At 74.8% G+C, this 56,012-nt stretch carries 52 protein-coding genes and 1 pseudogene (1 of these 53 running past the window's edge); 30 read left to right on the forward strand and 23 right to left on the reverse strand.

Translation table 11 applies throughout. The annotated features are described in order from the left end of the window. Positions 1 to 180: 180 nt before the first annotated feature. Positions 181 to 1,026: a glycosyltransferase family A protein gene (locus tag CFP66_RS43190; RefSeq protein WP_158228440.1), complete on the reverse strand. Its 846-nt coding sequence runs from the start codon at positions 1,024 to 1,026 to the stop codon at positions 181 to 183. A 294-nt stretch (positions 1,027 to 1,320) separates the two neighbouring features. On the opposite strand from CFP66_RS43190, the gene CFP66_RS43195 reads away from it, so the two are divergent. The 5 genes from CFP66_RS43195 (at position 1,321) to CFP66_RS43210 (ending at position 7,043) form a co-directional block, all read left to right on the forward strand. Further along, positions 1,321 to 2,313, forward strand: coding sequence for a glycosyltransferase family 2 protein (locus CFP66_RS43195; protein WP_094931186.1), 993 nt, complete (start codon positions 1,321 to 1,323; stop codon positions 2,311 to 2,313). Between the two features lie 136 nt (positions 2,314 to 2,449). Next, complete coding sequence (locus tag CFP66_RS43200) at positions 2,450 to 2,827, forward strand: hypothetical protein (protein WP_143517595.1); 378 nt, start codon at positions 2,450 to 2,452, stop codon at positions 2,825 to 2,827. A gap of 97 nt (positions 2,828 to 2,924) precedes the next feature. Further along, on the forward strand, positions 2,925 to 4,412 hold the full coding sequence (locus CFP66_RS47670; RefSeq protein WP_143517596.1) for a lipopolysaccharide biosynthesis protein: 1,488 nt from the start codon (positions 2,925 to 2,927) through the stop codon (positions 4,410 to 4,412). Between the two features lie 416 nt (positions 4,413 to 4,828). After that, positions 4,829 to 6,652: a hypothetical protein gene (locus CFP66_RS43205; protein WP_143517597.1), complete on the forward strand. Its 1,824-nt coding sequence runs from the start codon at positions 4,829 to 4,831 to the stop codon at positions 6,650 to 6,652. 1 nt (position 6,653) lies between these two features. Then, on the forward strand, positions 6,654 to 7,043 hold the full coding sequence (locus tag CFP66_RS43210; RefSeq protein WP_094931189.1) for a hypothetical protein: 390 nt from the start codon (positions 6,654 to 6,656) through the stop codon (positions 7,041 to 7,043). A gap of 186 nt (positions 7,044 to 7,229) precedes the next feature. Here the strand turns inward: CFP66_RS43210 and CFP66_RS43215 are convergent, their stop codons facing one another. Further along, entirely contained in the window at positions 7,230 to 8,726 is a 1,497-nt protein-coding gene (locus CFP66_RS43215; RefSeq protein ID WP_094931190.1) for an NAD-dependent succinate-semialdehyde dehydrogenase, read from the reverse strand. Between the two features lie 101 nt (positions 8,727 to 8,827). On the opposite strand from CFP66_RS43215, the gene CFP66_RS43220 reads away from it, so the two are divergent. Next, positions 8,828 to 9,997: an acyl-CoA dehydrogenase family protein gene (locus CFP66_RS43220; protein WP_198962074.1), complete on the forward strand. Its 1,170-nt coding sequence runs from the start codon at positions 8,828 to 8,830 to the stop codon at positions 9,995 to 9,997. An 8-nt stretch (positions 9,998 to 10,005) separates the two neighbouring features. After that, on the forward strand, positions 10,006 to 11,025 hold the full coding sequence (locus CFP66_RS43225) for an acyl-CoA dehydrogenase family protein (RefSeq protein ID WP_158228441.1): 1,020 nt from the start codon (positions 10,006 to 10,008) through the stop codon (positions 11,023 to 11,025). A gap of 5 nt (positions 11,026 to 11,030) precedes the next feature. Here the strand turns inward: CFP66_RS43225 and CFP66_RS43230 are convergent, their stop codons facing one another. Continuing rightward, the gene (locus CFP66_RS43230) at positions 11,031 to 11,465 is read right to left on the reverse strand and encodes a MarR family winged helix-turn-helix transcriptional regulator (RefSeq protein WP_094931192.1); all 435 of its coding nucleotides are present in this window, start codon (positions 11,463 to 11,465) and stop codon (positions 11,031 to 11,033) included. A gap of 172 nt (positions 11,466 to 11,637) precedes the next feature. On the opposite strand from CFP66_RS43230, the gene CFP66_RS43235 reads away from it, so the two are divergent. Together CFP66_RS43235 and CFP66_RS49700 are read left to right on the forward strand one after the other, a co-directional pair. Then, entirely contained in the window at positions 11,638 to 12,159 is a 522-nt protein-coding gene (locus tag CFP66_RS43235; RefSeq protein WP_233160207.1) for an FAD-dependent oxidoreductase, read from the forward strand. Between the two features lie 43 nt (positions 12,160 to 12,202). Continuing rightward, positions 12,203 to 12,727, forward strand: a pseudogene (locus tag CFP66_RS49700) (SDR family NAD(P)-dependent oxidoreductase); the annotation flags it as partial. A gap of 72 nt (positions 12,728 to 12,799) precedes the next feature. On the opposite strand, the gene CFP66_RS43245 reads toward CFP66_RS49700, so the two are convergent. Next, positions 12,800 to 15,487, reverse strand: a complete 2,688-nt coding sequence (locus CFP66_RS43245; protein ID WP_158228442.1) for a nitrate- and nitrite sensing domain-containing protein — start codon at positions 15,485 to 15,487, stop codon at positions 12,800 to 12,802. A gap of 327 nt (positions 15,488 to 15,814) precedes the next feature. Between CFP66_RS43245 and CFP66_RS43250 the strand changes: the two genes are divergently transcribed. Continuing rightward, positions 15,815 to 17,107, forward strand: coding sequence for an ABC transporter substrate-binding protein (locus CFP66_RS43250; RefSeq protein WP_094931195.1), 1,293 nt, complete (start codon positions 15,815 to 15,817; stop codon positions 17,105 to 17,107). A gap of 6 nt (positions 17,108 to 17,113) precedes the next feature. Here the strand turns inward: CFP66_RS43250 and CFP66_RS43255 are convergent, their stop codons facing one another. Then, the gene (locus tag CFP66_RS43255) at positions 17,114 to 17,569 is read right to left on the reverse strand and encodes a pyridoxamine 5'-phosphate oxidase family protein (RefSeq protein ID WP_094931235.1); all 456 of its coding nucleotides are present in this window, start codon (positions 17,567 to 17,569) and stop codon (positions 17,114 to 17,116) included. Positions 17,570 to 17,808: 239 nt separating this feature from the next. Beyond that, positions 17,809 to 18,918 carry an NAD-dependent epimerase/dehydratase family protein gene (locus CFP66_RS43260; protein WP_233160208.1) on the reverse strand — a complete coding sequence of 370 codons (1,110 nt, stop codon included), beginning with the start codon at positions 18,916 to 18,918 and terminating at the stop codon, positions 17,809 to 17,811. Between the two features lies 1 nt (position 18,919). Here CFP66_RS43260 and CFP66_RS43265 point away from each other — a divergent pair, with 1 nt between their 5' ends. Beyond that, on the forward strand, positions 18,920 to 20,071 hold the full coding sequence (locus CFP66_RS43265) for an NAD(P)/FAD-dependent oxidoreductase (protein WP_198962075.1): 1,152 nt from the start codon (positions 18,920 to 18,922) through the stop codon (positions 20,069 to 20,071). A 123-nt stretch (positions 20,072 to 20,194) separates the two neighbouring features. Here the strand turns inward: CFP66_RS43265 and CFP66_RS43270 are convergent, their stop codons facing one another. Next, complete coding sequence (locus tag CFP66_RS43270) at positions 20,195 to 21,016, reverse strand: UbiA family prenyltransferase (RefSeq protein WP_369805280.1); 822 nt, start codon at positions 21,014 to 21,016, stop codon at positions 20,195 to 20,197. 25 nt (positions 21,017 to 21,041) lie between these two features. Here CFP66_RS43270 and CFP66_RS43275 point away from each other — a divergent pair, with 25 nt between their 5' ends. Then, entirely contained in the window at positions 21,042 to 21,734 is a 693-nt protein-coding gene (locus CFP66_RS43275; RefSeq protein WP_233160209.1) for a methyltransferase domain-containing protein, read from the forward strand. Between the two features lie 28 nt (positions 21,735 to 21,762). Beyond that, the gene (locus CFP66_RS43280) at positions 21,763 to 22,821 is read left to right on the forward strand and encodes a type III polyketide synthase (protein WP_233160210.1); all 1,059 of its coding nucleotides are present in this window, start codon (positions 21,763 to 21,765) and stop codon (positions 22,819 to 22,821) included. A gap of 9 nt (positions 22,822 to 22,830) precedes the next feature. Here the strand turns inward: CFP66_RS43280 and CFP66_RS43285 are convergent, their stop codons facing one another. After that, positions 22,831 to 24,312, reverse strand: coding sequence for a bifunctional 3-(3-hydroxy-phenyl)propionate/3-hydroxycinnamic acid hydroxylase (locus CFP66_RS43285; protein WP_094931198.1), 1,482 nt, complete (start codon positions 24,310 to 24,312; stop codon positions 22,831 to 22,833). Between the two features lie 157 nt (positions 24,313 to 24,469). Here CFP66_RS43285 and CFP66_RS43290 point away from each other — a divergent pair, with 157 nt between their 5' ends. Both CFP66_RS43290 and CFP66_RS43295 read left to right on the forward strand, forming a co-directional pair. After that, on the forward strand, positions 24,470 to 26,791 hold the full coding sequence (locus tag CFP66_RS43290) for a phosphotransferase family protein (RefSeq protein ID WP_143517598.1): 2,322 nt from the start codon (positions 24,470 to 24,472) through the stop codon (positions 26,789 to 26,791). A 63-nt stretch (positions 26,792 to 26,854) separates the two neighbouring features. Next, positions 26,855 to 27,772, forward strand: coding sequence for an SGNH/GDSL hydrolase family protein (locus tag CFP66_RS43295; protein ID WP_094931200.1), 918 nt, complete (start codon positions 26,855 to 26,857; stop codon positions 27,770 to 27,772). 238 nt (positions 27,773 to 28,010) lie between these two features. On the opposite strand, the gene CFP66_RS43300 is transcribed toward CFP66_RS43295, so the two are convergent. Continuing rightward, the gene (locus CFP66_RS43300; protein WP_158228443.1) at positions 28,011 to 28,280 is read right to left on the reverse strand and encodes an SRPBCC domain-containing protein; all 270 of its coding nucleotides are present in this window, start codon (positions 28,278 to 28,280) and stop codon (positions 28,011 to 28,013) included. 192 nt (positions 28,281 to 28,472) lie between these two features. On the opposite strand from CFP66_RS43300, the gene CFP66_RS43305 reads away from it, so the two are divergent. The 4 genes from CFP66_RS43305 to CFP66_RS43320 are packed head-to-tail and all read left to right on the forward strand — an operon-like array spanning position 28,473 to position 30,356. Then, positions 28,473 to 28,805 (forward strand): helix-turn-helix transcriptional regulator, encoded by a 333-nt coding sequence (locus CFP66_RS43305; RefSeq protein WP_094931202.1) that lies wholly within the window; start codon positions 28,473 to 28,475, stop codon positions 28,803 to 28,805. Continuing rightward, positions 28,802 to 29,272 (forward strand): SRPBCC domain-containing protein, encoded by a 471-nt coding sequence (locus tag CFP66_RS43310; RefSeq protein ID WP_094931203.1) that lies wholly within the window; start codon positions 28,802 to 28,804, stop codon positions 29,270 to 29,272. Before CFP66_RS43305 ends, CFP66_RS43310 begins: the two co-directional genes overlap by 4 nt. Continuing rightward, on the forward strand, positions 29,269 to 29,931 hold the full coding sequence (locus CFP66_RS43315) for a DUF899 domain-containing protein (protein ID WP_094931204.1): 663 nt from the start codon (positions 29,269 to 29,271) through the stop codon (positions 29,929 to 29,931). The genes CFP66_RS43310 and CFP66_RS43315 overlap by 4 nt, the downstream gene beginning before the upstream one ends. Then, positions 29,931 to 30,356 (forward strand): hypothetical protein, encoded by a 426-nt coding sequence (locus CFP66_RS43320; RefSeq protein WP_094931205.1) that lies wholly within the window; start codon positions 29,931 to 29,933, stop codon positions 30,354 to 30,356. Before CFP66_RS43315 ends, CFP66_RS43320 begins: the two co-directional genes overlap by 1 nt. A 19-nt stretch (positions 30,357 to 30,375) precedes the next feature. On the opposite strand, the gene CFP66_RS43325 is transcribed toward CFP66_RS43320, so the two are convergent. Both CFP66_RS43325 and CFP66_RS43330 read right to left on the reverse strand, forming a co-directional pair. Next, complete coding sequence (locus CFP66_RS43325) at positions 30,376 to 31,965, reverse strand: bifunctional 3'-5' exonuclease/DNA polymerase (protein ID WP_233160211.1); 1,590 nt, start codon at positions 31,963 to 31,965, stop codon at positions 30,376 to 30,378. Positions 31,966 to 32,041: 76 nt separating this feature from the next. Beyond that, positions 32,042 to 33,607: an FAD-dependent oxidoreductase gene (locus CFP66_RS43330; protein ID WP_143517599.1), complete on the reverse strand. Its 1,566-nt coding sequence runs from the start codon at positions 33,605 to 33,607 to the stop codon at positions 32,042 to 32,044. Positions 33,608 to 33,672: 65 nt separating this feature from the next. Between CFP66_RS43330 and CFP66_RS43335 the strand changes: the two genes are divergently transcribed. Continuing rightward, entirely contained in the window at positions 33,673 to 34,509 is an 837-nt protein-coding gene (locus tag CFP66_RS43335) for an LLM class F420-dependent oxidoreductase (protein WP_094931208.1), read from the forward strand. Between the two features lie 7 nt (positions 34,510 to 34,516). Here CFP66_RS43335 and CFP66_RS43340 read toward each other — a convergent pair whose 3' ends face one another. Then, complete coding sequence (locus CFP66_RS43340) at positions 34,517 to 35,095, reverse strand: CGNR zinc finger domain-containing protein (RefSeq protein ID WP_094931209.1); 579 nt, start codon at positions 35,093 to 35,095, stop codon at positions 34,517 to 34,519. Between the two features lie 60 nt (positions 35,096 to 35,155). Between CFP66_RS43340 and CFP66_RS43345 the strand changes: the two genes are divergently transcribed. Continuing rightward, entirely contained in the window at positions 35,156 to 35,923 is a 768-nt protein-coding gene (locus tag CFP66_RS43345; RefSeq protein ID WP_233160212.1) for a trans-aconitate 2-methyltransferase, read from the forward strand. Between the two features lie 24 nt (positions 35,924 to 35,947). On the opposite strand, the gene CFP66_RS43350 is transcribed toward CFP66_RS43345, so the two are convergent. Then, positions 35,948 to 37,435, reverse strand: a complete 1,488-nt coding sequence (locus CFP66_RS43350; RefSeq protein WP_094931210.1) for an MFS transporter — start codon at positions 37,433 to 37,435, stop codon at positions 35,948 to 35,950. Positions 37,436 to 37,614: 179 nt separating this feature from the next. Between CFP66_RS43350 and CFP66_RS43355 the strand changes: the two genes are divergently transcribed. From CFP66_RS43355 to CFP66_RS43365, 3 genes are read left to right on the forward strand one after another with little or no spacing between them, the layout of a single operon-like run. Next, on the forward strand, positions 37,615 to 38,406 hold the full coding sequence (locus CFP66_RS43355) for a L,D-transpeptidase (protein WP_143517600.1): 792 nt from the start codon (positions 37,615 to 37,617) through the stop codon (positions 38,404 to 38,406). Positions 38,407 to 38,439: 33 nt separating this feature from the next. Next, a complete protein-coding gene (locus CFP66_RS43360; RefSeq protein WP_369805281.1) occupies positions 38,440 to 38,790 on the forward strand; it encodes a BlaI/MecI/CopY family transcriptional regulator in 351 nt (116 codons plus the stop codon). A 14-nt stretch (positions 38,791 to 38,804) separates the two neighbouring features. Next, entirely contained in the window at positions 38,805 to 39,707 is a 903-nt protein-coding gene (locus tag CFP66_RS43365) for a M56 family metallopeptidase (RefSeq protein WP_094931212.1), read from the forward strand. Between the two features lie 48 nt (positions 39,708 to 39,755). Here the strand turns inward: CFP66_RS43365 and CFP66_RS43370 are convergent, their stop codons facing one another. After that, positions 39,756 to 40,811 carry an acyl-CoA desaturase gene (locus CFP66_RS43370; protein WP_233160213.1) on the reverse strand — a complete coding sequence of 352 codons (1,056 nt, stop codon included), beginning with the start codon at positions 40,809 to 40,811 and terminating at the stop codon, positions 39,756 to 39,758. 157 nt (positions 40,812 to 40,968) lie between these two features. Here CFP66_RS43370 and CFP66_RS43375 point away from each other — a divergent pair, with 157 nt between their 5' ends. Further along, the gene (locus CFP66_RS43375; protein WP_094931214.1) at positions 40,969 to 41,784 is read left to right on the forward strand and encodes an FAD:protein FMN transferase; all 816 of its coding nucleotides are present in this window, start codon (positions 40,969 to 40,971) and stop codon (positions 41,782 to 41,784) included. Between the two features lie 10 nt (positions 41,785 to 41,794). On the opposite strand, the gene CFP66_RS43380 is transcribed toward CFP66_RS43375, so the two are convergent. Both CFP66_RS43380 and CFP66_RS43385 read right to left on the reverse strand, forming a co-directional pair. Further along, on the reverse strand, positions 41,795 to 43,150 hold the full coding sequence (locus CFP66_RS43380; RefSeq protein ID WP_094931215.1) for an MFS transporter: 1,356 nt from the start codon (positions 43,148 to 43,150) through the stop codon (positions 41,795 to 41,797). 16 nt (positions 43,151 to 43,166) lie between these two features. After that, positions 43,167 to 44,054, reverse strand: coding sequence for a helix-turn-helix domain-containing protein (locus tag CFP66_RS43385; RefSeq protein ID WP_094931216.1), 888 nt, complete (start codon positions 44,052 to 44,054; stop codon positions 43,167 to 43,169). 112 nt (positions 44,055 to 44,166) lie between these two features. On the opposite strand from CFP66_RS43385, the gene CFP66_RS43390 reads away from it, so the two are divergent. After that, entirely contained in the window at positions 44,167 to 44,865 is a 699-nt protein-coding gene (locus tag CFP66_RS43390) for an SDR family NAD(P)-dependent oxidoreductase (protein ID WP_094931217.1), read from the forward strand. A 6-nt stretch (positions 44,866 to 44,871) separates the two neighbouring features. On the opposite strand, the gene CFP66_RS43395 is transcribed toward CFP66_RS43390, so the two are convergent. Then, complete coding sequence (locus CFP66_RS43395; protein ID WP_233160214.1) at positions 44,872 to 45,786, reverse strand: zinc-binding dehydrogenase; 915 nt, start codon at positions 45,784 to 45,786, stop codon at positions 44,872 to 44,874. 176 nt (positions 45,787 to 45,962) lie between these two features. Here CFP66_RS43395 and CFP66_RS43400 point away from each other — a divergent pair, with 176 nt between their 5' ends. Next, positions 45,963 to 47,348 carry an ATP-binding protein gene (locus tag CFP66_RS43400; protein ID WP_233160215.1) on the forward strand — a complete coding sequence of 462 codons (1,386 nt, stop codon included), beginning with the start codon at positions 45,963 to 45,965 and terminating at the stop codon, positions 47,346 to 47,348. 12 nt (positions 47,349 to 47,360) lie between these two features. Continuing rightward, positions 47,361 to 49,310 (forward strand): VWA domain-containing protein, encoded by a 1,950-nt coding sequence (locus CFP66_RS43405; RefSeq protein WP_094931219.1) that lies wholly within the window; start codon positions 47,361 to 47,363, stop codon positions 49,308 to 49,310. A gap of 46 nt (positions 49,311 to 49,356) precedes the next feature. On the opposite strand, the gene nagA is transcribed toward CFP66_RS43405, so the two are convergent. From nagA to CFP66_RS43420, 3 genes are read right to left on the reverse strand one after another with little or no spacing between them, the layout of a single operon-like run. Next, on the reverse strand, positions 49,357 to 50,517 hold the full coding sequence (gene nagA / locus CFP66_RS43410) for an N-acetylglucosamine-6-phosphate deacetylase (protein WP_198962078.1): 1,161 nt from the start codon (positions 50,515 to 50,517) through the stop codon (positions 49,357 to 49,359). Further along, positions 50,514 to 51,575 carry an SIS domain-containing protein gene (locus tag CFP66_RS43415; protein ID WP_094931220.1) on the reverse strand — a complete coding sequence of 354 codons (1,062 nt, stop codon included), beginning with the start codon at positions 51,573 to 51,575 and terminating at the stop codon, positions 50,514 to 50,516. Before CFP66_RS43415 ends, nagA begins: the two co-directional genes overlap by 4 nt. Beyond that, positions 51,572 to 52,465: an N-acetylglucosamine kinase gene (locus tag CFP66_RS43420; RefSeq protein WP_094931221.1), complete on the reverse strand. Its 894-nt coding sequence runs from the start codon at positions 52,463 to 52,465 to the stop codon at positions 51,572 to 51,574. The genes CFP66_RS43415 and CFP66_RS43420 overlap by 4 nt, the downstream gene beginning before the upstream one ends. A 92-nt stretch (positions 52,466 to 52,557) precedes the next feature. Between CFP66_RS43420 and CFP66_RS43425 the strand changes: the two genes are divergently transcribed. Beyond that, positions 52,558 to 52,737, forward strand: a complete 180-nt coding sequence (locus CFP66_RS43425) for a hypothetical protein (protein WP_233160216.1) — start codon at positions 52,558 to 52,560, stop codon at positions 52,735 to 52,737. 83 nt (positions 52,738 to 52,820) lie between these two features. Here CFP66_RS43425 and CFP66_RS43430 read toward each other — a convergent pair whose 3' ends face one another. Together CFP66_RS43430 and CFP66_RS43435 are read right to left on the reverse strand one after the other, a co-directional pair. Then, a complete protein-coding gene (locus CFP66_RS43430) occupies positions 52,821 to 54,014 on the reverse strand; it encodes an FAD-dependent monooxygenase (protein ID WP_094931223.1) in 1,194 nt (397 codons plus the stop codon). Next, positions 54,014 to 54,586, reverse strand: a complete 573-nt coding sequence (locus CFP66_RS43435; protein ID WP_094931224.1) for a TetR/AcrR family transcriptional regulator — start codon at positions 54,584 to 54,586, stop codon at positions 54,014 to 54,016. Before CFP66_RS43435 ends, CFP66_RS43430 begins: the two co-directional genes overlap by 1 nt. An 89-nt stretch (positions 54,587 to 54,675) precedes the next feature. On the opposite strand from CFP66_RS43435, the gene mshC reads away from it, so the two are divergent. After that, positions 54,676 to 55,932 (forward strand): cysteine--1-D-myo-inosityl 2-amino-2-deoxy-alpha-D-glucopyranoside ligase, encoded by a 1,257-nt coding sequence (gene mshC / locus CFP66_RS43440; RefSeq protein WP_094931225.1) that lies wholly within the window; start codon positions 54,676 to 54,678, stop codon positions 55,930 to 55,932. 32 nt (positions 55,933 to 55,964) lie between these two features. Here the strand turns inward: mshC and CFP66_RS48330 are convergent, their stop codons facing one another. After that, positions 55,965 to 56,012, reverse strand: the 3' end of a protein-coding gene (locus tag CFP66_RS48330) for a hypothetical protein (protein ID WP_158228444.1). The gene runs 117 nt beyond the window's last position; the window shows 48 of its 165 coding nt (coding positions 118–165); the start codon falls outside the window, past its right edge — the gene reads right to left on this strand; the stop codon is at positions 55,965 to 55,967.

Consider the following 56,012-nt stretch of genomic DNA (forward strand, 5'->3'; position numbering starts at 1 on the left):
TCCGATGCCTCAAACGCTACGTCGCCCGCGAGGTCTACACCGCCCTAACCCACAGCCACCAAGATCTTCAGATCACGGGTTGACTTCCATAGGAGCATCGGGGGTGGTGGCCCCACCACCCCCGCGAGTCGGGCGCCGGGTGTGCGTGGGTCGCTTTTCAGGCAGCGCGTGGGGCGTCGTTCAGGCCGCGTCGCCGCGGCTCGCGACCTTGGAGATCGTGTAGAGCGCGCGCCGCCGGGCGCGTCCGGCGGGGGCCAGCATCCGGCCGACCGCGAGGTCGAGGCCGCGCACCTGGAAGTAGGGCGAATCGCCCAGCTCCTCGATCAGCATGCGCTGCTGCTCGTAGATCTTCTCCTCGTTGTTGGACGAGACGGTGCCGCGCCCGATGCGGAAGGCCGCGAGGGTCTCCGGCAGTCCGAGGAAGTCGCCGAGCTGCAGCAGCCGCAGCCACAGGTCGAGGTCCATGATGTAGGGCCGGTCGGTCTTCCAGCCGCCCACGGTGAAGAAGTCGTCGCGGCGGAAGAGCACGTTGTTGGATTCGCCGATCGGGTTCGAACCGTTGCGGACCACTCGGCGCGCCACCTCCACCCCGGTGCGCACTCCGACGAGTCCGGAGAGCCCGCGTCGTGGCACGATCACCCGGCTCTGCTCGTCGATCATGTGGCGGCGGGCGGCCACGACGGCGAGCCCCGGGTCCGCGTCCATCGGCGCGACCTGCAGCTCGAGGCAGCGCGGGTGCAGCAGGTCGTCGGCGCAGACCACCTTCACCAGCGGGGCGCGCGACAGCTCCACCACACGGTTCCAGTTCTCGGCCTGGGGGAGCGTCTCGCGGTTGCGCTCGATGCGGATGCGCGGGTCGCCGAAGGAGCGGGCGATGTTGCCGCTCTGGTCGGTGCTCGCGTTGTCCAGCACGACGACCTCGAAGTCGCGGTAGGTCTGGTCGAGCACGCTGCGGATCGTCTCGGCCAGGAACTGCTCCCCGTCGTAGACCGGGAGGCAGATGGAGACGCTGGGAATCGGCAGCACCCGAGGACGGTACCGCTCAGGCGGAGACCGGCGGTCACCACCCGGCCGGGGGACCAGAGGGCGCGATGACCATCGTCCGTCCGTAGAGTGCGGACGATGGTGCAGGACCACCCCGGCCGGATGCACATCACGGACGCGCCTGGAGAACTGGGCGCACCCTCGCGAGCGCGTACCGTAACGCGATGGGGGCCCGTGGAGATAAGCCTTGTGACGACGAAGGTCACCAGCGGCAGCTACGGGCAGAGTGAGTCAGACGGCGCGAGCGACCGCTGAAGCGGTGGGGGGAGAACGGCGATGCAGCGGAACGGCAACCCGCGGGTGTCCGTGGTGGTGCCGACCCGGAACGAGGCACGGAACCTTGAGGTGGTGCTGCCGGCTATCGCGGCAGTGCGACCGGCGGTGCACGAGGTGATCGTCGTCGACGGCAACTCCGTCGACGGGACGATCGACACCGCCCAGCGGGTCCTGCCATGGGTCAAGGTCATCACTCAGACGCGCAAGGGCAAGGGCAACGCGATGGCGTGCGGCTTCGCGGCCGCAACAGGGGACGTCATCGTGATGTTCGATGCAGACGGCTCGGCGGATCCCGCCGAGATACCGGCGTTCGTACGGGCACTGATCGCGGGTGCCGACTTCGCGAAGGGGAGCAGGTTCGTCCGCGGCGGGGGCAGCGACGACATCACCCTTCTGCGCAAGTCGGGTAACGCCGGGCTGAACGGCGTGGCCAACGCGCTGTTCGGCACGTCCTACACCGACCTGTGCTACGGCTACAACGCATTCTGGGCCGACATCCTCCCGGTGCTCGACCTGCCGCCGATCGAGATCTCGGCACCTGCCGACGGCTCGATGCTCTGGGGCGACGGGTTCGAGATCGAGACCGTGCTGAACTGCCGGGTGGCGGCCGCCGGACTGAAGATCACCGAGGTGCCCTCCATGGAGCGGGAGCGCATCTTCGGGCAGACCAACCTCCGCACGTTCGCCGACGGCACCCGCGTGCTGCGCACGCTGGCCGCCGAGCGGCGGCGGGCGTCGCGTGGGCGCGCCGAGCGCGTGCAGGTCGAGGAACAGGCTCGTGCGCTCACCCCGGTCGGAGGTATCCCGGTCGTTCCGCCTGCCCCGCAGGCGGGTCCGCCGGCCACTTCGCAGGAGGCGTCCGCGGGCCGTCCGGTTCCACAGCCGCGGACGGGCGGCCCCGACGCGGCACCGCAGCCGCGTCACGAGGGGCCGGCCCGTGAGCAGCGTGACGGGGTGACCCTGCGGCTGGCGCTCGAGGAAGAGGCGTCCTGAGGCCGGCCTGAGGGTCGGTTCAGGGAACGCCACTAGACTCCGACGTCAGCCGGCACGCCGGCGGGTCCGGTGGAAGACGTGCAGGTGATCGCAGCGCGAGGGAGCGTGCGGTCCGGTTGACGAACGGAGCCAGACGGTGAGCATGCCCTCGAACGCCGTGCTGACGCGCGCGCGGGTGGCGCGCCGCTACGTGGCACTGGTGCTGGTCGTGGCAGGCGTCGCCGCGTGCGTGTTCAGCGTGATGGGCACCACCGGCGGCGTCCTGGGCGATCTCCGGTTCGTCGCCACCGTGGGGTTCCTGATCCTCGGTCCCGGCTGGGCAGCCGCGGGTTTCCTGCGGCGCGCGCCCGCGGCGCACGTCTGGCTGCTCACCGTCGGGGTCGGGGTGGCCGTCACGCTCCTGGTCGGCCAGATCATGGTGAGTTCCGGGATCTGGCGGCCCGACCTCGCGCTCTACACGATCACGGTCCTGAGCGTCCCGTTCCTCCTGCGGCACGCGGTGGTGGCCCAATGACCGCTCGCCAGATCCTGCTGTCGGTCGGGGTGCCGTGATCCGACGGCACCCCACGCCGCCGCCGCCGAGCCCTGGCCCGGCGATCCCGCATCCAGCGGTGCCGACGTCCGCGTCGCCGTCCGCGGAACCCGGAACCGGCGTCCTGCACCAGGCGACGGTGCGCCCCGACCACCGCGGCCGCACTCACCCCGATCCCCGCCTCGACCCGCCCACCGAGGCCTTCGACCCGGGAAACGCCCGCACCGAGCGGCTGCGTGAGGTGCCCGACGACACCGATCGTTTCCCGGCCGTACCGGCTGCGGAACCGCAGGCGCCTGCCGAGCCGGCCGAGCGCCGCTCCGACGGGCTCGCGCTCGCGCTGTGCTCGTTGCTCGGCTCGCTCGCGGGCTTCCTGAGCTGGCTCGTCGCCGCGCGGATCATGACGACCACCGAGGTGGGCAACGCGCAGCTGGTCGTGTCCGCCTTCATCCTGATCGGCGGAGCCGCCCAGCTCAACATCGGCATCGGCCTGATGCGCTGGCTCCCGCAAGCGGGCCGCTACACGGGCCGGCTGAGCTGGCGGGCCCTGCTGCTGGTCATGCCGCTGTCCGCCGTCGTGGGGCTGGTGTACGCGCTCATCACGCCGCGGCTCGCCACGATCTCGGCGGGCGTGGGTGGGTCTCCCGGCCTCGGCATGCTGATCTTCGTGCTCGCCTGCGCGGGGTGGGGCGCGTTCGCCCTGCACGACTTCCTGCTCGTCGCGGTGGGCAAGCCGTGGTGGGCGGTGTGGCGCAACGGGCTGTTCGCCGTGGTGCGGATCGCCCTGCTGGTCGCCTTCGGGATCGCGGGCCTCGGCGCCTACGGCGTCGTGCTGTCGTGGGCCGGCCCCCTCGTCGTCGGCACCGTGCTCGGGTCGGTGCTCATCGCCGTGCTCACGCGGCGGATCAGCGCCCGGGCCGACGGGGGTGTGCTGCCCACCCGCGCCGAAGCGGTCGCCTTCCTCGGCCCCACCGCGGTGTCGCAGATCGGGGCGGCGCTGCTGTACAACCAGGTCCCGGTCATGGTCAACGTCCGGTTCGGGCCGGAGACCGGCGCGGTGTTCTTCATCGCGTGGCAGGCGGTCATGGTCATCGACCTCGCCGCGGCGTTCTTCATGAACTCGCTGGCCGTGGCCGTGGCTCGGGAGCCGCACCGCAAGGCCGAGCTGGCCGCCGCCGCGCGTCGCAGACTGCTGGTCCTGTTCCTGCCCGCGCTCGCGGTCGGCGCGGCACTCGCCACGCCGCTGCTCTCGATCTTCGGCGGCGCGTACGCCGAGGGCGACGACATACTTCGGCTGCTCCTGCTGGGCCTGGCCTTCCGGCTCGTGGTGGCCCACGAGCTCGGGGTGCGCCAGGCCGTGGGGTGGGCACTGGGATTCGCCCGGCTGCAGCTGCTCAGTACGGTGCTCGTGCTGGTGGTGGCGATCGTGGTGCCCGTGGCCGGGGGCGGTGTGACGGCACTGCTGCCCGTGGCGATCGGGTACATCGTCGTCCAGGTGGTCTGCGTGGCCGCCGTCCTTGCCTTCCCGGCCAGCCGCCGGGCCGACGTGGAGGTGCCTTCGCCGTGACTTCGACAGACCGCGGCGGCGGACGTCCGGCTGATCCGGCCCGGTCCCGGCCGTCCGACGCCGCACCGGGACCGCCCGGAGCGCGCGGGGACGCGGCGGCGCGCGCCCAGCCGGCTCGCCCGCGGCCCTCCCAGCACGCCCGTCCCGAGACCGGGCCGGAGCCGGGGCATGCGGAGGCGGGGCGGTCGCAGCACGCACGGCCCGAGCCCGCACGGCCCGAATCCGCACGACCGGACCCGCCGCGGCCACGGCCACCTCGTGACCAGCCCCCTCGAGACCAGGTCCCGGGTCCGCAGCCGCCCCGACCGCAGCCGCCCCGACCGCCGGCCGCAGGGCAGGGCAGGCCCGCGGCGGATGCGACGACCGCCCTGGCCGTCGCCGGCGGAGACGCGGCCGGGCGCACCACCGCGCTCCCGGTGCAGCGCCCGCGGCCCGCATCTCCCGCCCCCGCGCCGGCCCCCACGGACGTCGGGATCTACCGCTGGCTCTCGCCGGTCCTCGCGCTCCTCGCGGTCGCGCTGCTGCCCATCGCCGCGGCGACCACCGACCTGTCGGCGCTCGACGGCTGGGGCCTGGCCAAGGTTCTCGGCCCGGCGGCATGGGCGTCCATGCTGTTCGCGGTGGGCGCTTGCGTCGCCGAGCTGTGGTCGCCGCGCCCCCGGATCCCCATGCTGGGCACCGCTACCGGCGTGCTCATCCTGTGCTCGTACGGCATGCCGTCGGTGGTGGAGCCTGCAGCCCGGTTCTCGACCGCGTGGCTGATCTCCGGGTTCGTCGACGCCGTCGCGGGTGACGGGCAGGTCGTCGAGGGCTACGACGCCCGCTTCTACTGGCCCGCGTTCTTCGCGCAGTGGGCGTTCTTCCGGGACGCCGCAGGCGCCACCCAGCTGGACGAGGTACTGCGCTGGTTCCCGCCGCTCGTCGTCGCGGTGTGGGCCATCGGCATCTACGCGCTCGCCCGCTCGATGCTCGGTGGGCACCGGGCCCCGTGGGCCGCGGCGTGGCTGTTCCTCGGGCTGAACTGGATCGAGCAGGACTACTTCTCGCCGCAAGCCACCGGCGTCGTCCTGATGCTGACGGTGCTGACGTTCGCCCTCGGCCCGCTGGCCACCCGCCGCACGGACGCCGCCGGCGTGCCGGGCTGGCCCAAGCCGCACGCCGACTCGAAGCGGCTGATCCTGCCGCGCCGCTGGCTCGTCGCGGCGATGACACCGCCGAACCGGCCCACACTGCCTCCCCGGCAGTTGCTGCTGATCTACCTCTGCTCCGCGCTGTGCCTGATCGCGCTCGCCCCGTCGCACCAGCTCACCCCGTTCGCGATCATCGGGCAGCTGGCGGTGCTCGCGGTCGTCGGGCGGTTCCGCGGCCGCGGTCTCGTCCTCATCGGGCTCCTCGCGGTGGGCGTGTTCATCCTCATCGCCGCGCGGGGCTTCTGGGTGAACCAGCTCAGCATGATCACCGGCGGCGACGCCGAGGCGGGCGCACTCGAGGCGGGTATCGCGGACCGGCTCGCGGGCGACACGGGCCAGGTCGTGGTCAAGGTGCTGCGCATCCTCGTGCCCGGCCTGACCTGGCTGCTCGGGATCGTCGGTGCCTGGATCTACTGGCGTCGCCGGCGCGACCTGGCGCCGATCGCGCTGGCCGCGGTGCCGATGGGGTTCGCGGCGCAGGGCTACGGCGGTGAGGTGTTCCTGCGGATCGTGCTGTTCGGCCTGCCGATCCTCGCGATCCTCGGGGCCGACGCGCTGCGCGCCGTCGCCCGGTGGAAGCGCGGGATGGAGTACGTGCTCGCCGTCGGGATGGCCGTGCTGTTCGCCTCGATCATCCTCATCCGGGGCGGCAACGAGTCGTACATGGTCGTGTATCCCGACGAGGTGGCGATGGCGCGCGAGGTCTACGCCACCACACCACCGGGGCTGGAGGTCGTGCCGCTGGTCAGCGGTGTCGGTCCCTACGCCGTCGACGGCATCGACACCCACAGCCGTGGCAACAACGTCGAGGGCTGCAGCGACCTCGTGGACGACCCGCTGCGCTGCGTGGACCTCCAGGATCCGGACGTGATCGTCACGTTCGACTCCACCGAGGCCTACGGCCGCGACCTGCTGGAGAAGCCGCCGGGTTGGTCGCTGCAGGTCGTGCAGCAGATCGTCGCCACCGAGGAGTACGTGATCACGTACCAGAACGGGTACGACGTCGTGCTGCGCAAGGCGGAGCTGTCGGCCCCGCCGGCGGGAGGTTGAGATGATCTACGAGCGGCTCGACATCGTGATCTGGGCGGCCACTCTGCTGGTGTTCGCCCTGTTCGGGGCGCGGGCGTGGGCGGTCGAGACGGCCGGGGCGCAGCTCTACCGCACCGCCCCCCGGGTGCGGGTGCTGACCATCGGGGCGTGGCTGGCCGTCATCGCGCTCGCTGTGCTCCTGGCGGTGCAGGGCGGCGTCCTGCTGGTGCAGTCGATCATCACCCGCACCGATCCGTCCGAGGTCGTGACGGTCGTGCCCATCAACCCGCCGCCGGCCCCGCTCGTGGACCCGAACTTCCCGCCGCCGGCGGTTCCCGCCGATCCGAACGCGCCGGCACCCGCCGACACCGGTGGGGCGCCGCCGGCAGACCCGGCAGCGCCGGGCGGCTGAGCCGCCCGGCGACCGGCCGCTCCCCGCGCCGCGTTCGGGCTTCGCGGCATGATCAGCCTGAGTCGTACGCCAGGATCCTTGCGACGGCGCTCCTGTACTTCTCGCCCGCCGGTCGCCGAACGCCGGTCCGGCGGCGATCGGCGTCCCGGGGTGGCCCCGCCCGGGTCGCGAGCGGGGCCGGTCGGGTCACTGGCCGCCGAAGCCGATCGCCACGTACTTCGTCTCCAGGAACTCCTCGATCCCGACGCTGCCGCCCTCGCGGCCGAGGCCGGACTCCTTGATGCCACCGAACGGGGCGGCCGGGTTGGACACCAGGCCGGTGTTGAGCCCGATCATCCCGGCCTCCAACCGCTCCGACACCCGCAGGGCGCGGGTGATGTTCTCCGTGTACAGGTAGCTGACCAGGCCGTACTCGGTGTCGTTGGCCGCGGCGACGGCGTCGTCCTCGTGGTCGAACACGCTGATCGCAGCCACCGGCCCGAAGATCTCCTCGGACGTGAGGCGGGCCTCCAGCGGCACTTCGGAGAGCACGGTGGGCCGGTAGAAGTAGCCCGGCCCGTCACCCGGCTCGCCACCGACGTGGACGCGCGCACCGCGGCCCACGGCGTCGCGCACGAGCTCCACGACCTTGTCGCGGCCCTTCGCGTCGACGAGCGGGCCGACCTGCACACCGTCGTCGGTGCCCCGGCCGACGGTGAGCGCGCCCATCCGCTCGGTGAGGCGGCGGGCGAACTCCTCGGCCACGCCGCGCTGCACAAGGAACCGGTTGGCGGCCGTGCAGGCCTCACCCATGTTGCGCATCTTGGCCAGCATCGCGCCCTCGACCGCCTTGTCCAGGTCGGCGTCGTCGAAGACGAGGAAGGGTGCGTTGCCGCCCAGCTCCATCGAGGTCTTCAGCACCTTCTCCGAGGCCTGCTCCAGCAGCAGCTTGCCGACCGCGGTGGAGCCGGTGAACGACAGCTTGCGGGCGCGGCCGTCGCGGATGAGCGGCTCCATCACGCCGCCGGCGTCGGAGGTGGTGACGAGGTTCAGCACGCCGTCGGGCAGCCCGACCTCGGCGAGGATCGCGGCGAGCGCGTGCATCGACAGCGGGGTCTGGGCTGCGGGCTTCAGCACGATGGTGCAACCGGCCGCGATCGCGGGGCCGATCTTGCGGGTGCCCATGGCCATGGGGAAGTTCCACGGCGTGATCAGCAGCGACACACCGACCGGCTGCTTCTGCACGAGGAACCGGCTGGCGCCGTTGGGCGCCACGGCGTAGCCGCCGTCGATGCGCACCGCCTCCTCGGCGAACCAGCGGAAGAACTCCGCGGCGTAGGCGACCTCGCCCCGGCTCTCGGCGAGCGGCTTGCCCATCTCCAGGGTCATGAGCAGCGCGAGGTCGTCGATCCGCTCCATGATCACGTCGTAGGCGCGGCGGAGGATCTCGCCCCGTTCCCGGGGCGGCATCGCGGCGAAGGACTGTTGGGCGGCGGCGGCCGCGGCGAGCGCGTCCATGCCGTCCTCGGGGCCGGCGTCGGCCACCTCGCAGAGCGTCTTCCCGGTGGCGGGGTCGTCGACGGTGAGCGTGCGACCCGACGTGGCGGGGCGCCAGGCCCCACCGATGAACAGGCCGGTGGGGACCGCGTCGACCACCCTGGCCTCGTCGGCGGTCGCGCTGCTGGTGGCGGCGGAGTTCGTCATGGCCGCGATGCTGCCATCGTGCGTCTGCCGACGCACCACCCCGTGGCCACGATGAAGTGCTGTGCGGTGCCGACGGGCCCGATGGCGCAGGATGTGCAGGCGTGAGCGCAACGCTGCACCGGCTGCCCGAACTCGTGCCACCGCCGACCGAGCTCCCACCGCGGGTGGCCGCGCTGCGGGCCGAGGTGCGGGCGTTCCTCGAGGAGGAGCGGGCCGCGCAGCTCTGGGTGCCCCGCGCGGATGCGTGGCTGTCGGGCTGGGACGAGCGCTTCACCCGGGAGCTGGGGCGGCGCGGTTGGCTCGGCATGACGATCCCCCAGGAGTACGGCGGGCACGGCGCCTCGCCGCTGGACCGCTACGTCATCACCGAGGAGCTGCTGGCGGCGGGCGCGCCGGTGGCGGCGCACTGGATCGCCGACCGGCAGATCGGCCCGACGCTCATGCGGTTCGGCACCGACGTGCAGCGGCGCCGCTTCCTGCCGGGCATCGCCGCGGGCGAGGTGTACTTCGGCATCGGGATGAGCGAGCCCGACGCAGGCTCCGACCTGGCCGGTGTGCGCACGCGGGCGGAGCGGGTGGACGGTGGGTGGGAACTCACCGGCACCAAGGTGTGGACGTCCGGCGCGCACCACGCGCACGCGTTCTTCGCACTCGCCCGCTCGGCGCCCCGCGACGAGCGGCACCGCCACGCCGGGCTGTCGCAGTTCATCGTGTTGCTCGACTCGCCGGGCGTGCAGATCCGCCCGATCCGGCTGCTCACCGGGGCCCACCACTTCAACGAGGTCGTGTTCGACCGCGCCTTCGTGCCCGACGACATGGTGCTCGGCGAGATCGGCGCGGGCTGGCGGCAGGTCACCGGCGAGCTGGCGTTCGAGCGCAGCGGCCCCGAACGCTTCCTCTCGACGTTCCCGCTGCTGGCGGCGTTGGTCGGCGAGCTCGCCGGCACCCGCGGCGCCGAACGCGAGATCGGTGGGCTGGTCGCGCGGCTGTGGACGCTGCGGCGGATGTCGCTGGCCGTGGCCGGATCGTTGGAGTCGGGGGAGGCACCGGAGCTGGCCGCCGCCGTGGTCAAGGACCTGGGCACGCGCTACGAGAACGAGGTGATCGACGTGGCCCGGCTGCTGGTCGCGACCCCGCCCGACCCCGGCGCCGGCAGCGGCTACGCCCGCCTGCTGGCCGACGCCGTCCTGCACGCACCGGGGTTCACCCTGCGCGGCGGGACGAACGAGGTGCTGCGCGGCATCGTCGCGCGCGGGATGGGGCTGCGCTGATGGCATCGGTGAACACCGGAGTGAGTGCGGAGCTGCAGGAGCTGGCGGAGTCGGTCTTCGGCGACGCGGCGTCGCCGGACACCGGGTTCGACGCGGCGCTGTGGAGCACGCTGCAGGAGACCGGTCTCGCCCGGCTGACGCTGCCCGCCGCCGCGGGCGGCAGCGAGGGCACGGTCGCCGACTCCGCGGTGGTGCTCGCCGCGGCCGGCCGGCACGCCGCGCGGGTGCCGCTCGTCGAGACCGACCTGCTCGCCGGTTGGCTGCTGCAGGCCGCGGGCCTCGACGTGCCGGACGGGGTGTTGACGGCGGTCGCGGGTGATCTCGACGTGAACGGCGGCCACGCCCGCGGGGAGCTGCGCCGGGTGCCGTGGGCGCGGGCCGCGGCGGCGCTGGCGGTGCTCACCCCCACGCAGGTCGTGCTGCTCGGGCCGGAGGCGCTGACGGTCACGGACGGCGCCAACCTGGCGGAGGAGCCCCGCGACGTGGTGGTGGTCGACGGCCCGGTCACCGCGGTGGCGCCGGCACCGGACGGCGCGGCGGGAGAGCTGCGCGTGCGCGCCGCGCTGGGACGCGCGTCGTTGCTCGCCGGCGCGGCGTCCGGCGCGCTCGCCGCAACGGTCCGGTACGCGGGGGAGCGGGTGCAGTTCGGGCGCCCGATCGGACGGTTCCAGGCGGTGCAGCAGCAGCTGGCCGCCGCCGGGGCGGAGCTCGCCGCCGCGTCGGCGGCCGCGTCCGCCGCAGCAGGTGTCGCCACGGCGGACGGGATGGCCGCGGGTTCCACCCGGTTCGCCGTGGCCGCGGCGAAGGCCCGGACCGGTGAGGCCGCGGGCGTCGTCGCCCGGACCGCGCACCAGGTCCACGGCGCCATCGGCTTCACCCGCGAGCACGACCTGCGGCTGTGGACCACCCGGCTGTGGGCCTGGCGGGACGAGGACGGCTCGGACGCCGAGTGGAACGCGGAGATCGGCGCCGCGGCGCTGGCCGCCGGACCCGCGGGCTTGTGGCCGCTGATCGCCGGTTCGCCCTGACGCGGTCAGGGCGCGGGCACCCCGCCGAGGCGCGCCTCCATCGCCTCGGCGAGCCGGGTGAGCGTGGAGAGCGCCGCCGCGCGTTCCGATCCGAGCCCGGCCAGCAGGTGGGCGTGGGCAGCGAGCTCGCGCGGGAACAGGTCGTCGATGACGTCCTCCCCGCCCGGGGTGAGGCCGATCAGCGCCGTGCGCCGGTCGGCCGGGTTGGCCGTGTGTGCGACCAGGCCCCGAGCCTCCAGCTTGGCCAGGGTCTTGCTGACCCCGGCCCGTGACATCCCGAGGTGGGCGGCGAGCCGCGCCGCGGTGAGTGGCGGCTCGGCGTGGCGCAGCGGTACGAGCAGCTGAACCTCGGCGGTGGTCAGCGCGGCGCCCTGGTAGAGCGGCTTCACCGCGCGGTCGAGAACCGCGGTGATCCGGTTGACGAGGGCGACGACCTCCATGGGCGAGGTGTCCAGGTCCAGGGTTCCTCGTGCACCGCGGATCCGGGCCCGTGCTGGCGACGCGCACGGTCCTGGTCGCTACCGGACTGCGCGACGAGTTGCCCGACGCCCCGGGGTAGGGCAGCTGTGGGGCGGCGACGTCGCGCACTGCCCCTACTGCCACGGCTACGAGGTGCGTGACACGGCGATCGGCGTGCTCGGCGGCGAGAACCGGCCGTTCACCCTGCACCAGGCGCAGCTGGTGCGGCAGTGGTCCGACGACGTCGTCTTCTTCCCGCACCGGATCGTCCTGACCGACGACGAGCGAGCCCGGTTCGATGCGCGCGGCATCCGGGTCGTCGAGGGGGAGGTGGCGCGGTTGACCGTCGCGCAGCACCGCCTGCAGGGCGTGGAGCTCGTGGACGGGCGCACGGTGGCCCGCACCGCGGTGTTCGTGGGCCCGCGCTTCGTCCCCCGGGACGACGTCCTCACCGCGCTGGGTTGCGTCCTCGGCGAGAACGGCTGGGTGCAGGTCGAACCGACGGGACGCACCAGCGTGCCAGGCGTGTGGGCCGCGGGAAACGTCGTCGACTCGCCCGCTCAGGTCGCGAGCGCCGTCGGCGCTGGGGCGAGTGCGGCGATCTCGCTGAACCACCACCTGCTCGCGGAGGACGTCGAGCGGGCGCTCGCCGCCCGGAGTCACAGCGTCGGCTGACCGGAGCGTGCGTACCTCGCGCGTGCCCGGGGAAGGTCGGGGCATGGACATCGATCTCAGCGGGCGCACCGCACTCGTCACCGGTTCCACGCAGGGCATCGGGCTCGCGATCGCCGGCGGGCTCGCCGCGGCGGGTGCGGGCGTCGTGGTCAACGGGCGCACCGCCTCCCGGGTGGACGCGGCCGTGGCACGGTTGCAGGAGGAGCGTCCCGGCGCCGACGTGCGGGGCATCGCGGCGGACGTCGCCGACGCCGACGGTGCGGCCGAGCTCGTGGAACGACTGCCGCACGTCGACGTCCTGGTCAACAACCTGGGCATCTTCGGGTCCCGGCCGGTGCTCGAGGTCGACGACGACGAGTGGCGGCGCTACTTCGAGGTGAACGTCCTGTCCGGGGTGCGGCTCACCCGCGCCTACCTGCCGGGCATGATCGAGCGCGGCTGGGGGCGGGTGCAGTTCATCTGCAGCGACTCGTCGGTGGTGATCCCGGCCGAGATGGTGCACTACGGGGTCACGAAGACGGCGCTGCTCGCCGTGTCACGCGGGTTCGCCAAGGCCGCGTCCGGCACCTGCGGGTGGACGGCGGCTACGTCGACGCGATCCTGCCGTAGTACCGCCACCGGCCCCAGGCGGAGGCCGGGGTCAGGAACCGTCGCCCTCGGGGCCGGGCCGGTCCACCCGTCCCTCGCGGATGCCGCGCTGGAACGTCGTCAGCCGCCCGCGCACCGCGTCCGCGTCGCGGGTGGACTCGGCTGCCGGGGTGCCTGCCGGGCCCGCGCTGCCCGGGAGCAACCGGCTGCGGGGCACCCGCTTGGGCAGGCCCGCTCTCGTGACGCTGCTCTCGGTGTGCGTCGTGGCCGCGCGGGCCGCCTGCCAGAGGCTGTCCGCCGCGCTGGCGAAGGCCGCCGGGTCCGGACCGGACGAGGCGCCCGCGCCGACCGCCACGGGGACCGCCTCCGTGGCCGTGGCGCCGGAACCGGCGGAGGCGGTGACGTGGAACCACCCCGACGTGACCTCCGCGAAGATCGGCGTGATGTCGCCGTCGTCGAAGGGGCCGTTCGCGAAGGGGCCGTTCGCGAACGGGTCGCGCGGACGAGGCTCATCGGGGTCGGGCAGCGACGACGGGGGCACGAGCGGCTCGAACAACGCGGCCCCGTCCAACTCCGGGGGAGAATCGGGAACCGGCGCCGGTAGGGCCGCCACCACGGGCAGCCGCAGCGTCTCGGCGCCGACGGAATCCTGCTCCGGCACCCCGCCGGAGAGCGCTGCGGCGGGCTCGCGCCTGCCACCGTCGGTGCCGTCCGGGATCACGATGCGCGCGGGCAGCGGGGGCGCTGCCTCGAACCGCGACCACAGGATCTGGTCGGGCTCGCCCTCCCGCTCGCCGACCAGGTCTGCCGGCACCGTCACCCGCGCGGTGATGCCGTGCGCGCCCGTGGTGGGCCCTCGTGACGGCCCCATCGAGTCGGTGAACAGCCCCACCCAGACGCCGTGCCGGTTGGCGAGCTTGCCGACCACGAACAGGCCCATCTGTTGCGACGCCGCCACAGTGGCCGTGGCCTCGCTCGGGTTGCGCAGCCGGTCGTTCAGCGTTGCGAGCTCGCCCGCGGACAGGCCCGGCCCGCTGTCGAAGATCTCCACCAGGATCGAGTCGTCCCGGGCCCGGCTGCAGCTCATCACCACCTGCGTGTCGGTGGGCGAGAACCGGGTGGCGTTGTCGAGCAGCTCGGCGAGCAGGTGCTGGATGTCGTTGGCCGCCTCCCCGACGAACACGGCGTCCGGGCAGCTCTGCACGTTGACGCGCGGGTACTGCTCGATCTCCGACACCGCCGCGCGCAGCACGTCCAGCACCGGCATGGGGTCGGTGGCGTCCCGCTCGACCTCCGTGCCGGCCAGCACCAGCAGGTTCTCGCAGTTGCGCCGCATCCGCGTGGCCAGGTGGTCCAGGCGGAACAGGTCGGAGAGCTGCTCGGGGTCGACCTCGCCCGCCTCGAGCTGCTCGATGAGCAGGAGCTGGCGATCCACCAGCGACTGGCTGCGGCGGGAGAGGTTGACGTACATGGCGTTGACGTTGTTCTGCAGCGTGGCCTGCTCGGCCGCCAGCTTGACGGCTTGCGCGTGCACGGCGTCGAAGGCCCGCGCGACCTGGCCGACCTCCTCGCGGGTGACGACCGGCACCGGGTTGACGTCGACGTTGGGCACGGAGCCCTCGCGCATCCGCCGCACCGCGTCGGGCAGCCGCTCCTGGGCCACGAGGATGGCGCTGCGGCGCAGCGTGCGCAGGGAGGCGATCATCGCCCGTGCGACGAGCCCGACGATCGCGGCAGCCAGCAGCAACGCGACGATCAGCACCGTGACGTTGATCCAGGCCTCGGCGATGGCGCTCTGCCGGCGCTCCGCGGCGGTGATGCGCAGCTCCGCGCGGACCCCCTCGCCCGCGGCGTCGAGCTCACCGAGGAACCGGCTGTAGACGTCGGCGACGCGGACGACCCCGACGCCCTCCGGGGCCCCGCCCGCGGCGATCACCGATTCCACGAGCGTGTCGCGCTGGGCGTTGGCCGACCCGGCGATGAGGCCGCTGTACCTGACGCGCTGCGCGGCGTCGAGCGCCACGCGGAACTCGGCGAGGCCGCTGTTCAGGCGCGCCCCGCTGTACTGCAGGTCGGCGGCCAGCGGCGCGGGCAGCGGGCCCCGCACCGCGATGGCCAGCTGGGCCTGCTGCAGGGTGGCCTCGTTGCGGGCGGCGTCCATGCCGGCGAGGCTGTTGGCGAGCCCCAGCACCTCGAGGGTGTTGACGTTGCGCAGCAGCGCGCTGTCGAGCTGCACCAGCTGTTCGAGCAGCTCGGAGTACCGGGAGATCACCGCGGTGGCCGGCGCGGTGGAGCCGGTGACGATCTCCCGCAGCCCCGGGAGGCGCTCGAGGGCCTGCTCCGCCTGCCTGCGCACCAGGTCGAGCCCCGCGACGTCGTCGATGCGCAGGCCGGCCAAGGCGTCCTGGCCCTGCGCCGCGCGGTGGTCGACCGACTCGATCACGCGCTCCAGCGCGCGGGCGTCCACCCGGCCGTTCGCGACGAACTCCGCGGCGCGGTAGCGCTCCCGCTCCACGTCGACGATGAGGGAGGACACCACCCCCTGGACCCCGACGAACCGAGCGACCCGGTCGCGCTCCTCGGCCTCGGCCGTCTGGTCGGCTATCCGGAAGACACCCAGCGTCACGGCGAGTAGCAGGGGGACGAGCAGCACGACGGAGAACTTGACGCGCAGACTCCAGTGCTGCGGCGACCGCCACGCGAATCGGCCGCGCGGCGGCGGACGAGTGTCCCTGGTCACGTCGACATCTCCACGCCTGGGGGGAGCGCGCGGCGCGGACGCCGCGGTTCGGTCGCCGCTGTTCACAGCCCCCTACGTGCAGCCGTGATCAGCGGTTGTCGCAGTGTAGCCAGGTCTGTCCGCTCAGGTGAGAGATCTGTTACACAGTTGCGCTGAATGGGCCTGGAATACTGCGCTGAGTCACTGTACGTGTACGTGGAGGTCCCCTACACGGTGCGCGCTCCGTGTTGACAGTGCGCTGCGTGCCGATGATGCTGCGCTCCGCAGACGATCACGCGAACGGCCACCTGGCGAGCGAGGTCTCCACGGCGCCCCAGGGGAGGCAGCATGCGTCGGCTGGATCGCCGCCGCTTCCTGAAAGCGGTTGCAGCGACCGGCACCGTCGCGGTGGCAGGCGCCTGCGCGTCCGGCCCGCCGGGTGCCGCCGCCGCCTCACCCGGGTCGGCCACCGTCCGGATCGGGTTCGTCAGCCCCGAGACCGGTGTACTGGCTGCGTTCGGCGAGGCCGACCAGTACGTCATCGCCGCCTTCCAGGAGCACGTCGCGCGCAACCCGATCCGGATCGGTGGCCGCAGCCACTCCGTGGAGGTCCTCAAGCGCGACAGCCAGTCCGATCCGGACCGGGCGGCCGACGTCGCTGCGGACCTGATCCTCAACGACGAGGTCCACCTGATGCTGGTCTCGTCCACACCCGACACCACCAACCCGGTGAGCGACCAGTGCGAGGCCGGTGGCGTGCCCTGCGTGGCTGCGGCCACCCCCTGGCAGCCGTGGTCCTCCGGGCGGCAGGCGCCCGCGTGGAGCTACCTGTTCTCGTGGGGGCTCGACGACGTCGAAGCCGTGTACGCCGGCATGTGGGACCAGGTGGTGACCAACCGCACGGCCGGCGCGCTGTGGCCCGACGACCCGGACGGCCTCGCGTGGGCGAACCCCAACACCGGCGTGCTCCCGGGCCTGACCGCGCGCGGCTACTCGATCGTGAACCCCGGCAACCACGTCCCCGGCACGCAGGACTTCTCGGCGCAGATCGCGGCGTTCCGCGACGCGCAGGCCGAGGTCTTGTTCGGCGTGCCCGCCCCGGCCGACTTCGCCGCGTTCTGGGGACAGGCGACGGATCAGGGCCACCGACCCCGGATCGCGACGCTGGGCAAGGCGCTGCTGTCCCCGTCGGACGTGGAGGCGCTCGGACCGCTCGGGATGAACCTGGGCACCGAGGTCTGGTGGTCGCCGGGCCACCCGTTCACCTCCTCGTTGACCGGCCAGAGCGCGGCAGCGCTCGCCCAGGCCTACAGCGCGGCGACCGGGCGGCAGTGGACACAGCCTCTCGGCCACGCGCACGCGCTGTTCGAGGTGGCGGTCGCGGCGCTGGCTTCGGCCGGCGCGGTCGAGGACCGCAGGGGCATCGCCGACGCGATCGGGCGGCTGCGGCTCGACACCGTGGTCGGACCGCTGGACTGGACCGCGGGCCCGGTGCCGAACGTCGCCACGACGCCCCTGGTCGGCGGCCAGTGGCGGGCGGGCACCGCGAGCCCGTTCGAGCTGGTGGTCGTCAGCAACCCGGGGCACCCCGAGATCCCCCTCGCCGGCGCGGTCGAGCCGCTGCCGACGGCCCCGTCCTGACGCCCGTCAGCCGGCGAGCTTGCGGAAGTCCCAACTCGTGATCTTGTCCGGGACCAGGCGCAGCCAGGCGTGCCGGCCGTCGTGGTGCACCGTGCCGCCGGTGTAGCGGTCGGCGAACAGCTGCTCGGGGCCCTCCAGCTCCGGCGCGGCTGCACCGGTGCGCGGCACCTCCCCGACGACCTCGACGCGCCCGCGCAGCTCGACGCCGCGCAGCTGGTCGTAGTCCTGCCCGGCGTCGACGACGACGGCGACGCGCGGGTCGCGTTGCAGGTCCGCCCAGCGCTGGCTGCGCACCACCGAGGTGAGCCACAGCGCGCCGCCGTGCCAGGCGAACCAGAGCGGGGTGGCGTGCGGCCCGTCCGGCCCCACGGTGGCGACGCGGCAGGTGCGCTCCTCGGCGAGGAAGCCATCGACCTCCGCCGCTGTCATCGCGATCCGCCGACCCCGCCGCTGCTCCCGCACGGACACCGACGCTACTGCCCCGCGCGAGGTACGCACACCCGGACGGCGACTCGCGGGGCTGAAACCCCGACTCGCGGGGCGTGGGACCCCGACTCGCGGGGCTGGGACCCCGACTCGCGGGGCGTGGGACAGCGACTCGCGGGGCGTGGGACAGCGACTCGCGGGGCGTGGGACCGCGACTCGCGGGGGCCCCGCGAGTCGGGGCTGGGGGCGCGTGTGTCGCGGGCTCGGGACCGGCGTCAGGGGAGGCGGCGGGTGTCGATCGGGTGGCCGCGGCCCACGGCGGCCAGCTCGGCGCGCGCGGAGCGGCGGCGCAGGGCCGGGCTGGCCGTGGCCGCGCGGTCGGCCATGCCGGCCAGCACCTCGCGCAGCGCCTCGTCCGCCGGCACCCGCGGTTCCCAGTCGAGCAGGTGGCGGGCCCGCGTGCTGTCCAGCAGCGGCACGGCGAAGGCGAGGTCGAGCCAGCCGGGGTCGACCGGTTGCAGCCGCAGCCTCCACGCCGCCGCGGCGGCGCCGCGCAGTGCTCGCGCCGGGAGGTGGACCGCACGGGCGCCGAGCACGGCGGCGATCACGTCGCGGGTGATCGGAGGGTCGGCCGCGAGGTTGAACGCACCCGTCGCCCGCCGCTCCAGTACCCGCACCACCGCGTCGGCGGCGTCGGCCGTGTGCATCAGCGGGACGGCGAGACCGCGGTCGAGCGGCAGCAGCGGTACGTGGCGCAGCAGCGCCGCGGGGACGTACGGGGGCACGGAGTAGCGCAGCAGCGCGCTGCCGATGCCCCGCTGGACCATCAGCCCGGGCCGTATCCGGGCCACCGCGGTGCCGGAGGGATGGCTGCGCTCGTGCTCGTCGAGGATCCGCTCCGCGGCGGCCTTGTGCCTGCTGTAGGGCGACGAGGCGATGCCCTCGGTCGGCCACGACTCGTCCACCGGCTCCTTGGGGCCGGGCGAGTAGGCGCCGAGCGAGGACATGTGCACCAGGTGCGGTACGCCCGCGGCCTGCGCGGCCCGCACCACTGCACGGGTGCCGTCCACGCCGAGCCGGCCCAGGTAGCCCGGGTCGTGGGAGGGCTGGAAGCCCCAGGCCAGGTGGACGACCGCGTCGGCGCCGGTCAGCACCGGAGCCAGTGCCTCCGCTCCGGTGTCGGCGAGGTCGAGCGCCACCCAGCGCACGCCGGCGTAGGGCGGACCCGCGGGCGGTGGCCGCCGGCAGACGCCCACGATCTCGTGGTCGGTGAGCCGCCGCAGCAGGGCCGTGCCCACGTTGCCGCTGGCACCGGTGATGACGATCCGCACCCCCCGCAGGTGCCCGCGGCAGGCGTCGGCAAACCGCGAGGGGTAGAACCGCACCGTGGACGATCTCGTCGACGTCGCCGTCGTGGGGGCCGGCCCGGCCGGGAGCGCCGCGGCGCTGCGCGTGCTGCAGCTGCGCCCGGATGCCCGCGTGCTGCTGCTCGACGCCGCGACCTTCCCCCGGGACAAGACCTGCGGGGACGGGATCGCCGCTCACGCGCTCGACCTGGTCGAGGGGCTCGGGGTGCCCGGCGTGTCCGCGCTGGGCCCGCCGGTGCCCAGGCTGCGGCTGCGCAGCCCGGGTGGGCGGGTGGTCGACCGCCTCTGCGCCCGTCCCAACCGGGTGGTGCGGCGGACGGTCTTCGATGCGGAGCTGGTGGCCGCAGCCACGGCACGCGGGGCACGCCTGCACCGCCACCGGGTGCGCCGGCTCGAGGTCCGGGCGGACCGCGTCCTCGTGGACGACGTCGCCGCGGCTCGCGTGGTGATCGGTGCCGACGGCGCCAACTCCGTCGTTCGCCGCCTGCTCGGTGCCCCCGGCGCGCCACCGTCGACGGTTGCGGTGGCCGTGCGCGGGTACGCGCCGGTCACCCTCGACCCGGACGCGCTGGTGATCGAGTTCGCGCCCGGCCCCTACCCGGCCTACGCGTGGTCGTTCCCGCTGCCGGGAGGTGGCGCCAACGTCGGGTACGGGGTGTTCGACCGGCGCGGCGGCGGGTCGCGCGCCGAGCTCGTCGAGGCGTTGCGCGCGCTGCTCCCCGGTCAGGAGCCGGACCCGGCGACGGTGCGGGGTCACCACCTGCCGCTGTCGACCGGGCCACGCCACCAGCCCGACGGGCGGGTGCTGCTGGCGGGTGACGCGGCCGCGCTGGTCAACCCGCTCACCGGCGAGGGGATCTTCGATGCGCTCGCGTCCGGAGCGCTGGCCGGGCGCGCCGCGCTGCTCGGTCCGGCGGCGGGGGCGGCGCACCGGGCTGCCGTGCGCCGGGCGTTCCACCGCCACCACGTGCACGCCGGGATGCTGGCCCGGCTGCTGCGCCACTCCCGCTTCCTCGACGCCGCCGTGACCGCGGCGGCGCGGCACCAGTCCGTCTTCGACGCCGCGGTCGACCTCGGCCTGGGCCGCGGCACCGCCCCGGCCCACGCGCTCGCCCGCGTGGCGCTGACCTACGCCACCCTGCGGCGTCCACCGGCGCGCCCGGCCGCCTGACCCTGCCTCCAGACCGCGACACACGCACCCCCTCGCCCCGACTCGCGGGGGGAGGGGGAGGGGGAAGGAGAACCCCCGCGAGTCGGGGTCCGGGTGTAGGTGAGTCGGGGTCTGCCGGCGCTGTCAGGAGGAGGCGACGAGCAGCAGCAGGACGGCGAGGGCCGCGGTCACCAGCACGGCGCGGAACGGTGCCCGCGATCCGGGCCGGCGTCCGGCACGGAACCCGGCCGCGAGCACCAGTGCCGCGACCAGGGGCACCGACCACGCGAGCACGGTTGGCAGCGGGGCGGCCACGCCGAGCACCACCGTGGCGGCGAGCAGCAGCAGCCCGGCCGCGGCCCGGCTGCCGGCGGCACCGAACCGGTGCGGCAGTCCGCGCACCCCGGTGGCGGCGTCGTCGTCCAGGTCGGGCAGCACGTTCGCGAAGTGGGCGCCCGCGCCGAGCAGCGCCCCCGCCGTCGGCAGCCACCACGGCACGGGTGCGCCGGGAATGCCGAGCAGCACGAACACCGGCAGCAGCCCGAAGCACACGAGGTAGGGCAGCACGGACCAGCGCGTGGCCTTCACCCCGAGGTCGTAGGCCCACCCGGCGCCCACGGCCACCAGGTGCACGACCCCCGCGAGCGCGCCGGAGGCGAAGGACAGGGGCACGCACACCACCGCGGCGACGGCGGCGGCGACGCCGACGGTCCGCACCGTGACCGCCCCTGCCGCCACGGGTTTGTCGCTGCGCCCGACCGCCGTGTCGCGCCCGGCGTCGAGCGCGTCGTTGAGCCAGCCGATCGACAGCTGCCCGGCGAGCACGGCGGCCGCGACGAACAGCACGCCGCGCGCGTCCCGGCCCGCGGTCACCGCGAGGGCCGTGATCATCGCGGTGACCGCGACCGTGGGCTCCGGGTGGCAGGCGCGCAGCAGCGCGAGCGGGGTCGCGACGGCGCGCAGCACGCGCCCAGTCTGGCAGCCTGCAGTGGTGGCCCGCGCCCGCAACGACCCGGCCCAGTACGACGACATGGCCGGGCAGTGGTGGTGCCCGCGCGGGCCGTTCGCGATGCTGCACTGGCTCGCCGCCGCCCGCGGGGCCGTGATCCCGCCGCCCGTCCGGGAGGGCGCGGTGCTGGTGGACCTCGGCTGCGGCGCCGGCCTGCTCGCCCCGCACGTGCGCGGCTACCGGCACATCGGCGTGGACCTCACGGCCTCGGCGCTCGCCCAGGCCGCCCGGCACGGCGTCGTCCCGGTGCGCGCCGACGTCACCGCGGTGCCGCTCGCCGACGGTTGCGCGGACGTCGTGGCGGCGGGGGAGATCCTGGAACACGTTCCGGACCTGCCCGCCGTCGTGGCGCAGGCCTGCCGGCTGCTGCGACCCGGTGGCCTGCTGGTGATCGACACGATCGCGGCGACGGCGCTGGGCCGGTTCGTCGCGGTCACGCTCGCCGAGCGGGTGCCCGGCGGCGCGCCGCCGGGCATCCACGACCCCGCCCTGTTCGTCGACCGGGCCGAGCTGGTGCGCGAGTGCGCCCGCCACGGTGTGGCGCTGCGGCTGCGCGGCATCCGCCCGTCGGCGCCCGGGCTCGTGCGCTGGCTCGCCCACCGCGGCGAGACGGTGGCGATGGTGCCGGTCCCCACCACAGCGGTGCTCTTCCAGGCGGTCGGACGCCGTGGTTAGCGCCGGCGCGGGTGGGGGAGCCGGAAGCGTGCAGCACCCCTCGGCGTACGTGGCGGCGATCGGCACCGCGGTGCCCGGCGGGCCCATCGAGCAGGGACGGCTGTGGGACGGCTTCTTCGCCGCGCACTTCCGCGGTGACCGGGCTGCCGAGCGGATCTTCCGCGGCGCGGGCGTGCGGCGCCGCCACGCCGCGGTGAACCCGCTGCTCGAGGACGTGGGCGGGTGGTCGACCGCGCAGCGGATGCGCCGCTACACCGCGGAGGCGCTCCCGCTGGGGAAGGAAGCGGTGTCCGCCGCGCTGGACGCCGCCCGGCTGCGCCCCGACGAGGTCGGGCTGTTCGCCGTCGTCTCGTGCACGGGCTACGCCACGCCCGGCCTCGACATCCACGTGGCCGCCGACCTCGGCATGGCCGCCGACGTGCAACGGCTCGTGATCGGGCACATGGGCTGCTACGCCGCGATCCCCGGGCTGGGCGCCGTCTCCGACCACGTCACGGCGCGGGGCCGCCCCTCCGTGGTGCTGTGCCTCGAGCTGACGTCGCTGCACATGCAGCCACCGGCGCCGGACCGCGGCCAGGTCGTCTCCCACGCGCTGTTCGGCGATGCGGCCGCCGCCGTCGTGGTGGTTCCGGGCCCGCCGCCGGTGGGGGGACTGGAGGTCGTCGACGTGGCCGCGCTGACCGACCCCGGCACCGCCGACCACATGACGTGGGACGTCACCGACCTCGGCTTTCGGATGGGGCTTTCACCGGAGGTGCCCGCGGTGCTCGCCCGCCACGTACGCGGCATGATCACGGGCCTGCTCGGGCGGCACGGGCTGACCCTCGACGACGTGGACGGATGGGCGGTGCACCCCGGCGGCCCGCGGATCCTGAGCACCGTGGCCGAGCAGTTGCCGCTGCCCGACGGTGCGCTGGACGCGTCGCTTCGGGTGCTCGCCGAGCGCGGCAACTGCTCGTCGAGCACCGTGCTCCTGGTCCTCGACGAGCTGCGCGCCGGCGGGCGGCCCCGCCCCGGGCGCCACGCCGTGGCGATGGCCTTCGGGCCGGGGCTCACGCTCTACGCGGCGCTGCTGCGGGCCGGCTGAGGGCGGGGCTCAGCGCGGACTGCTCGCCTGCACGATCCGGTCGGGGCGCACGAGTGCGGCCGCGGCCCGGCCCGCGGCCAGCCACTCCCGCAGCACGCCGTCGTCGGTGACGTCGATGCCCAGCCGCACGGTGCGCGCGCCGAGTTCCCGGGCACGGGCAGCCAGCGCGGCGTCGGGCTCACCGTCGGTCACCAGCGCGTAGCCGTCGCCGAGCACGTCGTCCAGCGGGGTCGGCCCGCGTTCGACGAGGACGGTGGGCTGCGGGCAGGGGGTGCCGGGCAGATCGGCGCGGTGGCGGCGCCGGTCGACGAGCGGCCCGGCCGGGTAACGGGTGGCGATCCCGCGCTGCGCACGCCCCCGTACCCCGGGCACCCGCAGCAGCAGCCCGGCCAGCGGGCGGCGCAGCGCGGCCGTGGCGTGCGGCCCGCCGGTCAACGCGCGCCCGACGCGGACGGCGCCGCGGATCACCGCCTCGACGTGCGGCGCGCGCTCGCGCTCGTAGGTGTCCAGGAACCCGGGACCGGCGCCGCGCAGCGTGGCGGCGAGCTTCCAGGCCAGGTTGTGGGCATCGCGCAGGCCGGCGCCCAGGCCCTGACCGATGAACGGGGGCATCAGGTGGGCCGCGTCGCCGAGCAGGAGGACCGGTCCGGACCGCCACCGGTCCGCGATGCGCGCTCGGAACGTGTACGCGGCGGCGCGCACCACCTCCAGCTCGGTGACCGGCACGCCCCACGCGGCGGTCAGGCGGGAAAGCTGGTCGGGCCGGGCCAGCGCATCGGCCGACTCGCCGGGGTGCATCCGGAACTCCCACCGGTAGCGGTCGCCGGGCAGCGGCAGGAAGGTCGCCGCCCGGCGGGGGTCGCAGACCTGGTCGACGCCGCCCCACGTCGGGATGCCGGATCGGCAGCGGACGTCGACGACGAACCAGCGCTCGTCGAACCGCAGGTCGCGCAGCCCTGCGCCGACCGCGGCCCGGACCGTGCTGCGCGCACCGTCGCATCCCAGCACCACGGCGGCCCGCACGCGTTCGGTGCCCTGCAGCCCGTGCAGCACCGCGCCCACCGGTCGCCCCTCCTCGATCCCGACCAACTCGCAGTCGGTCCGCAGCGTCACCAGGGGGTGGCGGTGCAGCGCCGTGCGGAGCGCCGCATCCAGGTCGGGCTGGTCGAAAAGGTTGGACTGCGGGTACCCGTGCACACCCGGCCCGTCGCGGCGGAACTCGGCGAAGGGGCGTAGCCGCGCGTCCAGCAGTCGAAGGCCGGTCGCAGGCCTGCTGAGGCCCGCGAAGACCGCCGCGAGCCCGACCTGGGCGAGGATGCGAACCGCCTCGTCGTCGAGGTGCACCGCTCGCGGGCCCGGGTACGGCCGGGGTTCGCGGTCGACGACCGTGCTCGCCACCCCCAGGCGGGCGAGCAGCAGCGCCGCCACGCTGCCCGTGGGGCCCGCGCCCACCACCAGCACGGGCACCGGCGCTTCCTCGTCCACCGCCATTGCGTCCACCCTCCACCGTCACCCGAACGGCCCTGCGCTACTCCGATCGTGGATGGCGGAAATGCCCCTTGCGGAGCGGTTCGGGGACGATCTTCCGGATCGTTCCACGAAAGTTCATCGGCACGTGGGTGACAGTTGCTTGCTACAGTCCCGCGCCATGACGCGCTCCGCCGCCGCTCCCCCCGGCGGGCACGCCCCGGAACTCGGATCGGCACTGTCGTCCGGGCTGGGACTGCTCGTCTGCATCGCGGTCGCCCGACTGTTCGACCCGGGCACCGTGGGCGTGAACGCCGTGGCGCTCAGCGCCACGGTGCTGCTCGCCGGTGCCGCTCACCTCAACCTGCCGCGCGCCCTCCAGCACCTCCTGCCGGTGGCCGGCACGTCCGCGCGCCGCCTCGTCCTCGCGGGGTACGGCGCCGCCGCCGCGCTCGCGGCCCTCGCCGGTGCCGGCTTCGCGCTCGTGGCGCCGCTGTGGGAGGCCGAGGAACTGGCCGCTGCCGCGGGTCACGGTCCCCTGCTGGCCTACTTCGTGCTGGCCACGCCGCTGTGGGCGCTCTACCTGGTGCAGGGCAGCGTGCTGGCCGGCACCGGCCGGTCGCGGTTCGTCCTCGCGCAGGACGTGCTCGTCGCCGTCGCGGCAGTCGTGCTCCTCGGTGTCGCGGCGTTCCTCGCGGTGCCCGGCGGCATCGCCGCGGCGAGCGTTGCGGCCGTCGGCGTCTGTGTGGTCACGGTCAGCGGGTGGCTGCTGCTGCGGGAGCTGCCGCGGGCGGGCAGGAGCTCCGCGGGCCGCGCCGTCCCGATCACGGTCGGTTCCGTGGTGCGCCACGGCCGAGCCGAGCACGCCGGGACGGTGTGCTGGCTGGTGGCCGTGTGCGGCCTCCCCGTGATCGTGCTGGCCCACCTCGGCGCCGAGCCGGCCGCCGCGTACGCCGTGGTCTGGGCCGTCGCCTGGGCGCTGTACCGGATCACGGCGGGCGTCGGACGGTCGGTGTGCGCCACCGGGCGGGCCGGGTTCGAGGAGGCGCAGCGGGCCACGGTCCGGCGCTCGTTGCGCGTGGTGGTGCCGGCCGCAGTGCTCGTCGCGCTGGCCGCGCCGCTCGTCCTCGCGGCGTTCGGTGGGTACTACGCCGAGGCCGCGGGCTTCGCGCTGGCGCTGGCCGCGCTGTCGGCCATCCCGAACGTGATCACCGCGAGCACGGTGCGCACCGCGAGGCGCCGCGGGCGCCCGGGCGTGATCGTGGGAGTGCCCGCCGGTGTCGCCCTGCTCGTGGTGGCGCTGTCGTGGCTGTTCCTGCCCCGGCTGGGGATCACCGCCGTCGGCCTGGCCTGGCTCGTGGCCCAGTCCGTCATGGCGACCGGCATCCTCGTGGCCACCGCGCCGTGGCTGCCCCCGCTGCTCGCCACGCGGATCGACGCGGCCCGCAGCGCGGTGCTGCTGCGCCGCATCGGGAGCGCGCCCTTCGTCGACAGCGGCATCGCGGACGCCCAGGACTGGGCCCTGCGCGAGCGGTTGGCCGGCGGCTCGACCTCCGTGGTGGTGGGCGTGGGCCCCGAGCAGGGCCCGGGGGCGCTGCTCAAGGCCGTCGACACCGCCCGCGGGCAGGCCGAGCTGCGCTGGCAGAACGAGGTGCTGGCCCGCCTGCACACCGACCCGCGCATCAACCACTGGTCGGTCCTGGTCCCGCGCGTGCTCGCCACCGGCGAGGTGGACGGCAGCGCGTACGTCGTCGAGTCGCGCCTGCCCGGCGAACCCGGCGCCGACGCGCTGCGCGATCCGGCTCGCAGGCGCCGCTTCACCTCGAGCGCCATCAGCACGATCAGCGAGCTGCACCGCTGCACGTCCAGCGTCGTCACCGTCGACGACGACGACCTGCGCCGCTGGGTCCACGAGCCGATGGCCGTGATCCTCGCCCGCCTGCCCCGGCCGCTGCACGAGCCGGCCCGGCAGCTGGAACGGGAGCTGGTCGACGGGCTGCGCGGGCGCCGCCTCGCCGCGGGCTGGTACCACGGTGACTACACGCCCGGGAACGTCCTCACCGACCCCGACGGTCGTGCCGTCGCCGTCGTCGACTGGTGCAACGCCCATCCGCGGGCGCTGCCCGTGCTCGACGTCGTCACGTTCCTGATGCTCTCCACCGTGCTCGCCGACGGGGAGGAACTGGGCGACCTCGTCGTCGGGTGGGTGAGCGCGTCCCCGCCGCCCGCCCACGACCTCGTGGCCCGCTCGCAGCGCCTGCTCGGCGGTGCGCTGCTGGAACCGGGGCTGCTGTGCCTGCTCGCGTGGCTGCTGCACGTCTCGCAGTCGCTGACGAAGTCGCCGCAGTACGGGGCCAACCCGGTGTGGGTGCGGCGCAACCTGCGCAGCGTCGTCGAGCGCGCGCCCGGCCTGCTGGGCGGCCACGATCCGGCGGTCCCGCAGCCCGGTCGGTCCGTGGACGCGCAGGAACGCGGCCGGACGCAGGCCACCCCCGCGCGCTGATCTTCACCCGTCCGATGGCCGTACCGGTGAGTAACGCGCAATGGCGGGCGTCGTTGAGTCGATGTGCACCGTCGCTCCCGGGCCCGCTGGGCCGCCCCGGTCCTCCTCGCCGCCGTCGTCACCGCGGGATCGGCCACCCCGGCTGTCGCTGCACCGTCCGAGCAGGGGTCCGAGCAGGCGCCTCGCAGCTACGTGTCGCTCGGTGACTCCTACGCCGCGGGCCCGCTCGTCCCCGTGCAGACCGGCGTGCCTGCGGGGTGCCTGCGCTCCACGCGCAACTACCCCTCGGTGGTCGCCGAGAACCTCGGTGTCGCCGACTTCCGCGACGTCAGCTGCAGCGCTGCGACCAGCGAGCACCTCACCGGGCCGCAGAACGTTCCGCTCGGGGTCAACCCGCCGCAGCTCGACGCCCTCGAGGCCGACACCGACCTGGTCACCGTGACGATCGGCGGCAACGACATCGGCTTCGGCGACATCATCAGCGAGTGCGCGCGCCGCTCACCGCTGCAGCCCACGGGCAGCGCGTGCGCGGACTTCTACACCTCCGGCGGTACCGACGAGCTCGCGCAGCGGATCGACGAGGCGGCCCCGCAGATCGCCGCCGTGCTCGATTCCGTGGCCCAACGCTCACCGGACGCGCAGGTCCTGCTCGTCGGCTACCCGGCGATCCTGCCCGACGAGGGCCCCGGCTGCTTCCCGGTCGTGCCGTTCAGCCCGGGCGACGTGGCCTACCTGCGCGGCGTGGAGAAGGCGCTCAACGCGATGCTGAGCGACGAGGCCTCCGGTGCCGGCGTCGACTTCGTCGACACGTTCACGCCGTCGATCGGGCACGACGTCTGCCAGGTGCCCGGCATCAAGTGGATCGAGGGCCTGGTCCCCACGGCGCCCGCTGCGCCGGTGCACCCCAACGCGCTGGGCATGGCCGGCATCGGTGCGGTGGTCGCCGAGGCGGTGACCGACTCCGCGGTCCTCGCCGGCTAGCCGGCGAGCGTGCCGTACGGTCGGGCGCTACGTGATCGGTGCGAGTCGCGCCGCAGGGCCCTCGCGACCCGGTCCTGGTCCTCCGCGCAGGTCGGATGCCGGATGGTGATCGCTGCGAGAAGTACCGGACGTCGCCGCGACAACGCCCACGCACTGCTCGGGCCGATCACCCGGTCGTGATTGCTCCGAGGATTACGCCACTGTCGCAGCGGCCGCCCTCAGGTACTGATCAGTTCGATCACCGCGGCCCGCTGACCAACGTGACCTCGGTGCGATCGGGGTCGATCGCGCGGAGGGTGACGACCACTTTCTCGTCGCTGACGCCGTCCTCGGGCGTCTGCGAGTGGTGGGTCAGGGTGAAGGCGAGCCGGACGGGTGGCTCCAGCTCCAGGTGCTCGACGGTGAAGCCGTTGACGCTGCCGTCATCCTCGTGCAGCTCGATGCGGTAGCGCACGTCGGTGTCGACGACGGTGGCGAACCAGCGGCGCATCTGCTCGGCTCGGTCCACGCGGCGATGGTGCGGACGACGGTGACACTGTGGGGAACGGTGCTCGTCATGGGGTCTCCTCTGCTCGGGTGACGAACGCGTCGAGGGCATCGAGGCGTTCGGTCCAGAACTGCTCGTAGAAGTTGAGCTTCTGGCTTGACAGGAGTCCTAGAGTAAACCCTGTAGTTAATTAACCGAAAGGTTTGGTACAGCGTGGATGATCAGCTGAGCGTCGTGTTCGGGGCGCTGGCCGACCCCACCCGCCGCGCGATCCTCGCGCGGCTGGCCGGTGGCGAGGCCACGGTCACCGAGCTGGCCACGCCGTTCGCGATGAGCCTGCCGGCGGTGTCCAAGCACCTGAAGGTGCTGGAGCGCGCCGGGCTGATCAGCCGCGGGCGCAGCGCGCAGTGGCGGCCCTGCCACCTGGTGGCAGCGCCGCTGGCGGACGTCGCCGAGTGGGTGCAGGCCTACCGGCGGTTCTGGGAGGGCAGCTTCGACCGGCTGGACGACCACCTGCGCGCACTGCAGGAGGGGGAGCGGCCGTGAACGGGCAGCCGGGTGCGACGCGGGAGTTCACGATCGTCCGTGAGCTGGAGGCGCCCCGGGAACTGGTGTTCCGGGCCTGGACCGACCCGGAGCACCTCACGCGCTGGTTCGGCCCGCGCGGCTGCTCCACCCCGCGCGCGTCCATCGCCACGGATGTCCGTCCCGGCGGCACCTGGCGCGCCACGATGGTGCTCGACGAGACCGGCCAGGAGTTCCCCACCGGCGGCTTCTACCTCGAGGTGCGCGAGCCCGAGCGCCTCGTCCTCACCTGGCGCGAGCCCGGCGGCGACGACGAGTCGGTGGTGACCGTCGTGCTGGCCGACCTCGGGGAGGGCCGGACCGCCATGACCTTCCACCAGGCCGGGTTCACCACCGAGGAGACCCGGCGCGGAGTCCACGAGGGCTGGTCGAGCGCCTTCGACCGGCTCTGCGAGCACGTCACCGATCCCGAAGGGAAGAGCGCATGAGCACGTCCACACTTGCGGCGTCCGCACTGCCGCCGGTCGTCACCCCCGCGGAGTGGGCCGTCGCGGCGGCCGAGCTGCGAGCCGCGGAGAAGGAGCACACCCGGGCGGGCGACGCGCTGGCCGCACGGCGCAGGCGGATGCCGATGGTCGAGTTCGGCACCTACGCGTTCGAGGGCGCCGACGGGCCGCGCACCTTGCTGGAGCTGTTCGAGGGCCGCCGCCAGCTGATCGTCTACCAGTTCATGCCCGGGCCGCCGTGGTGCGAGGGCTGCTGCATGGTCGCCGACCACATCGGCGAGCTCGCGCACCTGCACGCCCGCGACACCTCGATCGCGGTGGTCTCGCGCTCGGCCTACCGCGACCTCGCCGCGCTGCGTGCGCGCATGGGCTGGCAGGTCCCGTTCCACTCCAGCGCCGGCAACGACTTCGCCGCCGACTGCGGCACGGGCGAGGGCTTCGGCCTGAGCGTGTTCCTGCGTGACGGCGACCGGGTCTTCCGCACCTACCTCACGACGGGGCGCGGGGTGGAGGCCCTGGGCAGCGTGTGGTCCTTCCTCGACCGCACGCCGTTGGGTCGCCAGGAGACCTGGGAGGACACCCCCGCCGGACGTCCGCAGAGCGCGCCGTACCAGTGGTGGCGCCTGCACGACCAGTACTGATGCGCGACTGGGAGCCGCTGATCGGCAGCTGGTCGTCCTCCGGCCGGACGGTGGAACGCCCGGGCGAGCCCGCCGTGGAGATCGCGGGCACGGACGTCTACGCGTGGGGGCCTGGCCGCCGGTTCGTGCTGCACACGGTCGAGGTGCGGATGGGGCAGGAGCGGGTCGAGGTCCACGAGGTGATCGGCGAGCCCGACGGGGACGGGGCGGTGCTCATGCGCTCGTTCGACGGGCACGGTGGCACCGCGCTGATGCGGGCGAGCCAGGACCCCGCAGGCGCGTGGCTCTTCACCGGCCCGAGCGAGCGCGCGCGGCTCGAAGTCGGCCGGGACGGCCGGTCGATGGCCGCGATCTGGGAGCGCCGCACCGACGGGGGCACGACGTGGGAGCCCTGGATGGACATGAGCTTCCGCCGCACGTCCTGAACTGCGAAGTGCGCCAGTACTAGCGTTCGTCGTAGCCCTCGACCACGCGGACCTGCATCGGGAAGCGCACCGGGGAGTCGCCGAACAGCCGCCTGCCGGCCGTTGCTGCTGCGGTGCGGACGGCGGCGGCGCTCTCCTGCGCCGCCTCGGCCGGGGTGTGCAGCAGCACCTCGTCGTGTTGGAAGAACACCAGCCGGGCCGGGCTACCGCTGCCGCGCAGCAGCCCGCGCAGCTCCGCGAGCAGCACGAGGGCCCATTCGGCCGCCGTGGCCTGCACGACGAAGTTGCGGGTGAACCGGCCACGGGCCCGGGCCGCGGCGGGCTGCTCGTGGCCCGCCCGCGCGGGTGGGCAGGTGCGGCCCAGGTGCGAGCGCACCAGCCGGCCCTCCTCTCCCGCGCGGGCGGCCTCCTCCACGAACGCCATGGCGGCCGGGTACCGGCGGCGAAGCGTTGCCAGCAGGACCCCGGCGCCGCCGGAGGTCTGCCCGTACATCGCCGACAGCAGGGCGAGCTTGGCCTTGCCGCGGTCGCCACCGAACTCGCGGGCGGCGAGCGCGGTGTAGAGGTCCTCCTCGCCCGGGGCGAGAGCGTGGTCGCGGGACAGCGCGGCGAGCACCCGGGGCTCCAGCTGCGCGGCGTCGGCCACCACCAGCCGCCAGCCCGGGTCGGCCCGCACGGCCCCGCGCACGGCCTTGGGGATCTGCAGCGCGCCACCACCGCGGGTGGCCCATCGCCCGGAGACGACGCCCCCCACCACGTACTCCGGCCGGAACCGGCCGTCGTGCACCCAGCTGCGCAGCCACGCCCACCCGTGGGCGCTGTGCAGCCGGGCCAGCTCCTTGTAGGCCAGCAACGGCGCGACGGCCGGGTGGTCGACGCGCTTGATCTCCCAGGACCGGGTGGTCTGCAGTTCGTGACCGGCGCGGGCGAAGGCGCGCAGCACCTCGGCGGGGGAGTCGGGGTTGAGCGGGCGCCCGAAGGCCGCGTCGACCTGCTCGGCCAGCGCCGCGAGTTTCGCGGGCCGGCCGCCGGGCAGCGGCCGCGGCCCGAGCAGCTCGCTCAGCAGCCGGTCGTGCACATCGGGCCGCCACGGCAGCCCGGCGGCCGTCATCTCCTCGGCCACGAGCGCGCCCGCGGATTCCGCCGCCGCGAGCAGCCGCATCCCGGGCCCGGCGCCGGCCAGCGCCCGCTGCTGCGCGCCGTGCACGGCCACGACGTCGGCCAGCTCGTCACCCGCGGCGCGCGCGTCGAACAGGGTGGGCGGCCCGTCGTCCACCTCCGGTGGATCCGGCTCGGGCACGCGCCCCTGCAGCCGGGCGACGGCGGCGGCGAGGCCGTGCGGCTCCCCGAACCGGCCGTCCGCGGCCACCAGCAGACCCTCGACGAGCTCGACGTCGTGGGCCCTCCCGAGCTCCACCCCCGCGGCGAGCAGCGGCCGGTAGCTGCGTGGGCGGGCGAGGACCCAGCGCGGCGCGTGCTCCCGCTCGAGCGCGGCGACGGCCCGGAGGTCCGGCAGGGTCTCGGGCGGTGAGGACGGGGTGCCGTCCTCGAAGAGCCGGCGAACGCGCGGAGGCGCGCCATGGCCGCCCGGATCGAGCGCCACCCTCACGGCGCACATCGGGTGTGGTCGGCGCACACGCCTCGCGGTGTGTGCCGACCACCGGGGGTGTGTGCGGTCGTGCGGCTCACCGGCCCGAGCCGGCGCGGGGGCGAGGGCGGGGGAGGAGGCCTGCCAGCAGGCCGCGTTGCGGGCCGGCCATGAGCTCCTCCGGGCTCGCTCCCACCTCCGCCAGGACGTCGTTCGCGGCCAGCACGCCGGACGCCGCGGCGCGCTCCATCAGCCCGGTGAGGAACGGGGTGTCGACGTGGTCGCCGGCCACCCGCACGCCGCGGCCCTCCCCGGTGACGGCGAGCCGGGTGGCGGCGCCGCCGGGTGGGAACGCGGGCGCCGTGGCCTCCATCCGCTCCTGCAGGTGCACCACGCCGGCCTCGGCCGTCTCGGGCCACAGCGCCGCCAGCTCGGTGCGCATGCGGGCGGTGGCCGTGGCGGCGTCCGGCGCGTGGCAGGCGTAGGAGTGCAGCTCGACGACCGCGCCGCCGGTGCGGGCGGCCCAGTCCGCGCAGGGTCGTTCCAGGCGGGAGTACACGGTGATCGAGTCGAGGGTGGGCTCGCGGCTGACCGCGCTGAAGGTGGCGCGCCCGGGTGCGACGTCGCGGTCGAGCCAGAGCCGGGTGACCGCGAACGGCGGGGCGGTGGTGAGCGCGGCGGCCTTCGTGGCCAGCCGCGGCGCCACGGCGGCGACCCCGGGCGAGGCCGCGAGCAGGGTACGGAGGGCGCCGGGGTCGGTGGCGAGCACGAGGTGGCGGGTGGTGAGCGAGGTGCCGTCGAGCTCGACGCGCCAGCGGTGCCCGTCGGCGGGGGCGACGGTGCGGGCCGCGGTGCCCAGGTGCACCTGCGCACCGTGCTTCTCGAGGTACGCACCGAACGGCGCCCAGATCGCGGTGAGGTGGTCGGTGTCGGGGGCGTCGAACCCGATGCCCGCCCCGTTGCCCAGGAAGTAGTAGTGGAACATCGCGATCAGCTCGCCTGCCGAAAGCGCGCCCGGCTCGGCGAAGAACGAGCGCGCGAACGCCTCGAACAGCATGGCCTGCGCGCGGTCGGACATGCCGAGGTCGGCCAGGAACCGCGCCGCGGGCACGTGGTCGAACAGCGCCGTGGTGCGCGCGCGGTCGTAGGCCAGCAGCTCGGCGGCCAGCGACCGGCGGGAGCCGAGCAGGTCGCGCAGCCCGAGGCTGGGAGAGCGGGCGAACAGGGCGAGCAGGTTCAGCGGTGGGGCTGCGGGCAGGCCGGTGAGGTCCTCGGCGGGCCACTCCCGGGAGATCACCGGGTAGCCGCCGACGGGGCGCAGGAAGCTCAGATCCGGATCGACGCGGCGCAGCAGCGCGCGCCAGGTGTGGTAGTGCCGGAAGAAGGCGTGGAACCCGTGCTCGACCACCTGCCCGGTGCCGTCGGGCAGGGTGTGCGGCCACGCGCCGAGCCGGCCGCCCAGCGTGGGCGCGGCCTCCAGCAGGGTGACCGCGACGCCCCGCTCGGCCAGCACGACCGCCGCGCCGACCCCCGCGATGCCGCCCCCGACGACCACCGCCTCGGTGCCCTCCGGTGCGCGGCGGGGCAGCGCGGGGTCGGCGGCCACGAGCACCCGCGGGCGCATCCGCATCGGGGCCGCACGGGCGGCCGGTTCGCGAGTCACCCCGCGACCCTATGTCCGGGCCCCGACACGGAATGCCGTCACCGGCGGCGCGCGTTGGAGAGATCATGACGGTTGAACTGGGTCGGTACGGGGTGTGGCGCGGGCACCGGGGGCTGGATCCGCAGCTCGCAGTGGAGATGGAGGCGCTGGGGTACGGCGCGGTCTGGATCGGCGGCTCGCCTCCCGGGGACCTCGCGCTCGCCGAGTCGCTGCTCGACGCCACGGAGCGCCTCGCGGTGGCCACGGGGATCGTCAACATGTGGTCCACCCCCGCCGAGGAGGTCGCGGCGTCCTACCACCGCATCGAGGCGAAGCACCCCGGCCGCTTCCTGCTGGGCGTGGGCATCGGCCACCCCGAGGCCACGACGGAGTACCGCAGTCCGTACGCCACCATGGTCGACTACCTCGACCGGCTCGACGCCGGTGGTGTGCCGGTCGCCGGCCGCGCGCTCGCCGCGCTGGGCCCGAGGGCCCTGAAGCTGTCCGCCGACCGCACGGCCGGGGCGCACCCGTACCTGACCACGCCGGAGCACACCCGGGAGGCGCGGGAGGTCCTGGGCGCGGGAGTGCTGCTCGCGCCCGAGCAGAAGGTGGTGGTGGACACCGACGCCGCGCGGGCCCGCACCACCGCGCGCCCCGGCGTGGAGAACCCCTACCTGCACCTGGTCAACTACCGCTCCAACCTGCAGCGGCTCGGCTGGAGCGAGGCCGACCTGGACAACGGTGGCAGCGACGCGCTGATCGACGCGCTGGTCGCCCACGGCGACGCCGCCTCGGTGGCCGCCCGCCTCACCGCGCACCTCGATGCCGGCGCCGACCACGTCTGCCTCCAGGTGCTGCCGGGAGACGGGGACCCGGTGCCCGCGCTGCGGGAGATCTCGGCGGCCCTGCGCCTGGCCTGATCCCCGCTCAGGAGGCGGTGCGCCGGCGCCGGTAGGCCGCCGCCTTCACGCGGTTCTGGCAGGCCGTGGAGCAGAAGCGGCGGGTGCCGTTGCGGCTCACGTCGACGTACACGCGATCGCACGCCTCGGCGCGGCAGACGCCGAGGCGGTCGAGGGTCGGGTTGCCCAGCACGACGGCGAGGCCCGTGGCGAGCGACGCCGCCCAGGCGTCGGACTCGGCCGCGTCCGGGCGGTGGAAGTGCAGGTGCCACGGTTCACCGTCGTGGTGGGAGAGCGCGGGCATGGCGTGGGAGTCGGCGAGCACGGAGTTGAGGTGCGTGCACGCGTCGTCGACGCGGCCGCCTTCGACGTGCTCGATGACCGTGCGCAGCCGGTCGGCCCATCCCGCGAGGCGCTCGGCGTCGTCGGCGGGAACCGGGGGGACGGGCTGGGTGGTCGCGTGCTGCACCGCGGCGGTGACGGCGTCGACGAGATCCGCCCCGCCCGGCGCCTCGGCGGTCCGGCCGCCGCGCAGCCCGGGCGTCACCGCGTTCACCAGTGCCACCGCGGCGAGCACGGTGCCGCTGACGTGACTGTCGAAATCCACTTGACCAGTTACTCCTGCTCGCATAACGTCACTGCCGTTCAAGCATACGACAGTGATGGGGTGGGGCACGTGCAGGCGAGCGTGGCACAGCGGTGGGTGCAGCGGTGGGACGTGCAGCAGGAGCGCTACGTCCCCGACCGCGAGGAGCGGTTCCGCGTGGTCATCGACGTGGTCGGCTGGGCCGTGGCCCGCGCGGGAGACCGCGGTGGCGTCGCGCGGATCGTCGACCTCGGTTGCGGGCCGGGGTCGTTGAGCGCCCGGCTGGCCCGCGTGTTCCCGACCGCGGAGATCGTCGGGATCGACGCGGACCCGCTGCTGCTGGGGCTGGCCGCGGGCAGCAGCGGCGGTGTCCGCCTGGTGCACGCGGACCTCACCGACCCCGCCTGGCCCGGGGCTACGGGCCTGGACGCACCCTGGGACGCGGCGGTCTCCTCGACGGCGCTGCACTGGCTGGCGCCGGACGCGCTCGCCGGGCTCTACTCGACGGTGGCCGGGCGCCTGCGGGCCGGCGGCGTCTTCGTCGACGCGGACAACCGCGCCCTCGACGAGCCGGTCATGGCCGACCTCGCCCGGCACGTGCGCAGCGCCCGCGCGCTGCGGGCCGGCGTCACCGACAACGAGGACTGGCACTCGTGGTGGGACGGCGTGCTCGCCGACCCCGACCTGGCCCCGCTGGTCGACGCGCGCTCGGCCGCCGCGATCGCGCACGGCGGGGAGAACGGGCTCACGGTGGGACAGCAGGTGGGCATGCTGCGGGCCGCGGGCTTCTCGGCGGTCGCACCCGTGTGGCAGTCCGGCGACGACCACGTCCTGGCCGCCGTCCGCTGAACCCGGCGCTCACCGTCGGCGCGTCTAGCGGCGCGCGTCGCCCGGGTGCATCGGCGGGCCGCTCATCGGGCAGTTCAGGCACTCCTCCACCCGCACCCGCTCCGGCTCCGGAGCCCCTGGACCGACGAGCGGGCGGCGGATCAGCGTGAACGCCACGAGCGCCGCGAGGACGAGCAGCGACGCCCCGATGAACATCGCGATCCGGAACCCGGCGTCGAACGCCACGGGGTCGGTGTAGTCGTCGCCCCCGATGCCCGCGAGGCCCGGCACGACGGCGACCGCGAGCAGCCCGGCGGCCCGGGCCACCGCGTTGTTGACGCCGGAGGCGGCGCCCGCGTACCGGTCCGGGGCGGCGTCGAGCACGGTGGCGGTGAGCGGTGCGACGGTGAGCGCCAGCCCGGCGCCGAACACCAGCATCGCGGGCAGCACGTGCCCGAACCAGGATGCGGACGCGTCCACCCGCAGCAGCAGGAGCAAGCCCGCGGCGCTCACCAGCGGACCGATCGTCATCGGCAGCCGCGGGCCGATGCGCGAGGCCAGCGCTCCCGCCCGGGCGGAGAACACCAGCATCACGGCGGTGACCGGCAGTAGCGCGGTGCCCGCGGCGAGCGGGCTGAACCCGGCCACGGTCTGCAGTTGCAGCACCAGCAGCAGGAACACCGCGCCCATCGCGCCGTAGATCAGCATGGTGGCCGCGTTGGCCGCGCTGAACGTGGCGTCGCGGAACAGGGCGGGTGGCACGAGCGGGTGCCGGGACCGCCGCTCCACCAGCACGAACGCCAGCAGGGCGAGCACGCCGACGGCGACGGTGACCAGCGGCAACGGCTCCGGCCCGCGCTCGCCCAGCCCGGTGAGGCCGTAGGTGAGGGCGCCGAGCCCGACCACGGCGAGGACGGTGCCGGTGACGTCGAGCCCGGGGGCGGACTCCGCGTCGCGGCTCTCCGGCACGTGCCGCAGCGTGATGGCGACGATCACCGCGGCCAGCGGGAGGTTGATCAGGAAGACCGCCCGCCAGCTCCACTCCACCAGCCAGCCGCCGAGGAACGGGCCGACGGCGCCGGCGACGCCGCCGAGCCCGGACCAGGCGCCGATCGCGGCGGCGCGGTCGCGCCCGCGGAACGAGGCCGAGATCAGGGCGAGGCTGCCCGGTGTGAGCAGGGCACCGCCGACGCCCTGCAGGGCTCGCGCCGCGATCAGCGTGCCGATGTCGGGGGCGAGCCCGCACGCCAGCGAGGCCACCGCGAACCAGACCACGCCGATGAGGAAGACGCGCCGACGCCCCAGGTGGTCGCCCAGCGAGCCGCCGAGCAGGATCAGCGCGGCGAGGCTGAGCGTGTAGGCGTTGACGGTCCACTGGAGCCCGGTGAAGCCGGCGTCCAGCTCGGTGCCGATGCGTTCCAGGGCCACGTTGACGACAGTGCCGTCGATCATCACGAGCCCGGAGCCGAGCACCGTGGTGGCCAGCACCCACCGGCCGGCCGGTGTGCCCATCCGCAGCTCGTCGGCCCCCATGGGGGAGAGCCTGCCAGAGCACGTGTCCGGGCGCGTACGCGCGAGGTGCGAGGGCCACGCGGGAGTGACGGCACCGGCCTGCTCACGCCGGGAGGGCGACTCCCCGTGCACGGTGAATGACAGCCCGTCACCTCTGTGGGTTCCGGTCGTTGATCGTTGCAGGATCTGGGGAGGCGAGGATGGGAAGTAGCGCGCGGCGGGCACCAGCCGCCCGTGCGGCGGTGGCGGCGGCCCTCGTGGCGGTGGCGGCCACCGTGCTGGTCGGGCTCGGCCATGCGGACGAGGATCCGCAGGTCGGCGCGGCGCAGGGTCCGGCGGTACTGCCGGTGCTCGCGGCTGCTCCGCCCGAGCGCGCGCCCGCGGAGAACTCCACCGCCCGTCCGGCCCGCGAGAGCGGTGCGCCGACGACCACCGCTACGACCCGCACCGGCGAGCGGGAACGCGACGAGGCCCCACCCCGGATCCGCGCGGCCGCGCCCCGTCCGGCGGCCGCCGAGGAGGCCGCCCGACCCGCCGATGCCGAGGCCCCGTCCACCCGCGCGGCGGCGCCCACGGAGCACGCCGTCGCCGCGGCTCCGAAGGACGGCGGCGCGGTCGACGGCGGCGGACCGGCACCGGTGGCCGGTACGCCCTGCACCGCGGCCGCCCGCGCGTGCGTGGACCTCGACGCGCGACTGGCCTGGCTCATCGACGGAGGCAAGATCGTGCGGGGCCCCGTGTCGATCCGGCACGGCGACACGGCGGACCCGACGCCGAAGGGCACCTTCCACGTCCAGTGGAAGGCCGAGCAGTACACCAGCCGCGAGTACCTCACGCAGATGCCGTACTCGGTGTTCTTCGCCGACGGCGGGATCGCCTTCCACGAAGGCACCCAGGACACCCCTTCGGCCGGTTGTGTGAAGCTCGGGCACGAGGACGCCAAGGCGTGGTTCGCGTTCCTACAGGTGGGTGATGAGGTGCAGATCCACTGAGGGTGGTACCCGTGCGCTTCTACCTCAAGTAGAATGGCGTTCGTGCCGACACTGGGTGAGCTCGAACGCGCTGTGATGGAAACCCTCTGGTCGGCCACCGGGCCCGTCACCGCGCGTGATGTGCAGGACGCGCTCGCCGGCCGTGACCTCGCCACGACCACCGTCCTCACGGTGCTCGGGCGCCTCGAGCGCAAGGGCCTGGTCACCCGGGAGCGGGAGGGCCGGGCGCACCGCTACCGCGCCGTCGCCAGCCGCGAGGACCACGTCGCCGAACTGATGCGCGACGCGTTGAGCGCCGCCCCGGACCGGGGCGCCGCCCTGGCCCGGTTCCTGGGCACGATCCCCCCTGACGAACGCGATGCACTGCGCGAGCTGCTCGACTGACATCCTGATTCGTCATGGAGGGCACCGCGCTGGGGCTGATCGTGTTCGGCGTGCTGCTCGCCGAACCGGTCAGCCGATCACTTGCCCGGGCGCACTGGCCGGTGCGCGACCCGGTCGGTGCGCTCCTGGTCTGGCAGGCCGTCGGGCTGGCGGGCGGGCTGGCCCTGCTGGGTTCCGGCGTCGTCTACGGCCTCGCACCGCTCGGCCCGACGCTGCCCGAGGCCCTGCGCTCGGCCCGCGACACGCTGGCCGCGGGTGAGCTGCCCGACCTCGGCGTCACGCACGTGCTCGCACTGGCCGCCGCCCTCGCGCTCGCGCTGCGGCTGATCGGCGTGCTGGTCGGTGTCACCGTGCGCACGCTGCAGGCCCGTCGACGCCACCGCGACCTGCTCGACCTGCTCGCCACGCCCTGGCCCGCGGCTCCGGGCGCCCGGGTGCTCGACCACCCGGTGCCCGTGGCCTACTGCCTGCCCGGACTGCGCTCGCGGCTCGTGCTCTCCGCCGGTGTGCTCGACGCGCTCGACCCGCCTGCCGTACGGGCCGTGCTCGCCCACGAGCAGGCCCACCTGCGCGAACGGCACGACCTCGTGGTCCTGCCGTTCGTGGCCTGGGGCGCCACCGCCCCCTTCGTGCGCGGGATGGTCTGCGCGCAGGTCGCGGTGGCGGCGTTGGTCGAGATGCGTGCCGACGACGTCGCCTCCGCGGCGGTCACACCCACCCAGCTCACCGGTGCGCTGCGCACCATGGGTGGAGCGGCCCCGGCTGCGGCCCTGAGCTCGTTCACCGACGCGCTCGACCGTCGGTTGCTGCGGATCACCCGCCCGCCGGCACCGCTGTCGGGGGCGGTGCGCCTGCTCGTGCGGCTGGCCGCCCTCGGCCTCGTCGGGCTGCCCACGGCGCTGCTCCTCGTCGCCTGATCACCGGGCCCGATCACCCGGCCCCGATCACCCGGCCCGATCACCCGGTCAGGAACGCAGCGGGGCGCTGGCGGTGCGCAGCTGTCCCAGTGACTCCGCCCAGGACCGCACCAGGCCGGTCTCGTGGTAGGACACCCCGATCTCGGTGCAGAACTCCCGCACGAGGCGTCGGGAGCGGCGCAGGTTCGGCGTCGGCATGCTCGGGAACAGGTGGTGCTCGATCTGGTGGTTGAGCCCGCCCATCGCCACGTGCAGCAGGCCGTCGGTGAGCCGCCCGCCCGCGACGTTGCGCGAGGTGAGCACCTGCTTGCGCAGGAAGTCGAGCCGTTCGGTCGGCATCTCCATGCCCTTGTGGTTGGGGGCGAAGATCGAGCCGAGGTAGACGCCGAACAGTCCCTGGTGCACCGCGAAGAAGGCCAGCGCGAGGCCGGGCGGCAGCACCGCGAACAGCGCCACCAGGTACCCGATGGCGTGCACCGCGAGCAGCGTGAGCTCGAGTCCGCGCCTGTGCACCTTCGCTCCCCGCTCGCCGAGCAGGCCCGCCACGCTCCCGCGGCGCAGGTCGATGCCCGCCAGCGTCAGCAGCGGGAAGAACAGCAGCGCCTGGTGGCGGTTGACCAGCCGGTTGAGGCCGGTGCTCGCCTTCGCCTGCTCGTCGGTGAAGACCAGCGCGCCGGGCGCCACGTCGGGGTCGAGCCCCTCGTGGTTGGGGTTGGCGTGGTGTCGGGTGTGCTTGTCCATCCACCAGCCGTAGGACATGCCGATGCCGAGGTTGCCGATGATGCGTCCGGTGACGGCCGACGGGCGGCGGGTGCGGAAGACCTGCCGGTGGGCCACGTCGTGCGCGAGCAGCGCGATCTGGCCGTAGACGACGGCGGCGACCGCGGCGACGAGCAGCTGCCACGGCGAGTCGCCGAGCAGGAGGAAGGCTGCGACGGTCGCGGCGGTGAAGCCTGCGACGAGGAGGAAGCGCGCCACGTAGTAGCCGGGTCTGCGGCGCATCAGGCCCGCCGCCGCGACCCGGGCGGAGAGGCGGGCGAAGTCGCTGCCGCCCCGCCCCGCCGAGGTGTCGGTGATCATGCTCGAGGTCATGCCTGAGGTCATGGCTCGACCCTGCGCGACGCGCCCGCCCCGGAGGAGCCGGTCAACCCCCGAGCGGTGGTGGGGCTCACCCCACCGAACGGGTGCCTGCTCACAGCGTCGTCACAGCATCGGTTTGCGACGGTGTACTCCTGCCTGCACGACCCCCCGGAGGCATGCGATGACGATCTTGCTGCACACCGGTGTCCGCACTGCGACGGTGAGCACCGAGTGGACCGCCTGGGACACCCCTTTCCGGCTGGTGGTCACCGACCCGTGGGCGATGCACCGCGCCCGCAAGCTGGTGGAGGAGCAGGTCGGGCTGCTGGTGGCCGCGGTGGCGCAGCGGCGTGACGCGCCGTCGCGCGACGCCCTGCTCGCCGAGCTGCTCGGCGCCGGCGCGCGGCCGGGCGACGTGCGTCCCTTCCCCTACGGGATCGATGCCGCTGCGGCCGACGCCGACCTGCACCGCGCGGCACCTCGAGCCTGGCAGCAGGCCTTCGCGTCGGCGGCCCGCGGGCGCGACGGCTGGAGCGTCGAGCCGGGCCCGTCGGTGCGGTCGCTGATCGCCCAGCGCTGTGCCGAGCTGGTGGCTGAGGCGACCTCGTGCGGTGCGCTGGTGGCCTACGGCGACGACGTGGCGACGTGCGGGCTGGCACCGGTCGGAGGCTGGCGGGTGGAACTGCGCGACGCGCCGGGTGCCCCCACCACCGCCGTGGCCGTCGACGGTGGCGCGATCTCGTCGGTGAGCACCGTGCGCGCGGACCGCGGCGGGCGCCTGCAGTCGCTGCGCGCATCCGCGTCGGGTCGCGTCGTGCTGCCGGTGTGGCGGTCGGTCGCCGTCGCCGCGGCCGACGCGCCCGCGGCGAGCGCCGCGTGCTCGGGGGCGCTGCTGCGGGGCGTGGGTGCGCCCGCGTGGCTGGCCGGGCTGGGGCTGCCGGCCCTCCTGGTCGATGCCGCGGGTGCTTCGCGCACCGTCGGGCGCTGGCCCGCCTGACCCCCGGTCGTCAGGCCGTGGCCGGGGCGGCGACCCGATCGGGCCCACCGACCAGCAGCGTCGCGAGCCCGGCCAGCGGCAGTGCCACCAGCAGGCAGAACGCACCGGGGATGCCGATCACCCCGGAGAGCCCGCCGACGAGCGCGGCGCCCACGCTGGCCCCGGTGAGGAAGACCAGGGTGGCGATGCCCAGCGCGATCCCGCGCTCCGCGGCGGGCACCGCTGCGCCGACCGCGGAGATCATCGCCGGCTGCCCGACCCCGAACGCCGCACTGATCAGCACGACGGCCAGCGCGAGCAGCACCGGAGCCTGCACCGCCGCGCCCGTCGCGGCCGTCACCAGGGCGAGGATCGCCGTGGGGCAGGCCAGCGCGATGGAACGGCGTGCGCCCACCCGGGTGAGCAGGGTGCGGGCCAGGGCGGGGGAGACGAACCCGACGAGGGCGGCGGGCACGAGCAGCGCACCGGTGGCGAGCGGGCTCCAGCCCCAGGACGCGGCCGCGAGCGGCGCCCCGAGCAGGAGGGCGAACCAGCTGGCGGGCACGGCGGCGGCGGCGAACGCGCTCCGCAGGACGGTCGTGTTCGTGACGATCTCGCGCGGCAGGAAGCCGTGCGGACGTGCCCGCACCCGCAGCGCCAGCAGCGGGGCCCCGACGACGAGCAGGACGGCTCCCACGGCCGCGGCCGTGACCCCGGCGGACGGGGACTGGATCAGCAGCACCAGCCCGGAGGCCGCGAGCGCCACGAGCACGGCGCCGGTGAGGTCCATCCGCTCACCCGTGCCGCGCGCCGGTGCCACGCGCCACAGCGGCGGGATCGCGAGGGCACCCAGCACGGGCAGCGCCACGGCCCAGCGCCAGCCGCCGATCGCCTCCAGGCCACCGCCGAGCAGCGGGCCCAGGGCGCTCAACGTGGCGCCGACACCGGCCACGCGTCCGAGGGCGGCGCTGCGGTCCGCCCCGCTCCACAGGGTGCTGATCAGCGCGGTGGCCAGTACCGGGATCGCGGCGGCCCCGATCCCCTGCAGCACGCGGGCCGCGATCAGCACCGGGAACGACGGTGCCAGGGCGGAGAGCACCGACCCCACCGCCATCCCGCCGATGCCGATCGTGAGCGGCAGGCGGATACCGACCATGTCGCCGAGCCGACCGTGTGCCGGCGTGGCGACGGCCAGTGCCACCGTGTAGCCGCTCACCATCCACGCGGCGGTGGCGGCGCTGATGTGGAGCTCGCCGGCGAGCTCCGGCAGCGCCACCGTGACGGCCGATGTCGAGGTGGCGGCGAGACCGAAAAGGAGACCCAGCAGGGCGGCCGAGCGCCCGGGAGACAGCACGTCCTGGTGGAACCGTGCCGCGGCGGGGAGCATTCCCGCTGCCCCGTGATCAACGCCACGCCGCAGGCGGGGCCGGCTCCCACCCACCTACCGGGCCGGCGATCTCGGCGAGCCGCAGCGTGGTCTCGTCGGCGCTGCCGGGCACGGCACTCATGACCACGATCTTGCGCTCGGAGTCGCCGTCGGCCAGCACGTCGCAGTCCACCGCGACCGGCCCCACCGATGGGTGCTCGATCGTCTTCCGGCCCTCGCTGTGCGCGGCCACGGTGCCGGTCGCCCACAGTTGCGCGAACCGCCCGTTGCCCGCACCCAGGACGCGGACGAGCTCGGCCAGGCGCGTGTCGTGCGGGAATCGGCCGGTGGCACGACGCAGGTCGGACACGACGGCAGCGTCCATGGCGTCGCGGTCCAGTTCGATCACCGGCCAGCGCGCGAGCTGCGCAGGGCCGGTACCGACCGGGAACCTGTCGCGGGCGAAGTTGCGCAGCTGCGGGGGCGACGCCGACGGATCTCCCAACAACGCGGCCCACGCGCGGTTCCACCAGATCAGCTGCCAGTCCGCCGCGAACACGGCGACCGCGACGTCCCCGAGCCGGGTGAGCACGCGGTGGACGCCGGGTGGGATGTGGTCGGGGATCGTGCCGTCCGCCGGCGGGGCGAGGTGGGCCAATCGGTACAGGTGGTCCCGCTCGGCGGCGGACAGCTGCAAGGCTCGCGCGAGGGACGCCAGCACCTGCGCAGAAGGCGCCGTGGCTCGCCCCTGCTCCAGGCGCACGACGTAGTCGACCGACACACCGGCGAGGTCGGCGAGCTCCTCGCGGCGGAGCCCGATCGCGCGGCGTGCCCGGCCCACCGGCAGTGCCGCGGCCGACGGCGGCAGCCGATCCCGCCAGGTGCGGATCATCGCACCGAGCCCGGTTCCGGGCGTCGTGGTCATGCCCCCAGGTTCCCGCATCCGGGCCCGAAGGGGACCGGGTCGTGCTGGTACTGCCGTTCCTACCGTCGAGGCGTCCCTGGCCGGGCACCCTGTGGGCCCGAACGATGAGGGCATGACGATCACCTTCATCACCGGGGCGAACAAGGGGCTCGGCCTCGAGACCGCCCGCCGCCTCGTCGAGCTCGGTCACACCGTCCTCGTCGGCGCCCGCGACCCCGAACGGGGCGCGGAGGCCGCAGCCGCGCTCGGCGCGCGGTTCGTGCCCATCGACGTCACCGACGACGCGTCCGTCGCCGCCGCGGCCGCGGACGTCGCCGCCCACGAGGGCTCGATCGATGTCCTGGTCAACAACGCCGGCGTCCACGGCCCCGCCGGTGATCCCAGCACCCTGACCGGCGCCGACACCCTCGCCGTCCTCGACGTCAACCTGGCCGGGGTGGTCCGCACGACCGCTGCGTTCCTGCCGCTGCTGCGCCGGTCCCCGGATCCGGTCATCGTCAACGTCAGCAGCGGGATGGGATCGCTCGCCCACACCCACGACCCGTCGCGGCCCGAGTCGAGGGTGGTCGCGCCGCTCTACACCGCGTCCAAAGCAGCCCTCACGATGCTGACCACCCAGTACGCCAAAGCGCTGACGGACATCCGCATCAACGCCGCCGATCCCGGCTACACGGCGACCGACCTCACCGGTCACACCGGCACCCAGACCGTCACCGAAGGGACCGATGCGATCGTCGGCCTCGCGACCGAGGAGCCCGGCAACGGCTCCGGACGCTTCGTCGACCGGACCGGCGAGATCGCCTGGTCGTGAGGCCGGTCAGGGCGTCAGCACCACCTTGCCGATCGTGGCGCGCCCTTCCAGGGCGCGGTGGGCTGCGCCCGCCTCGGCCAGCGGGAACGGTGGGTGCACGAGCGGCACCAGCCGCCCGGCGGCAGCGTCCGCCAATGCGCGCGACTCCAGGCCGCGCAGCCCGCCGTAGCGCTTGAGCATCCGCGGTCCCGTGATCCACACGACCGACAGGCTGCCGGCGACGATGTCCGCGGTGGTGAACTCCGTGGCCGCCCCGGACGTCCAGCCGAACATCACGATCCGCCCGCCGGTGTCCAGCAGTTCGAGCCCGGCGCGGCCGACCTCGCCGCCGACGCCGTCGAGCAGGACGGTGGGCACGCGGCCGTCGAGCGCGGCGCGGACGCGGTCTGGCCAGCCCGGCTCCCGGTAGTCGAGGGCGACGTCCGCGCCGAGCGCCCGCACCCGCTCCACCTTCTCCGGCCCGCCCGCGAGCCCCACCGCTACGGCCCCGACCCCGCGTGCGGCCTGCAGGAACAGGCTCCCGAGACCGCCCGCCGCGGCCGGGACGAGCACGACGTCGTCCGCGGTGAGCTCGGCGGCGTCGAGGATGCCGACGGCGGTGCGCCCGGTGCCGATGGTGGCGACCGCCTGCTCGGCGGTGAGCGTCTCGGGGACCTCGTGCAGCGACGCCGCCGCGGCGACCGCCAGCGAGGCGTACCCGCCGCCGGCCATGCCCAGGTGGGCCACGACGTGCTTCCCGATCCACGACCGGTCGACGTCCGGCCCGGTCGCCGCGACGGTGCCGGCCACCTCGCGCCCCGGCGTCATCGGCAGCGCGGGCAGGGGGAACGGCCCGCCGGAGGCCCCGGACCGGATGCTCGTGTCGAGCAGGTGCACGCCGGCCGCGGCGACCTCGACGAGCACCTGGCCGGCACCCGGCACCGGGTCGGGGACCTCCTCGTGGCGCAGTACCTGCGCGGGCCCCGAACTCGTGCTGCCGGATCGCCTTCATGCCGTCTCCTCGGTCGTCGTGTGCCCGCACGCTAGGAGTTGAAGTCAACTCGAAGTCAACGGCGGTTCCCGAGCCGAAGTCGTGCTTCCGGCGTAACGTTGATTACGTGGCTTCTGATCTTCCCCGCACCCTGGGCGCGCTCCGCGCGTCCGGCCACGAACTCCGTGGCGTCAAGGACGAGATCCGCACCAACCTGCTCACCGCGCTCCGCGAGGGGCGCGACCCGTGGCCCGGCATCGTCGGGTTCGAATCGACCGTGCTCCCGCAGCTGGAGCGCGCCCTGATCGCCGGGCACGACGTCGTGCTGCTCGGCGAGCGGGGCCAGGGAAAGACCCGCCTGCTGCGCTCCATCGCGAACCTGCTCGACGAGTGGACCCCCGTGATCGAGGGTTCCGAGCTCGGCGAGCACCCCTACGACCCGATCACCCCTGCGTCCCGGCGCCGCGCCGCGGAGCTGGGCGACGAGCTGCCGGTCACCTGGCGCCACCGCGACGAGCGCTACACCGAGAAGCTCGCCACCCCCGACACCGCCGTCGCCGACCTGATCGGCGACGTCGACCCCGTCAAGGTCGCCGAGGGCCGCTCCCTGGGCGACCCGGAGACCATCCACTACGGCCTCGTCCCGCGGGCCCACCGCGGCATCGTCACGATCAACGAGCTGCCCGACCTGGCCGAACGCATCCAGGTGGCGCTGCTCAACGTCATGGAGGAGCGCGACATCCAGGTCCGCGGCTACACGCTGCGGTTGCCGCTGGACGTGCTGCTCGTCGCCTCGGCCAACCCCGAGGACTACACCAACCGCGGGCGGATCATCACCCCGCTCAAGGACCGGTTCGGCGCCGAGGTCCGCACCCACTACCCCCTCGAGCTGGCCGACGAGATCGCGCTCGTGGGCCAGGAGGCCGAGCTCGTCGCCGACGTGCCGCGGCACCTCATCGAGGTGGTCGCCCGGTTCACGCGCTCGCTGCGCGAGTCCAGCGCGATCGACCAGGGATCCGGTGTCTCGGCGCGGTTCGCCGTGGCCGCGGCGGAGACCGTCGCGGCGGCCGCGCTGCGCCGGGCCGCGATCACCGGCGAGGAGCGTCCCGTGGCGCGGCCGGTGGATCTGGAGGCGGTGCCCGCCGTGCTGCGCGGCAAGCTCGAGTTCGCCTCCGGCGAGGAGGGCCGCGAGGCCGAACACCTCGATCACCTGCTGCGCCGGGCCACCGCCGACACCGCCCGGTTCCGCCTGCGCGGCATCGACCTCAACCCCCTCGCCGAGGCCGTCGCCGGTGCGCCGGTCCGCACCGGTGAGCGGGTGCCGGCGGTCGAGGTCGTGGCCGCGCTACCGGCGGTCGAGGCGCTCACCGAGGTCGCCAAGCGCCTGGACGCCGGCGGCACCGAGGACCCCGGCCCGATGGCGAGCGCGGCCGAGCTCGCGCTGGAGCTGCTGTACCTGACCAGGCGCTTGACGAAGTCGGAGTCCGACGACAACAAGGTGATCTACGAATGAGAGGGGCGCGTGATGGCGCGACGTAGCCGGCGCTTCGCTTACGGCCCCTACGTCGACGGGCCTGATCCGCTCGCCCCGCCGGTCGACATCCGCGCCGCGCTGGACGAGATCGGTCGCGACGTCATGGAGGGCGCCTCGCCGCGCTCGGCGCTGCAGGAGCTGCTCCGTCGCGGTGCGGAGCAGCGGCGGGGGCTCGACGAGCTCACCCGCGAGATCTGGCAGCGCCGCAGCAGGCTGCAGCGGGAGAACCGGCTCGACGGCACCTTGGAGGAGGTCCGCGAGCTGCTGCAGCGGGCCCTGGACGCCGAGCGCGACTCGCTGGGCCGCCAGGACACCGACGACGCCCGGTTCCGCGAGATGACGCTCGACGCGCTGCCCTCGGACACCGGGGGTGCGGTCCGCGAGCTCGACTCCTACGACTGGCAGTCCTCGGACGCCCGCGAGGCGTACGAGGAGATCCGCGACCTGCTCGGCCGGGAGATGCTCGATCAGCGCTTCCAGGGCATGAAGCAGGCGATGGAGGGCGCCACACCGCAGGACGTCGAGCGCATCCGCGAGATGCTCGACGCCCTCAACGGCCTGCTCGCCGACCACGCGGCGGGCCAGGACACCACCGAGCAGTTCCAGCAGTTCATGGCGCAGCACGGCGAGTTCTTCCCGGAGAACCCCACGAGCACCGAGGAGCTGGTGGACCTGCTGGCGCAGCGGGCCGCCGCCGCGCAGCGGATGCTCAACTCGATGACGCCCGAGCAGCGGGCCGAGCTGATGGAGTTGTCGCAGCAGGCGTTCGGCGACCCGCGGCTCGCGCAGGCCCTCGCCCAGCTGGACGCTGCGCTGCAGGGCCTGCGCCCCGGAGAGGACTGGGAGGGGCAGGGCCGCTTCCGCGGCGACAACCCGCTCGGCATGGGTGAGGCCACCCGCGCCATGGAGCAGCTCGGGCAGCTCGACTCCCTGGCCGAGCAGCTCTCGCAGAGCTACCCCGGTGCCCGGATGGAGGACATCGACCTCGACGCCCTCGGCGAGCACCTGGGCGAGCAGGCCCGCGTCGACGCACGCGCGCTGGCCGAGCTGGAGCGCGAGCTGCAGCGCCAGGGCCTGTTCCAACGCGCCCCCGACGGGTCGCTGCAGCTCTCGCCGAAGGCGCTGCGACGGCTGGGGGAGTCGGCTCTGCGCGATGTCGTCGACCAGGTCAGGGCCCGGCGCGGCGAGCGGGAGACGCACCGTTCCGGCGCGGCGGGCGAGGCCACCGGGGCCACCCGGGCCTGGGCGTTCGGCGACACCGAGGCCTGGAGCGTGCCGCGCACCCTGCTCAACGCGCAGCTGCGCCACGCAGGCGGGGACGAGCGGCCCCTCGACGTCACCGACGTGGAGATCGTCGAGACCGAGCAGCGCACCCGCGCGGCGGTGGCGCTGCTCGTCGACACGTCGTGGTCGATGGTGCAGGACGGGCGCTGGGTGCCGATGAAGCGCACGGCGCTCGCACTGCACCAGCTGATCTCCACGCGCTTCCGCGGCGACGACCTCAAGCTGATCACCTTCGGCCGCCACGCGCGGTCGGTGGAGCTGGGCGAGCTCGTCGGCCTGGAAGGGGTCTGGGAGCAGGGCACGAACCTGCACCACGCGCTGCTGCTGGCCGGGCAGCACCTGCGCCGCAGCCCGGACGCCCAGCCCGTCGTGCTCGTGGTCACCGACGGCGAGCCGACGGCCCACCTGGAGCCGGACGGGGAGGCGGTGTTCGACTGGCCGCCGAGCCCGGAGACGCTGCGCGCCACGATCGGCGAGCTGGACCGCATCACCGGCCTGCGCCCGTCGATCACGTTCTTCATGCTCGGCGACGACCCCCGCCTCGCGATGTTCGTGGACGACGTGGCGAGACGCTGCGGCGGGAGGGTGGTGGCCCCGACCCTGGACGGCCTGGGCGCAGAGGTGGTGAGCGACTACCTGCGCACCCGCCGCCGCTGACCCCCGCACCCCCACCCCTCACGCCCACCGCTCACGCGGTGGGTCGTCAGGGGTGGCCTGCTCGGTACACCGTCCGCACCTCCAGGGCGGGGTTCAGGACCACCAGGTCGGCGCGCTTCCCCTCCGCGATCGCGCCCACGTCGGTGAGGCCGAGGGCGCGGGCCGGGCTCGTGGAGGTCAGCGCCACGGCGCGGCGCAACGCCTCGGCCCGCGGCACGGCGGCGTGCCGCACGACGTTCGCGAACAGCGCGTCGGCGGTGGCGGTGCTGCCCGCGATGGCGCCCGCGCGACCGTCGGAGCCCGGCGCCAGCCGGGCCACCCCGTCGGTGACCGCCACGCGCATCGCTCCCAGGTGGTACTGCCCGTCGGGCATGCCGGCGGCGGCCATCGCATCGGTCACCGCGGCCACGCGCTCGGGGCCGGCCGTGCGCACGACGTGCTCCCACAGGGCCGGGTGCACGTGCAGGCCGTCGGTCACCAACTCGACGGTGACGCGGTCGTCCTCGAGCAGCGCCACGGCCGGCCCGGGCTCGCGGTGGTGCACCGGGGCCATGGCGTTGAACAGGTGCGTGCCCACTCGGGCTCCGGCCTCGATGGCCTCGCGGGTGAGCGCGTAGCTCGCGTCGGTGTGGCCGAGGGCGGCGACGGCCCCCGCGCCGACGATCCGGCGCACCGCGTCCAGGCCGCCCGCCCGTTCCGGTGCGAGCGTGACCATGCGGACGGCGCCGCCGGCCGCGTGCAGGAGCCGGTCGAGCTCGTCGGGGTCGGGGTCGCGCAGCCGGCGGGGGTCGTGCGCACCGCAGCGCCCGGCGGCGAGCCACGGGCCTTCCAGGTGCACCCCGGCGAGCTCGCCGTCGACCACCAGATCGGCGAGCGCGTCGACCGCCTTCAGCAGGTCGTCCGGGCCGGCGGTCACCAGGCTCGCCACCATCGTGGTGGTGCCGTGCGCCCGGTGGAAGCGCACGGCGCGCAGCGCGGCGTCGGCGTCACCGTCGGGGAACGCAGCCCCCGCGCCGCCGTGCACGTGCATGTCCACGAACCCCGGGACGAGCACGGCGTCGCCGAGGTCGACGTCCGCGGGACGGGGCGGCGCGCCCGCCCCGACGGCGGCGATCCGGTCCCCGGCCAGCTCCACCCATCCCGGCCCGACCGGTACCCCGTCGGCGACCAGCGTGGCCGCGGAGAGGACCTCCACAGGAACGATCACAGGGTCTCCGTGATCTTGGAGAGCCCCCGCGGCGCGTCGGGGTCCCCTCCACGACCGACGGCGACGTCGAGCGCGAGCAGCTGGAAGGGAAGGATCTCCAGCAGCGGCGAGAGCTCCTCGGGCGCGCCCTCGGGCAGCGCGAACCCGACCGCCGCACCGGCCACCGCGCCTGCGTGACCCACGCAGCACACGTCGGCGTTGCGCTCGGCGAGCCGCGGCAGCACGTCGCCCATCGCGTCGCCGCCGACGCCGGCGGCCACGACGGCGAACACGGGCACCTGCGGGTCGACCAGCGCGAGCGGCCCGTGCAGCAGGTCGGCGCCGGAGAACGCCTGCGCCGAGGCGTAGGAGGTCTCCATCAGCTTCAGAGCCGCCTCCCGCGCGGTGGGGTAGGAGTAGCCGCGCGCGGTGGTGAGCATCCGCTGCGCGAACCGGTAGCGCTGCGCGATCTCGGTGAGCTCGTGACGCCGGGCGAGGAGCGCGTCACCCAGGTCCGGCAGCGGGGCGGCCGCGACCCGCCCGTCCACCTCGCGCACCCGCTCGAGCAGCAGGTACAGCGCGAGCAGCTGTGCGGTGTAGGACTTCGTGGCCGCGACCGACCGCTCCGCACCGGCCAGCACGTCGACGTGCGTGTGCGCGGCGCGCGCCAGCGCCGAGGAGGGGTCGTTGGTGACAGCGACCGTGAGCGCGCCCTGCTCGCGGGCCACCTCGAGGGAACGGACCAGGTCGGGGGAGCCGCCGGACTGGCTGATCCCGATCATGAGCACGTCGTGCAGGTCGGGCCGGGCCCCGTAGGCCGTCATGGTCGAGGGCGAGACGAGCCCCGCCGGCAGGCCGTGCCGGATCTCGACGAGGTACTTCGCGTAGAGGGCGGCGTGATCGCTGGTGCCCCGTGCGACGAACAGGACCGCCCGCGGGCGCCGGCTGCGGATGAGCGCCGCGGCGTCGTCGATCCCGGCCGCGCCGCCCTCGGCGAGCAGCCGGCGCCACACGGCGGGCTGTTCGGCGATCTCCGCGCTCATCAGGCGGCCTGGCCGGTCGGTGGCGAGCGCAGTCATCTCAAGGACTCCAAGTCGGGACGGGGAAGGGCTGCCGCGAGGCGCACGGCACCGGCGGCGGGGGGCTCGGCGAGGGCCCGCACCTCGGTGCCGGCCAGCCGTTCGCGCACCGCGTCCTGCACGAGCGGCTCGTGCACGGCGAAACCGCCGCCGAGCACCACCGGGCCGGGACGGTCGAGGCGTTCGAGCACCCGGACGGCGAGCGCGGTGAGCGCGTCGGCAGCCGCGTCGAGGATCGTGCGTGCGGCGGTGTCGCCCTGCCCGGCCACCGCGGTGACCACCCGCGCCTGCTCGGCCCAGTAGCGGCGGTCCTGCCGCGTGTAGACGAAGTCGATCAACTGGTGCGGGCCGGCGAGGCCGATGCCGTCCAGGAGCGCGGCGCCGAGCGCGTCGACGGGCCGGCCGGCGTCCATCCGGTCCAGGCAGTGGCGCACCGCGTCCAGCGCCACGCGGTAGCCGCTGCCCTCGTCGCCGAGCAGGTGCCCCCAGCCGCCCGCGCGGGCCGTGGCCCCGTCGGCGCGGGCGCCCCAGGCGACGGACCCGGTGCCGGCGATCAGCGCCACGCCGGCGTCCAGGTCGGCCGCGGCGAGCACGAGCCGCGCATCGTGCACGACGCTGACCGCGGCTCCCGGGACGCGGTCGCGCAGCAGGCGCACCATGGTGGCCACCGACTCGGCCCCGTCGGCGCCGGCCGCGCCCGCGCACACCGCGTCGACCTCGTCCGTCCCGAGCCCGGCGAGAACCGCGTCGAGCTGGCGGCCCGCCTCGACCGGCCCCACGGCAGCGAGGTTGGCGCTCCCGGCCACCGCCTCGGCCACCGTGGTGCCGTCGGTGGCGCGGATCCCGTGGGTCTTCGAGCCACCGATGTCGAGGCCGATGACGCTGCGCACGCGTGCCCTCGCAGAAGTAGACGTTTGGTCTAGATGACTTGGCTCAGATTGTCAGACGGCGCAGCCGCGGGCAAGAGGGGATGCTCGAAGGCGTGCCGACCGATGTGCCGGGTTGCCGGCAGTGCGCGACGACGCGCGACGCCCGCGCCGCGGACGCGCTGGCCTGGGTCCGGGAGCGCGACCCCGACGGGCGCGAGCACTGGCTGTGCCCGTCGTGCACCCGTCGCCACGTGCGCGACATCGAGGCGAAGCTGCCCCACGAGTGGTGGTGAGGCGCGCGAGTCGCCCTGGGGCACTGGTGTCGCGGCCGCGGCGCGTTCTGCCGGGGCGCGACTCGCGGGAGGTCGCCCTCGGCTCACCAGGTCGGGGAGCTCCGGCGGGCGAGGCGGGCGACCACCGCGGTCTGCTTGCCGGCGATGCTGGTGGCGACCAGCCGGTTGAACCAGGGGAGGCGGGCGAGCGCCAGCGCGACGCGCCGCAGGCGGACCTGCCGCTGCGAGGCGGGCAGGAACCAGCGCGCAGTCTGGCGGCCCGCCTGCTGCTTCTCCTCGGCCACCGGCCGCAGAGCCTGCTCGTAGTGCTCCAGCCCTGCCTCGATCGACGGTGCGCGCTCCAGCTCCTCGGCGAGCACGAACGCGCCGCCGACGCCGAGCGAGGCGCCCTGACCGGCCAGTGGGGACACCGCATAGCAGGCGTCGCCGACCAGCGTGACCCGGTTCGTACTCCACCTGGGCATCACGATCTGCGCGACCTGGTCGTAGTAGATGTCCTCCGGCGGCGGGCGGTGCTGCAGCGCGCGTGGCGCGATCCACCCCAGTGATCCGTACGCCGCCTGCACCGCTGCGCGCACGTCCGCAGGCAGGGCCGGGTCGGGCGTGCGGTGCACCGCGAACGTCGCGACCCGCCCGTCGCGCAGGCCGTAGAAGCCCATCTGGCTGCCCGGGGTGTCGGTGATGGCGTACCGGTCCCGGGTCTCGGCCTCGATCAGGGGATCGCGGAACAGGTACGCGGCGACGTGGAAGCCCAGGTAGCGCAGGAACTGCCGCTCCTCGCCGAAGGCGAGCCGCCGCACCGTGGAGTGGATGCCGTCGGCCCCGACGAGCAGGTCGGCGGCGAGGGTGCTCCCGTCGGTGAGGGTGAGGCGCACGCCGCCGGTTTCCTGCGCGATCCCGGTGATGCTGGTGGCGAAGCGCAGGTCAACGCCGTCGGGCAGGTGCGTGCGCAGCACGTCTTCGAGGTCCGGGCGCATCAGGCTCAGCAGCCTGTCGTTCACCGTCGCCCCGAACTGCGCGAAGCCCAGGCTCGCTCGGACCCGGCCGCCGTCGTCGACGTACTGCGCCTCGGCGATGCGGTACCCGACCTCCTCGAGTGCGGGCAGCAGCCCCATCGCCTCGGCGGCGTCGTACCCGACACCGAAGAAATCGATCATGTAGCCCTGGGTGCGGGGGCCGGGCGCCTTCTCCAGCACCACGACGTCCCAGCCGTGCGTGCGCATCCGGTGGGCGAGCGCGAGCCCGGAGATGCCGGCTCCGCAGATCACGACCTTCATCAGCATCCTCCGTGGTGGGTGACGATCCGCTGCAGGACGGGGCCGATGGCGCCGGCGGGCTGCGGGGCCAGAGCGCGGTGCAGGAGCACGCCGTCGATCGCGGCGGCCAGCACCGCGGCGGTGGCGTCCGGTTCACCGACGCCGTGCGCCTGCAACCACGCGGCGATGCGGCTGCGGAAGTCCTCCAGCACCTCGGCCAGCTCGCGGTGCAGCGCCGCGTCGCGGGTCGCGGCGAGGTAGGTCTCGGTGGCCAGCAACGAGGCGGGGTCGGCGCCGGTGTAGCGGTCCACCTCGGCCACGAGCAGGTCGACGAGCTCGCCGGGGGTGCGGGCCCGCTCGAGCAGGGGCGCCGCGGCGCCGACGGCATCGCGCATCGCGCCGACCGCGGCTTCGGTCAGCAGGGCCTGCAACGAGGCGAAGTGGTAGTGCACGAGACCCGGCGCGACGCCCGCCCGCTCGGCGACCACCCGCGTGCTCACCCCCGCCCAGCCGCGCTCGGGCACGAGCTCGCGAGCCGCCTGCAGCAGCCGACGCCGGACCTCGCGTCCACGCTCGGTCGCGGTCACGCTCATGTCTCCTCCTGGTCGATCGCCTTGGGCGGGCGTCCAAACTATAGCACCGTGACCCCGCGCACTCCGGACGGCCGCGTAGGTTGTCGGGTATGCAGACCTGGGCATCCGTCGACGTCCCGCGGGTGGAAGGCGCCGGTCCGCCGTTGCGCCTGCACGACACCGCCACCCACCGGATCCGCCCGACGGCGCCCGGGCAAGAGGCCACGATGTACGTCTGCGGCATCACCCCCTACGACGCCACCCACCTCGGGCACGCGGCCACCTACCTCGCGTTCGACCTGGTCAACCGGCTGTGGCGCGACCTCGGCCACGACGTGCACTACGTGCAGAACGTCACCGACATCGACGACCCGCTGCTGGAGCGCGCGGCCCGCGACCAGGACGACTGGGTCGTGCTCGGCATGCGCGAGACGGCGCTGTTCCGCGAGGACATGGAGGCGCTGCGGGTGCTGGCGCCGCGGCAGTTCGTCGGCGCCGTCGAGGCGATGGGGGAGATCTCCGAGCTGGTGGGCAAGCTCCTCGCCGAGGGCGCCGCGTACCGCGTGGACGACCCCGAGCACCCCGACGTCTACTTCGACTCGAGCTCCAGCGGCCACTTCGGGTACGAGTCGAACTACGACGAGGCCACGATGATCGAGCTGTCCCGGGAGCGCGGCGGCGACCCGGACCGGCCCGGCAAGCGCCACCCCAACGACGCCCTGCTGTGGCGCACCGCCCGGGAGGGCGAGCCGTCGTGGGAGTCCGACCTGGGCGCCGGCCGCCCGGGGTGGCACGTCGAGTGCACCGCGATCGCGCTCAACCGCCTCGGCACCCAGATCGATCTCAACGGCGGCGGGTCGGACCTGGTCTTCCCGCACCACGAGTTCGGGGCGGCGCACGCCGAGGCGCACACCGGCGTGCACCCGTTCGCCCGGCACTACGTGCACACCGGGATGATCGGGCTCGACGGCGAGAAGATGTCGAAGTCGCGCGGCAACCTCGTGTTCGTCTCGAAGCTGCGCGCCGACGGTGTCGACATGGCCGCCGTGCGGCTCGCGCTGCTCGCCGGGCACTACCGCGCCGACCGCGCGTGGACCGCGGACCTGCTGGCCACGGCCGAGCAGCGGTTGGACCGCTGGCGCTCCGCGGTGGCGCTGCCCGCCGCCCCGCCCGCGGACGAGCTGGTCGCGCGGCTGCGCACCCACCTCGCCGACGACCTGGACACCCCGGGCGCGCTGGCCGCGGTGGACGCGTGGGCCGGGGAGGCGCTGGAGCGCCGCGGCAGCGACACCACCGCTCCCGCACGGGCCCGCGAGGCGATCGACGCCCTGCTCGGGATCGACCTGGCGCCGCCGGCCCGATCATGAGCCGATAGTCGGGATCGTCGTCGGGATCGTCGTCAGTCGGGTGGCTCCATCGTGCCCGCGTCGCGCTGCACGTCCTCGTC

The organism is Pseudonocardia sp. MH-G8, from assembly GCF_002262885.1.
Taxonomy (GTDB): domain Bacteria; phylum Actinomycetota; class Actinomycetes; order Mycobacteriales; family Pseudonocardiaceae; genus Pseudonocardia.

What these genes read in the sequence shown, in the direction of transcription:
- CFP66_RS43430 (WP_094931223.1), bottom strand. Translation starts at nt 54,014, where the DNA reads ATGAAGGTCGTGATCTGCGGAGCCGGCATCTCCGGGCTCGCGCTCGCC.
- CFP66_RS43385 (WP_094931216.1), bottom strand. Translation starts at nt 44,054, where the DNA reads ATGACCACGACGCCCGGAACCGGGCTCGGTGCGATGATCCGCACCTGG.
- CFP66_RS43365 (WP_094931212.1), top strand. Translation starts at nt 38,805, where the DNA reads ATGGAGGGCACCGCGCTGGGGCTGATCGTGTTCGGCGTGCTGCTCGCC.
- CFP66_RS43380 (WP_094931215.1), bottom strand. Translation starts at nt 43,150, where the DNA reads ATGCTCCCCGCCGCGGCACGGTTCCACCAGGACGTGCTGTCTCCCGGG.
- CFP66_RS43370 (WP_233160213.1), bottom strand. Translation starts at nt 40,811, where the DNA reads ATGACCTCAGGCATGACCTCGAGCATGATCACCGACACCTCGGCGGGG.
- CFP66_RS43435 (WP_094931224.1), bottom strand. Translation starts at nt 54,586, where the DNA reads ATGAGCGTGACCGCGACCGAGCGTGGACGCGAGGTCCGGCGTCGGCTG.
- CFP66_RS43335 (WP_094931208.1), top strand. Translation starts at nt 33,673, where the DNA reads ATGACGGTTGAACTGGGTCGGTACGGGGTGTGGCGCGGGCACCGGGGG.
- CFP66_RS43210 (WP_094931189.1), top strand. Translation starts at nt 6,654, where the DNA reads ATGATCTACGAGCGGCTCGACATCGTGATCTGGGCGGCCACTCTGCTG.
- CFP66_RS43415 (WP_094931220.1), bottom strand. Translation starts at nt 51,575, where the DNA reads ATGACTGCGCTCGCCACCGACCGGCCAGGCCGCCTGATGAGCGCGGAG.
- CFP66_RS43360 (WP_369805281.1), top strand. Translation starts at nt 38,440, where the DNA reads ATGGCGTTCGTGCCGACACTGGGTGAGCTCGAACGCGCTGTGATGGAA.
- CFP66_RS43320 (WP_094931205.1), top strand. Translation starts at nt 29,931, where the DNA reads ATGCGCGACTGGGAGCCGCTGATCGGCAGCTGGTCGTCCTCCGGCCGG.
- CFP66_RS43250 (WP_094931195.1), top strand. Translation starts at nt 15,815, where the DNA reads ATGCGTCGGCTGGATCGCCGCCGCTTCCTGAAAGCGGTTGCAGCGACC.
- CFP66_RS43315 (WP_094931204.1), top strand. Translation starts at nt 29,269, where the DNA reads ATGAGCACGTCCACACTTGCGGCGTCCGCACTGCCGCCGGTCGTCACC.
- CFP66_RS43355 (WP_143517600.1), top strand. Translation starts at nt 37,615, where the DNA reads ATGGGAAGTAGCGCGCGGCGGGCACCAGCCGCCCGTGCGGCGGTGGCG.
- CFP66_RS43350 (WP_094931210.1), bottom strand. Translation starts at nt 37,435, where the DNA reads ATGGGGGCCGACGAGCTGCGGATGGGCACACCGGCCGGCCGGTGGGTG.
- CFP66_RS43375 (WP_094931214.1), top strand. Translation starts at nt 40,969, where the DNA reads ATGACGATCTTGCTGCACACCGGTGTCCGCACTGCGACGGTGAGCACC.
- CFP66_RS43230 (WP_094931192.1), bottom strand. Translation starts at nt 11,465, where the DNA reads ATGGAGGTCGTCGCCCTCGTCAACCGGATCACCGCGGTTCTCGACCGC.
- CFP66_RS43195 (WP_094931186.1), top strand. Translation starts at nt 1,321, where the DNA reads ATGCAGCGGAACGGCAACCCGCGGGTGTCCGTGGTGGTGCCGACCCGG.
- CFP66_RS43405 (WP_094931219.1), top strand. Translation starts at nt 47,361, where the DNA reads ATGGCGCGACGTAGCCGGCGCTTCGCTTACGGCCCCTACGTCGACGGG.
- CFP66_RS43285 (WP_094931198.1), bottom strand. Translation starts at nt 24,312, where the DNA reads ATGGCGGTGGACGAGGAAGCGCCGGTGCCCGTGCTGGTGGTGGGCGCG.
- CFP66_RS43390 (WP_094931217.1), top strand. Translation starts at nt 44,167, where the DNA reads ATGACGATCACCTTCATCACCGGGGCGAACAAGGGGCTCGGCCTCGAG.
- CFP66_RS43290 (WP_143517598.1), top strand. Translation starts at nt 24,470, where the DNA reads ATGACGCGCTCCGCCGCCGCTCCCCCCGGCGGGCACGCCCCGGAACTC.
- CFP66_RS43215 (WP_094931190.1), bottom strand. Translation starts at nt 8,726, where the DNA reads ATGACGAACTCCGCCGCCACCAGCAGCGCGACCGCCGACGAGGCCAGG.
- mshC (WP_094931225.1), top strand. Translation starts at nt 54,676, where the DNA reads ATGCAGACCTGGGCATCCGTCGACGTCCCGCGGGTGGAAGGCGCCGGT.